The organism is Mariprofundus micogutta, assembly GCF_001895085.1.
In the GTDB taxonomy this organism is placed as follows: domain Bacteria; phylum Pseudomonadota; class Zetaproteobacteria; order Mariprofundales; family Mariprofundaceae; genus Mariprofundus; species Mariprofundus micogutta.
This window is the reverse complement of the sequence record NZ_BDFD01000022.1, coordinates 1-48,002: the sequence shown is the minus strand read 5'-3', so window position 1 is coordinate 48,002 and position 48,002 is coordinate 1. Positions and strand designations below refer to the sequence as shown.

Here is a 48,002-nt window from a genome sequence, read left to right as displayed (position 1 = left end):
AATGTGCTTCATGGCCTGAGTTCTCCGTTCTGTGAATTTGCTGTCTGGATAACTACAAATTTACCATAATCGTTGGGAATTCAGGCCTGTTTTCTTGCTGCTAATTCCTTAACCGGACAGCAGTGATATTTCATCTCGATTTAGTGCTAATTCAGCCTTGTATATACCTCTTTTCTTCCAACCTCTCAGATAACCTGAACGTAAATTGCCATCCACACTTGATGAAGCACCAAATCTAATCGCATTCCACTCTTTAACTTCAGACATACCATTCGTAAAATTGAGTTTGATGTACGCCCTTTTGGACACCAATAATTCATGCTTAAAATCTTCCTCAGAATCCGGGTGATAAATAATCTCTAAAGCATTTGCAGGTTCGATTTCTTGGCTAGCTTCTGGGCTACTGTTGTTTCTTGGAGCTGATTCAATTCCCTCATAAGCATCCATGATTCTCTCTATCACATTAGAAGGTGTATCAAAGCCTAATGCATGTTCCTCTAGTCTTTTGTATAGCTTATCTGAAATGCGAATTACTTGACTCATGATGACTGCCTCATAGTTTAAATGGTTACATGGTAACCATACAGCAATATATTGTCAAGTCTTGTTTGTAAAGGTCCTGCACTGATTATTATCAATCACAATAAATACTGGATGGGTTATATTTAATCACTCATATAAGGGAGATTTTTGAATGGCCGAAAGTGGTCGGAAGCAGCCATGCGGTAAGAGTATAGGCCCGGCCAGTTTTCAGCATACGCCATTTTGTTGTCATTAAACTGTTGGTTGTTTTCCGTATTAGTGGGTAGTTAAATCCAGCGGCGGACTTTGGATTTGTAGCGGATGTAAACATCGCCGAACTGTTTTTCCAGTGCCTCTTCTTCTGGCTCAATCTGAAATGTGTTCATATACAGGATAAAGGCTGCCACCACGAAGAGACCGAATTTGGCTCCCAGCCAGATGGAGAGGGCGGAGAGTATCAGCGTCAGCCCCAGATACATCGGATTGCGCGTATAGCCGTAAATGCCGGATGAGACGATTGTGGAGGTTTTGTGCGGATATCGCGGATCAATCGTGGTTTTTGCACGCCTGAAACTGAGCAGCGCCCAGAGGTCAATCGTGAATGCCATAGCCAGCAGGAGATAGGCAATCATATGTCTGATTCCGGCATCAAGAGCATGCGAAGGCAGGGCAATGCTGAGTTCCCAGATGATCAGGCCGCATACGATTGCGACTACCGGTGGCGGGATCTTGAGCTTGAAACGTTTCACTGTATTCGCCTGATGTGATCGTTCCAGATATGAATCACATAATAGATAGGCGCGTGATCATTGATATTATCCAGCGGCAGGGCGGTGAAGTCCCCGCGTCTCCAGCATTTGATTATTGTGCCCATATGCCTGAAATGGCCCCGGATCATGGTGCTCAAATATGTCCAGAAAGACGGAGCAGAATTCACAGCGCCCTGATCATCAATATATATCATGTTTCCTGTATGCCGATATGTAATAGCCGGAGGCAACATGCAAACAGCATCGTTGTTATGAACAAAACGCCAGTACCTGTTTGTAAAAGCATTGCTGAATTCCCGGTTGCCACAGCGAGGTGAGGCAATGGTGTAGATGCCCTGAGCAGCCGGATAGCGGGCAGCAGCCAGCGTTGCCAGACCTGCACCCAGACTGTGACCGGTAAACCATACTTTCATCGGGCTGCTGCCATAGTCGGTAATATCATTGAGGTGGTCGCTTATACCGTCCCAAACTGAGTCGAGCGCAATCTTGAAGCCCTTGTGTACTTTTCCTCTGCTACCACTGTCGGTAAGCAGAAACTTCAGGTCTGTGATAATGTCCTGCTTCACGATTTCCGTGCCACGAAAACATACAATGGCAAAATCATCATTGTGAGCCACAAAACATTGCGTATGCGTTTCATCATCTTCAAAGGGTTTATAATGCGGCAGGCCTGCATCAGCTAACTTCTGGCTGACAAAATCATGTTGTTGCACGTATGCCAGTAAAGAGGCCTCGGCCAGCCACCATGCATTAACTGATTGATAGGTTTCGGCATCAAATTGAAAAGGCTGGGTGTCGGCATTGGCAAAGTAGTCATAGCTGAGGTTGGGGTAAAACAAGGCCTGAAATGAGAGGTCTTCAGGCAATGGTTTAGGGTCAAGGTCGGGCATGGACAACCTCCTGCGGCCAAATGCCGGAATCAGCCGGAAGATCATAGGCCTCGAATTAACTTATGCCAAATTGAATCAGCGAGAGGCTGGAAAAAGACTTTTCTTTCATGAATGATATCGTGTTACTATTTCGATAAGAGTGAGGCAAAGGAGATACAATGGAATCGCAAAATGGGCCAAGCAGGGAGCAGTTGCGTGCGCATCGTCAGGTGTTCTGGGATGCATGGCATAAGGCACAGGCAGATCTGCCTTTGAATGCACTGGAAGTACGCATTGCCCGTGTGATCAGTATGCACCCTGAATACCATCACTATTTTGAAGATATGGAAGATTTCCTTGAGCGCGACTTTCAGGTGGATGACGGCATGAATCCCTACCTGCATCTCTCCCTGCATCTGGCACTGGAGGAACAGGCAGCGACCAAACATCCGCCGGAACTGGCCAAAGCGCTGGATCATATGGTGTCGATCAAGAAAATGGATCGCCATGATGCCATGCATAAGTTGCTCGAAGTGCTGGCTGAAACAGTTTATTACGCCCAGCGTGCAGGTCGTGAGCCTGATGTAGAGGCTTATGCCAGACGTATGAAGGAGCTTGCACAGCTATGATTCGTAATCTGCTCGTATCCATCTTCTTTTTCATTGGACCTGCACTGCTGATGTTTATTCTTCGTAATATTGTCATGATAATTCTGCTGACCCTGAAGAACAGACAGCGTCGGGCACGTGAGCAGGAAGTCATCGATGTCACACCGATTCATCACCATATTCATCCGAACTGGTTTGTGATTGTGGTTGTCATCGTCAGCACGTTCATTGCAGTGACTGTATTCATGAAATTACAGAACTCCGATGATGTTGAGCCGCATCAGTATGTGCCGGCACATATGGGTGAATCCGGCAAAATCGTTCCTGGCGGCTGGAAACCCAAAGAGCCGGCCTCCGATCAGCAGTAGTCTGCCTTCATGCAGCAGGAACTGTTCAATAGACAGCTGAATATCGACGAATCCATTTCCGCATCCGGAGTTTCATCCAGTCTGGATAAGGGGGGCTTGCTTATCACGGCCTCCTCCAAACAGGCCGTGGACTGGAAGCGCAGGCTTGTGGCTGAATCAGTTTTACCCGTATGTGAAACACCGCATGTTTTATCATGGCAGGAGTGGTTGCTTGAGCTTAGCAAAGCTCTGCCCGCTTTTCCTGTGCCGCTGAATCGTATGCAGGAAACTGAGCTGTGGCAGCAGGTGATTCGTAAAGACCTTGGCGACAGTTCACAATCCTCTTCATCCATTCGGGGTCTGGCAAAACATGCCAGTCAGGCTTATACCATCATGCAGGAATATGCCATAAAAACCGAAGAGTTAAGCTTCTCAGGTGAAGAGTCAGATGCACTGCTGCGGTGGATTTCCGGCCTGCATAATAAGCTTGATTCTGAACCGCTGTGCGGGCGCATGCTGGTTGCTGATCTGGCTAAAGCACTGCTGCCAGCGATTCTCGATCTGTGTCAAAAGCGGCAGCTATTACTCGATGGTTTCCACAGTTTCACACCGATGCAGGAAAAAATTCTGTGTCGCTTGCAGGCAGCTGGCATATCCATTGTACACATTGAACATGAGGGCAGGGCTACTGAGCAGAGCATGATCTGTTGTGAGACTGAGCAGCAGGAACTGCAATATATCAGCTCCCGAGTTCAAACTGAATTGCAGGCCCAGCCTCAGGCACGTATCGCGGTCGCGGTGAGTGACAGTGTTGATGTCAGATTACTGCACAAGGTTCTGAATCGGACGCTTATGCCTGAGCGCGTAAATATGCCGGATCATCAGATGCTGGTTGCAAATATGGCGGCTTTACCTCTGTCTGAAATGCCGATGATTCAGCAGTTGCTGCATATGCTCACACTTGCTGGAAAAGATAGCGTCAGCTTCGCAGATTTTTCCCGCCTGCTGTTTTCGCCGTATCTGATGGGTTATGCACAGGAACGCTTTGACCGAGCCGGGCTTGATCGCACGCTGAGGATGAACAATCGCCATTATCTTTCTCTGCAGTTTTTGATTGAGTCGAAAGAACTCGAAGGCATGCCCGACCTCTCTTCAGCGTTAATGGCCCTGACAAACTGGCAGGTCAACAATCGTCCGGCTCGTGAGTGGGTTAAAGCACTGCATCAGCTATTGCAGGATACCGGTTTTATACATATCAGTTTTGCTGAGAGTGAACGCAGCAATCATGAGATTCGTCAGCTCAATACCTTTCGTGACTGCCTTAGTTCTCTGGTTGCACTTGATGCAGTGACCAACAAGGTCAGTTGGACCCGCTTTCTGGCCCTGCTCAGAACAGCCTGTAGTGATGCACAGCTTGCACTGCCAATCAAATATCCAAACCTGTCCGTTTTGCCGATTTCCCAGATGGCCGGTTTACAGTTTGATAAGCTGTTCGTGGCCGGATTTGATGCCCAGGCCTTTCCTTTATCATCCAGTCCGCAGCCATTACTGCCTTTGCCTGTGCAGCAGAAGTACAGAGTATCCATGAGCAGGCCTGCACTGGCTTATGAGTATTCAGCCTTTTTATGGCAGCAGCTGTTGCAGGCTGCCCCTGAAGTTTATATATCCTGGTCAAAACAGAGCGGTGATCAGGAATCACTGAATGTATCTGCTTTTGCCGGTTGTCTGGATGTGTCTGCTTGCCCGGAAACAGCGTTACCAGCCACAGAGAAGGCCGAGACTGAAAGCTTTGATGATGCAGTGCATATGCCACTTTCAGTTGATGAAACAATACGCGGTGGCACAGCACTGATCAGAGATCAGTCGGGCTGTCCGTTCAGAGCTTATACACGCTATCGCCTGCATGTTCGTGAACTCGAAGAGACCGAGCCGGGCATTGAGGCAACCACCAAGGGATCGTTAATACATCTGGCACTCGAACATATCTGGCAGAAGCTCAAATCTCAGGCTGCGCTGAAGGCTATGAGTGCGGATGAGCAGACGATATTGATTGAGCAGGCCATTGACGATGCATGGCAGAAGAATCGCAGTGCTGTGACAACATCCACGCAGAGCGTAGAGAAGAGACGCATGTTTCTGGTGTTAAATGACTGGTTGAACGAAGAAAGACAAAGGCCTGCATTCGATGTGATAGCAATTGAAAAACTGTATGAACTTGATCTGCCGCGTTATGCCAAACAGAAGCTGAGAATCCATATTACAGCTGACCGTATGGATCGGGACCAGCAGGGTCACCGGATTTTAATCGATTACAAAACCGGTGCAAAACAGAGTTTCAGCAAGTGGCTTGGAGAGCGAATGGAAGAGCCTCAGTTGCCGCTTTACGCGCTTGCAGCAGCTCTTGGTGAGCATGATGCAGTAAGCTTTGCTCGCATTCGCAGTGGAGAAATGGGTTTTGAAGGGCTCTGTGGTGAAAGTACAGGTATCAAGGGGATGACTATCTGTGATGGCAAGCGCAGCAGTCCGGAAGACTGGCAGGCGTTATTAAACGATTGGGCAGAGCAGACAGATTCGCTTGCTGAAGAATTTATTCAGGGGCTCAGTACGGTATCCCCGCGTGATGAGAAGGCTTGCAGATACTGCGGTCTGGAAGCGGTATGCCGCATTGAAGAGACCGGTTTTGATCAGGATACCGGAGATGATGATGAGTGAGTCAGCACGCAGGCAGGCGCGTGACCCTTCGATCTCATGTCTGGTACAGGCACCAGCCGGTTCCGGGAAAACGGAATTGCTTACCCAGCGCATTCTGGCGTTATTAGCTATTGTTGAAGAACCGGAGGAGATACTGGCGCTCACATTTACCCGCAAGGCTGCGGCGGAAATGCGCGGCAGGGTTATGCAGGCGCTGAATATGCAGAAACCGGATGAGAAACAGTCCCATAAGATGGAGACCTGGCAGCTCGCGCAGGCGGTACTGCAACGTTCACAGACAAGGCAATGGAACCTCAGTGAACATCCGGGACGTCTGCAGTTGATGACGCTCGATAGTCTCACCTTTGCACTGGCCAGACAGTTACCGCTGTTATCCGGCCTTGGAGAGATGCCTAAGCCCGGAGAGAACCTGTTTGTACTCTACAGAGAAGCTGCCGAAGCTGCGATCAATCTGTTGATGCGGGCAGAACCTGAAAAGGCCGAATCGCTATTATTGCTGCTGGATCACCAGATGGCTTCATTGATCAAGCTGGTCGCCGAGATGCTCGCCAAACGGGAACAGTGGTTACCGACTGTGGCACAGAATCTGGTTACATCGTCTGCACGACATGATATGCAAGAGATTCTGGCAAGGCTGGTTCTTGAAAGGGTCGAACAGTGCAATGCGATGATTCCCATCGAGGTCAAAGATCAGTTACCTGCACTGCTGGTGTTTGCTGCAAAACAGGATGATTGCACGCTGGATATCAAACATCTGCTTGATCTGCAGCAATGGCCTGCTGTGAATGTGGAGTCCATTGCCCTGTGGCAGGGAATAGCTGCTGGATTATTGAAGAAAACCGGTGGTTTCCCGGCTCCCGCATCGATCAATAAAGCACGTGGTTTTCCTGCTCATGCCAAAGCGGAGAAACTACAGATGCAGGAGATGACAGCTTTACTATCATCCATAACAGGTTTGGATGAACTGTTGGCTGATTTGATCCGCTTGCCTGCACAACCAGCTTATAGTGATCAGCAGTGGTCATTGCTGGAAGCTCTGTTTGAGTTGCTTGTGCGGGCCAATGAACAGCTGCAGGGACTGTTTGCACGACAGGGTGAAGCTGATTTTACCGAGGTGGTTCTGCGTGCCTTGCAGGCACTGGAGGATGAAGCGGGTACACCATCGGATCTGTTGATGAAACTCGATTACCGTATTCACCATATTCTGGTTGATGAGTTTCAGGATACATCATCACTACAGATGCGGCTGTTGCAGAATCTGACGGCTGGCTGGCAAGCAGGAGATGGTCGCCACCGCACACTGTTTATGGTGGGGGATCCGATGCAGTCGATCTACCGCTTCCGTAAGGCCGAGGTTGGCCTGTTTCTGCAGGCCGCTGCCAATGAGGCAGACCTGCCATGGGTGGAATCTCTGAAGCTGGAACGCAATTTCCGTTCAGCCCCGGACATTGTGGCGTGGGTGAACCGGACATTTGCAAACGTGTTACCTGACGATGATGATGTGGTCAGGGGAGCTGTATCACATGCAATGGCGGCCTCAGCCCTGCATCATACGGGGCGGGTAAAGCTTCACGTTCAGCAAGGACGCGATGATATTCAGGAAGCCGCTGCAATTGTTGCACTGGTGCAACAGGAGAAAAGCAGGGCAGGTCTGGATGGTGAGCTGCAGCGTATTGGTATACTGACGCGTTCACGTAAACAACTGCATGCCATCATACCGGCCCTGCAAGAGGCGGGCATTGCCTTTCGTGCGATTAAAATTCTGCCGCTGGCAACAAGGCCGGAGATCAGACTGTTACGCGCGCTGAGCAGGGCACTGTTGCATCCGGCTGATAGTCAATCATGGATGGCTATTCTACGTTCGGTCTGTTGCGGACTAAGCAGCGCCCGCTTATTCCCCTTGCTGACTGCAGACAAACGTTCGGTATGGCAGTTGATTCATGATGAGCAGCGCATTGAGGCAGTTGATGCGGATACACAGCTGCGACTGGCTTTCATCAAAGATGCTTTGGGCCCATGTGTTGAAGTTGCGGGTACTGTACCCGTACATGATCTGCTTGCCACCGCATGGCATCGGCTTTCGTTGCCGGAGTTGCTGGATGAATCGGCAGAGCAGAATGTAGCGGCGGCGCTTGAGTTGATTGAGTCCCTGGATGAAGGCGGTCAAATTAATTTCGCGCTGCTTGATGAACGGCTGGAAGAGCTGTTTGCTGCTCCGGACTCATCCAGTGAAGCGGCACAGGTGGAGCTACTGACCATGCATGGTGCTAAAGGCCTGCAGTGGGATGTGGTCATATTACCCGGGCTTGGCAAAACAGGCCGTGGCGCTGATGCACCGCTGCTGGCATTTACTGATGTGCCCGAAGCCGGGGGAGTGAAGCCATTACTTGCTCCTAAAGCCGAGGTTCGCGGCAAAGATGCAATTTATTCGCTGATTAATAGTATTGAAAAGTCTAAATATAACTATGAGTTGGCACGTTTACTTTATGTGGCGTGTACGCGCGCGGAAAGCGGCCTGTTCATGTATGGACATGTCTCCGAGTCAACAGAACTTGCAGCCAATGGATCATTTTTAAAGCTGCTGTTGGCAGATGGTTTGGAAGGAGAATGTTTCGGCGCTGAAATAGAAATTTGTGAAGCCGGTGAGCAGATTGAAGCAACTGAAAAGAAAGCTCTGCAACGCATGCTTCACATTCCTGAACTGGTAACTGAACAGGCAGAACAGGAAGAGCTTGAAACAGAATATTTCTGGGCAGGGCCGGAAGCCGCACCCGTCGGTAATGCTGTGCATGAAGCCCTGCAACATGCAGCGCTCATAGGTGTTGAGCAATGCGGTGACAGTTTTATGCGGTCCGAGAATACATCGATGCGTAATGCATTGATGGCTGAAGGACTATCAGGTCCCATGCTTGAAACCGCTTTGTCCCGATGTTCAAGAGCGCTCGAGCAGGCATTAGCCAGTGACAGAGGCAGTTGGCTTCTTTCAGCGCGACATCCGGATGCCAGATGTGAATGGGCTTTAAGTGTCAAACAGGAAGGGTTTATTGCCCATTATGTGATTGATCGCAGTTTTATTGATGAGCAGGGTATACGCTGGGTGATTGATTACAAAACCGCCTCCCATGAGGGGGGTGATCTGAACGCTTTCCTGAGTGAGGAAGAGTCCCGGCATGCGCCGCAACTACAGCGATATACCTCTATTCTGAAAAAGATGCAGCCTGATCGTCCTGTGAAGTGTGCGCTCTATTTTCCTATGCTGGATGCCTGGAGAGAGATTGCGCAGCCTGGTGAAGATTCCCCTGTCATGGATTAGGTATACAGCCTTTGCCTGAACGAAGCCGCGGCGCTAGTCTGCGCGACCGTTTTAACGGGCTTAACCTCGGAGGTAGTAACGATGTTACCACGCACACATTGCGGAGATTTCACAGTAATGCATATCGGACAGACTGTTCGTCTGAACGGTTGGACTCAGACCAATCGTGACCACGGCGGCGTGGTGTTCCTTGATGTGCGTGATCGTTCCGGCCTTGTGCAGGTGGTCGTGCATCCGGACACGGCGGAAATCCACAAGCTTGCACATGCCATGCGTCAGCAGGATGTGATTGAAGTCGTGGGTGAGGTCATTGCCCGTAGTGAAGAGGCTGTGAATCCCAAACTTCCTACCGGTGAAATCGAAATTAAAGCGACTGAGATTGTCATTCTGAACAGCGCTGAAACGCCGCCGTTTATGGTGGAAGACGATTGCGACACTTCTGAACAGATTCGCCTTGAGTACCGTTATCTCGATCTGCGACGCCCCAAGATGCAGCGTTTAATGGAATTGCGTCATCGTGTGACACATGCTGCGCGCAACTATCTGGATAGCCAGAGCTTCCTAGAAATTGAAACACCGATTCTGAATAAATCCACACCTGAAGGAGCACGCGATTATCTGGTGCCCTCACGTGTGTATCCCGGGTCATTTTTCGCCTTGCCGCAGAGCCCTCAGATTTTCAAACAGCTGCTGATGGTAGCTGGCATGGATCGCTATTATCAGATTGCCCGCTGTTTCCGTGATGAAGACCTGCGTGCAGACCGTCAGCCTGAATTTACCCAGGTGGATATTGAGCTCTCCTTCGCGAATCAGGATGAGGTGATGGCTGTAGCCGAAGGCTTGCTACGCGCAATGTTCGATGCAGGTGTAGGTATTCGATTGCCGGAAGAGTTCCCGCGTATTACTTACCATGAAGCCATGGATAAATATGGTCTGGATCGCCCTGATGTACGTTTTGACCTTGAACATGTGAACATCACGGAATTGATGAAGAAAGTGGAGTTCAAGGTATTCCGTGATCCTGCCGATAAGGGTGGCCTGGTTAAGGTTATGCGCGTGCCCGGTGGGGCATCTTCTCTGTCACGCAAGCAGATTGATGACTACACCAAGTTTGTTTCTATCTACGGGGCCAGAGGCCTTGCTTGGATCAAGGTGAACGATAAATCCGATCTTCCGGGTGGTTTGCAGTCACCTATCGTGAAATTCCTGCCGGAAGAGATTCTGGCTGAAATGCTGGAAGCCTGCAGTGCCGAAAATGGCGATCTGCTCTTCTTCGGAGCAGGGGACACCACTGTAGTCAATGATGCGCTGGGTCACCTGCGTGTGAAACTGGGTCAGGATCTTGGCCTGGTGGCTGAAAATGATCACCGCTTTGTCTGGGTGGTAGATTTCCCGATGTTTGCCTGGAATGCCGATGAGAAACGTCCTGAAGCACTGCATCATCCCTTTACTGCACCATCAGCTGAAGATCTGGATAAACTTGAATCTGATCCGCTCAATATCTGTTCTCAGGCGTATGATCTGGTCTGGAACGGTACGGAGATCGGTGGCGGCTCGATCCGTATTCATAACCCGGAAACACAGGCACGCGTATTCAAGGTACTGGGTATTTCCGATGAAGAGGCAGATGCCAAGTTCGGATTCCTGGTTAATGCACTGAAATATGGTGCACCACCACATGGTGGACTGGCCTTTGGACTGGATCGTGTGCTCTCGCTAATGGCAGGTGTAGACTCGATTCGTGATGTGATTGCATTTCCGAAAACACAGAAAGCAGCTGATCCGATGTCGGATGCTCCGAGTGAAGTGGCCGATGAGCAGTGGAAAGAACTTGGGCTGCGTAAACGGCCTACCATTAAAGAGAGCTGAGTTTCATCTGACCACGTTGACAATGCGCAGCGATAGTTCGATTATGCATTGCATGAAACGAGTCCTGTTCGTTCTGCTTCTCACATTATCTGCCTGTGCAACGCATCCTCCTGCTCAGGAAATGTCTGACGCTCGTACTGCAATCAAAACTGCGCAGGCGCTACCTGGTGATCAGATGATGGCGGACAAACATCTGCAATCAGCTGAAAAAGCCTTAGAAGATGCGGCGTCAGCCATAAAATTGGAACAATATGAAAGAGCACGCAGCAAAGCGCTGGAAGCCAAAAGGCATGCGCAGCATGCGGCTCGTCTTAAACAGTCTCAGATCAATAATTAAGATTTACGGGGTTAATCATGGCATTTGATAAAATCTGTCTGCCGGAAAGCGGCGAGAAAATTACTATGGGAGAGAATGGCAAGCTGAATGTGCCGGATCAACCAATTGTTACGTTTATCGAAGGTGATGGCACCGGACGTGATATCTGGCGTGCATCGAAACGTGTCCTCGATGCCGCTGTCGAGAAGGCTTATGGCGGTTCACGTAAAGTTGCCTGGATGGAAGTCTTTGCCGGTGAAAAAGCTTGGAATATGTACGGGCAGAGTGACGATGCCTGGCTACCGCAGGAAACACTGGATGCATTTTCCGAGTATCTGATTGGTATCAAAGGCCCCCTGACGACACCGATTGGTGGCGGCATTACTTCATTGAATGTGGCTCTGCGTCAGAAACTGGACCTGTATACCTGTCTGCGTCCGGTTAAATATTTCGATGGTGTTCCTTCTCCGGTGAAACGTCCTGAAGATGTGGATATGGTTATTTTCCGTGAGAATTCTGAAGATATCTATGCCGGCATTGAGTGGGCGGCCGGTAGCGAAGAAGTGAAGAAGGTGGTCAGCTTCCTTCAGGATGAGATGGGTGTAACAAAGATTCGCTTCCCTGATTCAAGCGGCATTGGTGTGAAACCTGTATCTCAGGAAGGCACGGCACGTCTGGTGCGTGCAGCGATTCAGTACGCTATCGATAATAATCGCGAGTCGGTCACACTGGTTCATAAAGGCAATATTATGAAGTTCACCGAGGGCGGATTCCGCAATTGGGGTTATGACGTTGCCAAAAATGAGTTCGGCGCTGAAGAAATTGATGGTGGCCCATGGTGTAAACTACCGAATGGTATTGTGATCAAGGATGCCATTGCCGATATCGCACTGCAGCAGGTGCTGACCCGTGCTCCGGAATTCGACGTGATTGCGACACTGAATCTGAATGGTGATTACTTGTCTGATGCACTGGCTGCTCAGGTTGGTGGTATCGGTATCGCACCGGGTGCAAATATCAATTACAACTCGGGCCATGCCATTTTTGAAGCAACACATGGTACGGCTCCGAAATATGCTGATAAGGATATGGTGAATCCATCATCCGTAGTCTTATCCGGTGAGATGATGCTGCGTTATATGGGTTGGACTGAAGCCGCTGATCTGATTCTGCAGGGTATTAATGGTTCAATCGCTGCGAAAACAGTGACCTATGATTTCCATCGTCAGATGGAAGGTGCGACCAAACTCTCCACCTCTGAATTCGGTGATGCTGTCATTGCCAATATGGATTCAACCGGGGCTGATTCTGCCGAAGATCAGTATGATTTACTGGCAGCGCGTTTTAAGGAGTTGTTTGAAGCCGGTGCAGAGAAGAGCGGTGAAGTTGCTCAGGCGACCATGGAGAAGGCTCGTGAGCAGTTAACCGCAGCGGGAACTTTTTCAGAGGCTCAGGGTAAAAACCTGAAGGCATTTCTGGAGCGCGACTTTTCTCAGATGGCAAACACCATGCGCAACGAAGCCAAAGAGAAGCTGAATCCATCGCGTGTTAGTGCAGGAGCGCTTTCATCACTGTCTGCTCTGTTGACTGTTGCGGGTTCTGCTTTGACCAGTATTGCTGAGCGTACCCAGAAAGCTGTTTCATGCCGTTCGGGTGAAATTACCAGTGCAGGAACACTGACCTGTAATGCTTGCGACCATGAATTGCACTTCAAGAAGACAGGACGTGTACCTCCGTGTCCGAAATGCCATTCTACAGAGTTTACCAAGAGCTACTGAAGGGCATTTATCACTGAGAGCACGAAGTTCACGAAGAAACACAGGAATGAGAAAGGCCCGGTCATTGACCGGGCCTTTTTTATCATCAGATCCTCTGCTGGGAAAAGATCAGAAGCGGAAGAATCCACCCGCATAAGGACCTTTAAAGGTCGTGTCGGCAAATACGCCCCTGTTGTCGATTTTCAGTGTCATCTGACGATAACCGCCATAAATTCCCAGTGTCGGAATAGGTGAGAATTCAATCTGGGCATCGACGTCGAGGAAGCTATTGCCTGCATAACCAAGATACCCGACACGACCAACTAAACCGATAAAATCAGCCAGTGCCACACGCCCACGCAGACCCAGAGTAGGGATAGGCAGGGTGACATCCTTGTTGGCTGTTAAAGCTCCACCGGTCATGGATGTTTTTGCGATGACAGTTTTGACTGAGCTTTCAATACCCAGTTGGAACCGTGAAGGCAGGTCATCCATATTGACCAGATAATATGTGTAGCCGATATCGATGATATCCGCATTGAATTCACTGCTAACAGCTCCGGCGAAAGCAGTGCCGTTGAATACTACGGGGGCAGCAAGTACACCGTTGCCGGCAAAGCTCATCGGTACATAACCGATGGTGAGCAGGGAATCACCCAGATTGATGCTGATCTCGCCTGTCGGTTGCGTGCTGTTGTCAAAATTCAGGTCGGTATTCATATCAATTTTAGTTCCGACATTGTTCACTGATGCACCGAACTGACCTGAAGGTGACAGTATCATATAACCAGCCTTGATTGCGACGGTCTCATCGGCTTGCGCAAAGCCAGCAAAAGCGAAACAGCCTGCTGCAACAGCAGTCATCATTTTCTTTTTCAAATTCATCACCATTGGTTAGGTCTCCATTATTAGGATTTGTGAAAAGTAGACGTATTCTGGATATATGGTATGCAATAACTGTGATATGAATCACGGCCAAATTGCACGCTGCAAATCCTGAACCAACGGTTACAATCCTGCCATGTTTCTGGGTGTGGATACGGGGGGGACCTTTACCGATTTTGTACATTTCGGTGAATCTGGTTTGCGCTTTCATAAAGTATTGTCGACGCCGGATGATCCGTCCCGGGCTATTGAACAGGGGATAGCTGAACTTGGTCTGGACACTTCACAGTTACATCTGGTGCATGGTTCAACGGTTGCCACCAATGCCATCCTTGAACGCAAAGGCGTAAAAACCCTGTTTGTGACCAATAAAGATCTGCAGGATTTGTTGATTATTGGCCGACAAACCAGACCTGAGTTGTATAACCTTATACCGGTAGCACAAGAAGCCTGGATTGATTCTGATGACTGTTTCGGTGTGTCAGGGCGAATGAATGCGGATGGCTCTGAACTTGCCGCGCTTGATTCCGAAAGCCTGAATGAACTGATGCAGAAGCTTCAGCAGGGGGCTTATGAGGCGATAGCAATATGCCTGCTGTTTTCATTTCTAAATCCCGATCATGAACGAAAGCTGGCAGAACTCCTGCCTGAACAACTCTTTATTTCGCTGTCGCATCAGGTGTTGTCGGAATACCGTGAATATGAACGCGGCGCTACAACCTATCTGAATGCTTATGTGGGGCCGCTTGTACAACGTTATTTGATTCGATTGCAAGATGAATTGGCTCCTAAACACTTGCTTGTGATGCATTCAGCCGGCGGTGTGATGAGCGCTGAATCGGCAGGAGAGCAGGCTGTGTCCCTGGTGTTATCAGGCCCGGCGGGAGGTCTTGTCGCTGCCCAGGAAGTGGGGCGGCAAACTGGTAAATCCAAACTGTTGAGTTTTGATATGGGTGGGACCAGTACTGATGTGGCATTGATTAACGGGACCCCATCGATGACGACTGAGGGAAATGTCGCAGGTATTCCTGTCGCATTACCCATGCTGGATATTCATACCATTGGTGCCGGTGGTGGTTCACTTGCCTGGATTGATGAGGCCGGGCTGCCGCAGGTTGGACCGGAGTCAGCCGGGGCTAAACCCGGCCCTGTCTGTTACGGCCTGGGCGGCACTGTTCCGGCTGTGACTGATGCCAATTTGTTGCTGGGGCGAATTCCCGCATCTGCCAAACTCGGTGGCTCCATGCGGCTGGATCGGGATGCTGCTTATGAAGCTCTTTCAACGTATGGGGCAAGGATAGGCCTGAGTGCTGAAGCGGCAGCTGAAGCGGTAATCCGTATTGCTGAAGAACATATGGCTGCTGCACTGCGCGTGGTGTCGATACAGCGCGGCTTTGACCCTGTCGATTTTTCGTTGCTCTGTTTTGGCGGGGCAGGTGGCCTGCATGCCTGTTCACTGGCTGATAAGCTGGGCATGAACAGCGTTGTGTTTCCGGTTGCCAGTGGTGCATTTTCAGCCATGGGTATGCTGGCGGGTCGTCAGCAGAGCGAGTTTTCCAGAACACGCTGTCTCATGCTTGATGATGAAACATCTGTTGCAGATCTGTTTGAGCTGTTGGCCGGGTTGGAATATGAGGCCATGAGTGCCATGCCGGGACTGGTTTTGTCGTTCGAGAAACGGGTGGATATGCGCTATGCAGGTCAGGGATTTCATATCACGATAGAGCTGAATGAGCTTGATGAGAACAATTTACACAAAGATCTCAAACAGCGTTTTGAACAGGCTCATCGACAGGCCTATGGACATAGGCTGAATCGTCCTGTTGAGATGATGACGGCAAGATTAACGGCCGTTGTTGAGCAGGGTGCCATTTCCTTCCCTGCGCTTGTTTCCGGTTCTGAAGCAGTATCAGTAGGGCAGTCGGAAGTGTATGGCGCAGGTACTGTTCCACATTATCAAAGGGAAATGTTGCCTGTTGGATTTAGCTGTTGCGGACCGGCTTTGATTGTTGAATCAACTTCAACACTATGGTTACCCTCAGACTGGCAAATGCGCGTGGATAGATTTGGCCACCTGATGCTGGAGCGCCAATGCATGTGATTGAATCGAATGCTGTTGAGTTAAGTCTTTTTTCTCATCGCCTTGCAGCTGTCTGTGAAGAGATGGGCGCCATACTCAAACGCAGTGCGATTTCTCCGAATATCCGTGATCGGGAAGATTTTTCCTGTGCTCTGTTTACCCGAGGAGGAGAGTTGATTGCACAGGCTTCCCATATTCCTGTGCATTTAGGCTCAATGGCATTTGCCATGTCCAAAGTCGTGGATATTTTTGATTGGCAAGCTGATGATGTGGTAGTTTTCAATGATCCCTATCTGGGTGGTACACATCTGCCGGATATCACAGTCGTCATGCCCCTGTTTGTCGAACAGCACTTGACCGGTTTTGCTGCAGCGCGTGCGCATCATGCGGATATCGGAGGTGCCACTCCCGGCTCCATGGGGGTGGAAACCAGTCTTGAAAAGGAAGGTCTGATTATTTCACCCTGTTACTGGTTCAGGGCAGGTGACGAACAACCGGAACTGGTGAAGCAGATCTATGCCCGGGTGCGGGCACCGGAAGAGCGTTTGGGGGATCTCTCAGCGCAGCGTGCAGCCTGCCAGCTTGCAGCACAGCGGCTGAATGAATTTGATCGCGATCATCTTGAAAGCATGTTTGCGGCACTGATTTCTGTATCCGAATCCTATGGACGGACTGCAATAGCATCGATTCCGGATGGCATCTATCAATTCGAAGATCTGCTTGAAGATGACGGTTGTGGAACGCTGAATCTGTCGATCAAAGTGAAACTGACAGTGATAGGTGAACAGGTGAGTGTGGATTTCAGCGGTTCTGCAGATCAGAGCCGTGGGCCGGTCAACTGCCCGTTGGCGGTTACAGCTGCCAGTGTGTTTTATGTGTTTCGCTGCCTGATGCCAAAACATTCGCCACAGACTGCTGCGATCTTTCATCCGATTTCGATCATTGCACCTCAGGGCTGTCTGGTGAATGCGAATGCAGGCGCTCCGGTTGCAGCGGGTAATGTCGAGACCAGCCAGCGTATTGTTGATGTGGTGCTTGGGGCTTTGGCGCTGGCCATTCCGAACCGTATCCCTGCAGCGGCACAGGGTACGATGAATAATGTGATTTTCGGTGGTGGAACGGGTGATTCTGAATGGGTCTATTATGAAACACTGGCTGGAGGTATGGGGGCGCATGCTGCTGGTGATGGCTTAAGCGCTGTACAATGTCATATGACCAACACCAAAAACTCATCCATTGAAGTGCTGGAAATGCATTATCCGCTACGAATTACCGCTTATGCGGTCAGAAAAAATTCAGGTGGCGACGGTAAATATATAGGCGGTGATGGATTGATTCGCGAATGGCAGGTGGTTGAAGACTGTCATCTGTCACTGTTAACCGAGCGCAGGCTAAGTTCGCCTTATGGTTTACTGGGTGGAGCAGACGGCAAGAGTGGATGTAATAGCCTGTTCAGTAACGGAGTATGGTCGGAGCTGCCTGCAAAAGGCAGTGTTCAGCTTCTTGCCGGAGATCGCATCAGAATTGAGACACCCGGCGGTGGTGCTTACAGCATAAGTGATGAAAAGGACTAAAATGATTTTTCTGGGTATTGAAAGCTCATGTGATGAAACAGCTGTAGCGCTCTATGAGGGAGACATCAGCAGTGGTGATGGAAAGCTCATTGCCGAGCAGGTGGCTTCGCAGATTGAAACGCATGCTCGCTTTGGTGGCGTAGTGCCTGAAGTGGCATCGCGTGAGCATCTGGCGGCATTGCCTCCCATGGTTGAATCGCTGATGCAGGATGCCGGTTTTACATTTGATCAGATTGATCAGATTGCAGTGACGGCGGGCCCCGGTTTGATGGGGGCATTGCTGGTTGGCACATCCTATGCCAGAGCTCTTGGCATGGTTCATCATATTCCGGTGATGCCGATCCATCATATGGAAGGACACCTGTTGGCTCCCGGCATTGATAAACTTTTACCGGAGTTTCCGTTTATCACACTGCTGGTATCCGGTGGCCATACCATGCTGGTGCGTGTGGACGGCATCGGTTCATATTCAATTGTCGGGCAGACGCTTGATGATGCAGCCGGTGAATGTTTTGATAAGTCAGCGCGATTGCTGGGGCTTCCATATCCGGGAGGGCCTGAGATTGCCCGTCTGGCCCAGCAAGGGGATGCGAAACGTTTCACACTACCGCGTCCGATGTTGCAAAAAGATAATCTGCATTTCAGTTTTTCAGGCCTTAAAACTGCCGTGATGTACGCTGTGAAAAATGCCGGCGGCATTGATTCTTTTGATGCTCAGGCCATATCCGATATGGCCGCGGCCATTGAATCGGCCATCTGTGAAGTGCTGGTGAAAAAGAGCATCAAGGCATGCATTCAAGAGGATGCTCCCCGTCTTGTGATTGCCGGAGGTGTGGCTGCCAACCGGAGTTTGCGTGAGCAGCTGTTTGAAATGGCGGCCAGGAAACAAATTGAAGTACACCTTCCTGATCCCAAACACTGCACCGATAATGCCGCGATGATCGCTTATGCAGCCTTTCAGCGGGCTAGGTTCGGAGTACATATTCCTGATGTATGGGATGCGCAACCACGGTGGTCATTGGCTCTCTGAGAGAGGCTAGTCTACAAGTCCAAAATGGTAATTCACTGGTTTTTCGCCGTTGCAAATCAACTGGTAGGTCGCCGTATTCTTTTCCCCGGTGAAATGCATTCCCATGATCTTTCTGCCAATTTGGCAGGCTCGCTCGTAGTTGGCTGCATACATATGTGCATAAAACAGCACTTGATGGGCAGATAATGAGGGAATCTCCGGCAATGACGTTTCCAGAAATGGAATGACTGGTTTCAGTACTTCGGAATGCTGTTTGTATAATGCTACTGTGTATGCCAGTGAGGTTAGCGGAATGGCGCGCACTCGTGGTAGATGCATGACTTCATCTAATCGCTTGATGCTCTCTTTATTTTCTACCTTTATCTGTCTATAGATCGATTCAGACATAAACCATTGCGATATGGATTGAGATGACCATAGCACGACAACCGAAACAGATGCGATCAGGATAATTTTCGCGGCTTTTGTTGGTTTCAAGTTCCAGCTTTTGTGACGAAGCCATGGAGTGAGTGCAATGCCAGAAAAAAGTGCTGCAATCAGTAACACCAGTGGTTCACTATATATAATGCCGATTTGGGAATGCAGGAGAAATCCAATGACACTCAATGCAAATGGCAGTCGAATCGAGTCAGGTTTCAAGAGTAGGCTGCCTGTATGTTTTGCCAGTATCCAACAGCCCCAAAAAAACAGAATAAGAGCAAATACTCCTGCTTCTGCAGCCAGATGAAGAAAGATGTTATGTGCATTAAATACTGTGTTATATAACTGTAGATTATTCAGTCCCAGACTGTCTTGCATGAATTGCAACGCGGCTGGGGCTGCATACCAGAACTGGTCAGGAAATTGCCCCCAACCAACACCGAACCATGGTGAAGTTAGAAACTCGGAAAAGGAGGTGGCCCAGATTAACAATCGTTCAGTTTTAGGTGATGTGGCGGAATTGATAACAACCAGACTCAAGTCGTAATGTTGAACATAAGGTGTAGTCCTGAGTTCAAAACAAATGTAACCGAGAAAAGCGCCGCTAAGCCAGTATGGTAAAAATTTACGCAGCCAATAGCTGAACTTGTTTGTAGTCAATAAAAGCATGATCAAGCATATGCAGTAGGCAATCCATGCCCCCCGGCTAAGGGTGCTTAACAGGGCGATTGTGAAAAAAAGGATGGAAAACCTATAAATATGTTTGCTGCTATTGAGGGCAAACCAGTGAGAAATTAGCCAGGAGAACCCAACCAGTGTGGCAAGAATATTTCCTTGTTGAAAAGGTCCTGCAAGCTTCAGATAGGGTAATATGGCAACGGTGATGACGCCAATCTTCAGGTCATTCCCATCTGTTCCATCAAGCCAGACATAGAGTCCAATTAATACCCAAAGTGACGATAACAATAGATAAATGTGAAGCCACGATTTCAATTTATTTCGAGGAATATTGATTCCTGAAACAAACAGTAAAGCTGCCCCCAGATATAATAACAGATGTAAAAACCATGCTTGTGGGGCAGCGGGTTTATATAAGGCTGATATGAAGAGCTGCGAAGCAAAAACTACCAGGCATGAAATGAAAAAAGCTTTGGGTAAGTAGAATCGTTGTTGTTGTAAAGTGACGCTTAATACGATGAGTAATGCGGAACTGACTGCGAAAAGGCGTTGAACGTCATGTGGAAAATACGATGGAAATGCCATCGGTGAAAGCAGTAGTAGAATGAATGCAAGGTTTAATGGATACAAATTATCAATATGATAAGTTGTTTGTTTTTTCAAAACAACTGCAATTACTGTTTTTTAATATGAATCCCAGCCCGTCATATCATTGTTGATGGTTGCATCCGGTAAGCTGGCTTGGCTAAATGCACCGGAAATTATTTTTTTGAAATAACCATCTGTGTCCATGTCCATGGCTATGGTTGTTCTACTACCTTGATGACGGCCTCCAACAACAATGGTCTGATTGCCGGCCCCGACTTTAGTTGCCAGATTCACATCCGGCGAAAGGTTGCGGATTTCAAACAGGACGGTAGAACCATCAGCAACTGTTGCATTTTTGCTTACTTTTCCTCCAGCATCTTTGTCAGTGACAACGATTGGTACAAATACGCCATTATCATTGAAAAACTGGTTTTCAAATAGATATAGGTGGTAGATATCTGCAACTGCTTGTGAGTCGCTGGCTCGTTCCCTGTAGCTGTGATAACTTGGAATAGCGATAGCGGCTAGAATTCCGATGACTGCAACGACTATCATGAGTTCAATCAGGGTAAATCCGGACTCTTTTTCAGGCATAACAATTCCCTTGTCATATAGATATATAGCACTCTACAGAGCATCTGATTTGTACGAGGTCACTGAGTGAATGATTCAATGATGCTCATCTGTTACATTATCTAGCAAACTGCTTGCCAATATAGTGTTTTAGGGTGAGAAGTTTTTGATGTGAGAGGTAATCCGGTTCTGCATCAGGCAGAGAGTGCTAAATTAATCCTTTGCATTCATCCTTTTTCTTTAAACGCTCAATCCTGAGGAAAATCCCCTTGTGATATTTAGGTGGCATACCATCCAGCCGGCTTTTGAGAAAATCGAGAGCCAGTTTGCAGCCGTTTTTTTTCTGAATCAGACTGCTTGAGAAGCCAATAGCAAGATTAGTTGCATCCGGCTTTGCTGATGCACGTTTGGCTAAACTAATGGCCAGATTCGAATCTTTGAGTTCTTGAAATGCGATGAAACTTGCTGCCAATAGTGGATCCGAGCTGTTCAATCGTTGCTCACTCATCGCTAAAATTTCAACAGCCTGTTCCATCTTTCCTGCTTCAAAAGCCAGTAAGCCCTCTGTCAGTCTGTATATGTCTCTGAAATAAGGATCCATTGCCTGTCCCCGACGAATTTCAGTATAGAGTTGGGGCCACCACAAAGAACGATTGCTGATATCTTCTTTTTGACTCTGTGCATAGATATTGAAAATGTTTAACACGGCCAGATCTGCTGCTATTGCCGGTACAGCACCTGCAAGTGCTTTATGCCAGTACATTTGATTCTCTGTCCATGTGATATGGTGAGGGGGCGGGCTTTGATTAATATGGGAATTGCTTCGAGCCCAGTGAATACTCACCAGCAATAGCAGTGAAAGAGCAATGTATCCGCTGATTGAGTGGCTTTTCATCCAAGATCTCTGCGTTGAAAGAGTAACACAGCAACTATCATAATCAGGCTGGAATATGCCAAATGTTCAATGCAATATGCAATCACTGCCATGTTTTCCAGGGGAATATGATGCGCAAGATGAAGTGAAATCTGACTGCTTGAAATATCCGGTAATAATTGATTGATAAATTGAAGGATACTTTCTATCCAGGGCGGATTTTTTGCAGCAACGTTTTGCTCTTGCATGGCGCCCAGTACCGGCGGGATACTCCAGCAAAGTAACCATACAGAAAAGAGGAATACAGTTGTTTCAGACAAACCTGTTGCCGTGGAGGCGATAAAAAACAGCACGGCAGTCAAGGCAAGGTATGGCAAGAGGATCAGGAGCACTCCATATGTAAACTGAACTCCGGATCCTGAAAGGACATAACCCGGCCAGGTTCGCTCAGCAAACTCAAAGGCCAGAACTGCAGAGATGAGATAAGCAAGCAGTATGGGAAGGATGGTTGCAACGACACCTGCATATCTCCCCCATAAGTATTCGGCTCTGCTCATTGGCAGAGTGAGAAACATATTACATGTACCCATTTCAATATCTCTTGCCAGTAGGGGGGCGGCAAGAAAGAAGATATATATAAGCAGCCATAGATGCAGAAATGTAAATAACATGTCCATAAAGACTTTGCCGAGGTCCATCATGAACAGCGAGGTAGGTATTAACAGCAACCATGGAATAATAATTAATATAGCAAGCAGAGTTTGATAGATACGCTGGTTGGATATCTCTTTCATCGAAAACAGCAATAGAGAGAGTGATTTACTCATGCCTGTGGCTCCATTGAGCTAGCCTTACTTCCAGGTCTTTCGCTTCTTCTAAAGAGTGGTCATGTAACTCTACAGTTTCGCAGACTCTGCCGGACGCCATGATTAACACCCGGTCACATAATTGGACCATGTCACTAACAATGTGACTACTCATCAGAAAAGCAGTGCCTGCACTTTTTCGTTGTTGTAAGAGCTGGAGGATTTCAGCCCGTCCAAGGGCATCGAGACCAGACATCGGTTCATCTAAAATTATTAATTGAGGCTCACCACAAAGCGCTAGCGCCAGAGAGGTGCGTTGCCTCATTCCTTTAGAATATTCTCTCATAGCCTGATTGCGGACCTGCTTTGATAACTGCACATCATCCAGTGCCTGTTGAGCAGATGAAGGGGGGAGCCGGTTTGTCTTACATTTGAACTTTAATAAGGATAATGCAGACAGGGAAATCGGCATTTGTGGCTGTTCAGGCAGGTAACTTGATGATGCATTGATCTCAACACTGCCTTGACTGGAATGGACAAGACCAAGGATAGATTTGATCAGGGTACTTTTTCCGGCACCGTTAGCTCCCAGCAGGCCAATTGCTTCTCCTCTGCGGATTACAAGATCAACCTCTTTGACAACCAGATTGTTGCCATATTGTTTACTAAGTTTGTTAACAGCTAGATATTCAGGGCGCATGAGTTACTCTGGTAGAGAGAAAAAAGAGGGCCATAAGGCCCTCTTTCACAAAACTCGCTAAGAATTAGTGAGTTGTAGGTACATCACCGGCAACCAGAGCGGTGCCTTTGGTGCCAGTGCTTGAACCGATAGTAGGTGTGCCGCTGGTAGTGGTGTAAATCAGATCACCAGAGTCGTGCTTGGTTGCAGCACCATAAGTCTGAGAGGAGCCAGCATTGCCATCATCATCAGATGCAAAGCGACTGTTGCTTGATGTGTTTACAGTACCCGTGGTTGTGCCATCTGTGATGGTTACAGCACCAGTGCCAGGAGCTGTTGTGTTAGGGTAGTGGGAATTGTCATTGAAATATACTTCAAATGTAGTCTGAGCAGAGTGTAGGTCAGCCTGAGCTGCGGCATTAAATGCTTTTACACGGTAGCTGGCAAACTGAGGGATAGCGATAGACGCAAGAATGCCGATGATGGCAACCACGATCATCAACTCGATCAGTGTGAAGCCCTTTTCTTTGTTGATCATGTTCATCATAAGAATGGTTCTCCTTGTATAATATTGCTGCCAAGCTTGTGGCAATCAACAGAATGAACGCAAGTGTCATGCCAACATATGCTTATAGAAATCAGGGTTACTATGGGTGGTGTGACAGAAAGTGTCACTCATGAGTGCCCATATGGGACAGTTTGTATGGTTTGATGGATAAGCATGATTTACAGATAATTTGTGATTAGTGTTTTGCTTTACTCATAAGTGTGACAGGGACGTAGTATGGCAGTGAGATTGTTTAATCTAAGAGATGTGCCGGATGATGAAGCAGAAGAGGTGCGGCAACTCTTAAGTGAGCACGATATTACATTTTATGAAACGCATGCCGGTGGCTGGGGAATTGGAACACCGGCGATATGGTTGAATGATGAAGGGCAACTGGATGCGGCTAATGCATTACTTGACTCTTTTCAAAAGCAGCGCTCTGCCGAAGTCCGAGCTGAATACCAGGCACTGAAGGAAGAAGGGAAACATGTCACCTTCCTGGATAAATTCAAACAGCATCCGGTGCTGGTGATCGTCTTTATTTTTGTGACCATGTTTATTCTTTACGTAAGCCTCAGTCCTTTCCTGAATTTCGGAAAATAACACGAACTGTCGCATACTCTGCACTTTCATCTATTTACCTGATCTTCTACACTGTTGGTATGAGAGTACTCTACTGTCTGCTTGTCTGTTTTTTAGCGCTTCCAGCTTTTGCTGCAGAAGAGCTTGCAGATAAAGACCGAACCAGCTTTATCCTGAATAAAGTTGATGATCTCTGGCGTGGTGAGTCCTCATTTGCTGTGGTGACCATGCAGGTGAAAACCGAACACTATACCCGAACCATGCGCATGGAGGGGCGGTCCAAGGGCAAAGAGAAAACCCTGTTTCGCGTGCTCGAGCCACTGCGTGAAAAAGGTACGATGACACTGAAATCTGAAAATCATATCTATACCTATTTACCCAAAACAGACCGAACGATTCGCCTGACCAGTGGCATGATGATGGGGTCATGGATGGGCAGTCATTTGACCAATGATGACCTGGTGAAAGAGGCGCGTCTGGAAGAGGATTATGACGCACGAATCAGTTTTGAAGGGCTGCGGAATGGTAAACAGATAATCGAGTTCACGTTGACGCCGAAAGCGGATGCGCCGGTGGTTTGGGGTAAGTTGTTGTTGATGATTCTGGCTGACACTTATACGCCGTTGCAAGAGCTGTATTTCGATGAAGAGATGCAACTGGCACGTACGTTTACCTTCAGTGATATGAAACTGCTCGGTGGCAAGGAGCGACCGGCTGTGTTGCGCGTGGTGCCTGCTGACAAACCTGATGAATACACCGAGTTTATCTATGAACAACTGGAGCTGAATATTCCGGTCAGCGATGCAATGTTCAACAAATCGAGTTTGAAGCGGCGATGAGAATTTTGACGCTGGCTTCCCGCAATGTGTGGAGAAACTGGCACCGCTCTCTGGTGACCATGCTGGCGATGGCTTTTGCCTGCTTTATCATGATCTTTTTTGCCTCTCTCATGGAGGGGATGATTCAGGGAAGCGAGCGCAGCGTGGTAGCCATGAATATGGGTGATGTCCAGATTCATGCGCATGGATACAGAGATGATCCCGATCTCTATACCCGCATTGATCATGCGGATGAGTTGGTGAATGCTCTGGAGAAGCGGGGCTTTCGTGCCGCCAGTCGGATTTATGCTTACGGGCTTCTGGCTGCCAATATGGCCTCCAGCGGTGTGCAGTTGCGTGGTGTGGACCTGAAACAGGAAGAGCAGGTTACCGAGCTCTACCGGCATGTCAGCAGTGGGAAGTGGCTGGATGAGAATGATGCGCTTGGAGTCGTGATCGGGAAGAAACTGGCTGGTACGCTCGGCGTCGAGTTGGGTGATGAACTGGTCTTTGTTGGACAGAGTTCGGGTGGATATATGGCCAATGAACTGTTCAGGGTACGCGGCATTCTAAAGTCAGTGTCGGATGGTATCGACAGGATGGGGCTGTTTATGCCTATGGATTCGCTCCGCTCGTTGATGGCGATGCCGGAAGGGGTGCATGAGATTGTTGTTATCCGCAATGACCGGACTACTGATCTGGCAGTCAGGACCGCCGAGGTCGAAGCGCTGTCTGTTGGGCTGGAGGTAAAAAACTGGAAGCAGTTGATGCCGGTCATTGCGCGCATGGTCGAAACGGCTGACGTGCAAATCATGATTATGCTGGTGATATTCTATATAGCCGTGGCAACAGTCGTACTCAATGCGATGTTGATGAACGTATTTGAACGCATTCACGAGTTTGGCATTATGAAAGCGCTGGGTGTTTCTCCATGGCAGCTTTTGGCACTGGTCTATGCAGAAACCCTGATCCTGACCTTTCTGGCAGCGGCCGTAGGTCTTGCAGGTGGCTGGTGGATCTCTGATTACTATCGTATCCACGGCGTTGATCTCTCCTCCATGGCCGATTCCATCGCTTATGGCGGCATTGCATTCGATCCGCTCTGGTATGCTGCTATTACGCATGAAGCCCTGTTCTATCCTGTGCTGTTCCTGTTTATCATAGCTGCAATTGCAGTGATCTATCCGGCGGTAAAGGCGGCCACGTTAAGGCCGGTAAAAGCGATCTACTTCCGATGAACCTCAATCAATTAGCATGGCGCAATATCTGGCGCAGAAAACGACGCACACTGATTACTGCATTCTCAATTGGCTTCGGTGTGATGCTTGCGGTTACCTTTACCGGCTCCGGCGATTATACCTACACCAATATGATTGATACCGGTGCGAGCATGGGTATGGGGCATGTGACTGTGGAACCGGTAGGCTATCATCTGAAGCCGACACTGGATAAACGGCTCACAGGCACAAAAGATCTGCGCGAGCGTATTGTCGGTTTAGACGGGGTTTCGGATGCCACGGTTCGCATTACAGGGCAGGCGATGTTTGCCAGTGCGCGCAAGAGTGTCGGCGGTGCCTTTATTGCGGTAGATCCGGCTTTTGAAACAGAGGCAAATAACTTGTTGGTTCGCTCGCTAGTCGAAGGAGAACTTTTCGCCAGGCGCGATGGACGGGGTATCGTGGTCGGTAGCCGGCTGGCCAAGAAGTTACAGGTGAAAATCGGTAAAAAGATAGTTTATACAACGACCGATGCGACAGGCGAAATCGTCAGTAATATTGCACGCGTGACCGGCATCTTTACCACAGGTGAAGATACGATAGATGGCATTCTGGCACTGCTGCCAATTGCAAGTGTGCAGCAGACGTTGAGCTATGCGCCCGACGAAGCTACGGTGATTGCCGTCCTGATCCGGGATCAGCGTCATGCCGAATCCATGCGCGATGCGATCTCAGTACTTCCCGAGGCTGGTGATGCTTCAGTACTGACATGGAAGAAGTCACAGCCTGATCTCGCTGCCGTAATCGCTTTCGATAAGGCTGGCAACTATATCAGCCAGTTTCTTGTCGGCTTGCTGATAGCTGTGGGTATTCTCAATACCATGCTGATGAGCGTACTGGAGCGTACTCGCGAGTTCGGTGTGATGATGGCGGTTGGCATGTCGCCGAAAGTGTTGTTTAAGCTGGTCATGGTGGAGTCGTTCTGGCTGACCATAGTTGGCCTGATACTCGGGATAATCATCACTGCGCCCTGGTACTATTTTCTTTATTACTATGGTATTGATTTTAGCGACGCCTTTGGTGACGATTTTAGTTACGGCGGCGTGCTGGTTGATCCGGTTTTCAAGGCCAGATTGTTCAAGGAGAGTGTTGTGGCGATTCTCGGCACACTGTTTATGCTCGCACTGCTGGCCGGCCTTTATCCGGCCTGGCGAGCAGGACGCGTGCCGCCGGTTGAGAGCCTGAAAACGATATGAGGAACGATAATGCACAGTAAGGTGAAGCATATAGTCCGAATGCAGGATGTCGTGAAAACCTATCGTCAGGGTAAGGTGGATGTGCATGCGGTAAACAATGTCTCGCTGGAGATTGAGCAGGGTGATTTTGCTGTGCTTTGTGGACCATCTGGCTCAGGCAAGACAAGTATTCTCAATCTGATTGGTGGTTTGGATGTGCCAAGCTCGGGTCAGATATGGGTGGATGATGTCGATCTCTCTACACTGGATAATACCGAGCTTTCCCAGGTGCGTAAAAATCGTATCGGCTTTGTTTTTCAGGCCTATAATCTGATTCCTGTCATGACTGCTTATGAAAATGCCGAATTCGTTTTGAATCTTCAGGGTGTCGACGAGGCCGAGTGTAGAGAGCGGGTCATGCAAACCTTGAGAGCCGTTGGTCTTGAGGGCCTTGAGCATCGCCGTCCGGATGAGATGTCCGGCGGCCAGCAGCAGCGCGTTGCCATTGCGCGTGCAATTGTTACTGCACCGGCTATCGTATTGGCGGACGAACCGACAGCCAATGTGGATTCGCATACGGCAGAATCGTTGCTTGATCTGATGCAGCAATTGAACCGGGAGCAGGGGATTACATTTCTTTTCTCTACCCATGATCAGCATGTGATGGATCGTGCCAGTCGGATTATCCGCGTACATGATGGTAAAATTGACTCGGATGAAGTGTCTCACTAAGTTTTTTCATCTATCCCTGCTTTTATTGCCGATGCTGTTTGCACAACCGGCTCATGCTTTTTATGCATGGCAGGATGAGGCGAGTGCCATAGAGCTTCGCGGCTTGCTCCGCGGATCAGCTGTCACTTTGATTAACCCTGATAACCAGCTGTTTTATAATAGAAAAAATGTATCCGGCATGGCTGTTTCGGGCAGGCTGATGCTGGATGCTTCCTATGATTCTTTATCCTTTGAAGTTCATGCCGAACAAAGTTATGTGCCGATCAAACTTCAGACTGCTGGCTCAAATTTTGCCTTATTGCAGGGGATAGAGCGCTCCGATCTGCTGGACTGGAGTTTCGATCATCAACAATCTCACCTGATACTGGATCGATTGAATGTGCAGCTTGCAACTGAACGGATAAATCTGAAAGCAGGGCGCCAACCGGTGAACCTTGCCGCTACCTATTATTTTACACCGAACGATTTCTTTGCACCATTTGCGGCGCAAACTTTTTTCCGCTCCTATAAACCCGGTGTGGATGCAGTACGTGCTGATATTCAACTGGCTGAACTCTCACAATTGTCGTTGATCGGTGTTTTGGGATATGCAGTCAATCCGGCTAGCGATAGCGGCTGGAGTAACCGGATTGATGCTGCAAGAAACTCTTATCTGGCACGCCTGTCAGCTGTGTTTGGTGATTTTGAGTTTGCACTATTGGCCGGTTCAGTAAAAAAAGATGTGGTATTTGGTGGAGATTTCCAGGGTGAGCTATTTGACTGGCTGGGGCTTCGTGGAGAAGGGCATGTGAAATGGCCGGATTCACCACGACTTACTACAACAATAGAGTCGTCCCTTGCCCTGGAGCACCGTTGGGAGAACACTCTGACCATCAGGCTGGAGCAGTATTATCATGGAAGTGGGGCCACTTCCACGGCTGCTTATAAGCTTGCAACGGCCAATAATAGTTACTATCTGGCCAGACACTACAGTGCTATCGGTGCCAGTTATGAATTCACACCACTACTGACAGGTGATATGACGACGATTTACAACTGGGTAGATCAATCGGCTCTGCTTGCACTTTACGCGCTCTATTCTCTGACAGATGAATCTGAACTAGCCCTGAGCGGTACGGTAACAACCGGAGATAAACCACAGGCTGCTGCCATAAGAAGTGAGTTCGGTTTATATCCGGATTCAGTCAGTATCGAATACCGGGCATATTTCTAGGGCAGATGAACAGTGATGCTGGCTGAGTGAACGTCAGAATTAATAAGGTCTTGTAGATGATAATTGTTTGATCTGCTGTTCAAATGAACCATAGGCATTCATGAAAGAATGAAAGATACCTTCGGGTAGCTTGCACAATAACAGATGTTCGCGTACTTTTAATTCGGCGTCTCCCGGCAGTTGAATAAAGGGGCTGGCATTGCCAAACATGGCACCGGACGTTAACAACTGATTGCCTTCGGATGAACTGCATTCAACTGCACCGGAAAGGATAATTTGACATGTTTTGGGACTTTCAGATGAAACCTTAATCGCTTCTCCCGGACGATATTCATCCACAACTGATTCTTCTGCGGCCCAGAGCTTGTCCTGTTCCGGCAGCTTAGCAAATGCAGGCATACTGTATGTCATGGCATGTACCATGCGGGTTTGCACAGTTCTGAGCATGTAATCCCCGGCAATAGGGAAGTGCTGTATTAACATGCTCAGGGCCTGATCGGAAAATTCCAATAGCAGTGTGGATTCCAGGGTGACGACACTGGCAGAGCGGCGCAGGTTGTAGATACAGGCAAATTCCCCGAAAAAGTCTCCCGGCTTGAGTACTTTTACTGATTGACTCTGTCCACCTTCCAACTCAATTTGTACATCCACCTGGCCTTCAAGAATCAGATAAAAGGTTTTGCTGCTATCACCCTGTTTAACCACGTTACAACCGGCTGCTTTGCGTTTCAGGTTTCCCTGTTTGATGAAATCCAGCGCTTCTGAATCTGATAACTGCTCAATCAGGGCAAATACCCTGCATTCAGAATTATCAGTGTCCGGATAAGCCGAGAGAGTGAAACGGGCCATATTGGTCAAAGATTCAATTTCTGTCGTGTCGGGGTGATTTAGCTGCTTGCACAAGGCGAGAAAGCCAATGGCGTGACTGGCTTGACCTGTTGCCAGCATTCTTCTGGCCATAGCCATGGCCAATTCTCTGGCAAGTGGCCAGCGCTCCTGCTGTTGAACCATCTGGATCAGCGGACGAGCAATATGCAGGTCTTCAGGAAAGACCCTGTGCAGTAGCCCGTAACTGCGCAATAACTCATCTTCTTTCAGAGACATGTTGCTAGTGTAGCCAATCAATAGAGATTGTCATTCAGTCAATCTTCTTGGGTCTGGGCTGAGTTGCCGCTAGTCTGCTGCCATGACAAAACAACTACCTATTTCTGTGGGGCTGACTGTGATTACTCTAAAGTCCGATGCCAAAGAGCAGGCCAATGCCTAGGTTTAAAGAAAAAATGGGCAAGCGGGGCGTTTACCTGTTACCCAGCCTGTTTACTACCATGGGCCTGTTTGCCGGTTTCTATTCTCTGGTCGCATCTATACAGGGCAATTTTGAACTAGCGGCATGGTCAATTCTGGCTGCTGCCGTATTTGATATGCTCGATGGTCGTGTAGCCCGGATGTTGCATGCCGAAACGGAATTCGGTGCAGAATATGATTCGCTCTGTGATATGCTCTCTTTTGGTGTTGCTCCAGGCGTGCTTGTATACATGTGGGCGCTGATTAATCTGGGGCCGGACCTGCATAAGCTGGCCTGGCTTGGCGGTTTCTTTGTTGTGGCATGTGCTGCGATCAGACTGGCTCGTTTTAATGTGCATCATGAACAGGAGGATAAACGTTATTTCCAGGGACTACCGACACCTGGAGCTGCACTGTTTATCGCAACTGCCGTGTTATATCACGTTAAAGCCCATGCGGAACCCTGGCCATGGTTATGGCTGGCACTGGCACTGATACTGTCATGGTTGATGGTGAGTAATGTACGTTTTTTTGCTGGCAAGGATGTTGATCTGAAACAACGACATTCGACCAGTATGCTGGTGATTATGATTGCAGTCATGGGGTTGATGGCGCTTGATCCATATCGTGTGCCGTTTGGAGTGATGTTTCTCTACATCGCAAGCGGGCCGGCACTGAGTCTGTGGCAGGGCAGGCGATTGGCCGAATTGCGGATGAAAAGAAAATTACGCAAAAAAAAGGCATCGTCTGTGTCCGGTAGCGACAGTAGTGAATCATGACTTGTTTGACCGCTGCTCTCACCGGTGGTCTAATGTGCCCCATGAATATCCGGTTCGAAACATTGAATGCACAAGCGAAGTATCTACTACTTCGAAGGGGTCTGTGCGTCTGCTGAATCGTTTCAGCTACTGATGTACAGGCCGCGGATTTCCGCGGCCTTTTTTGTTTCTGTGTTTTGATTATGAATAGGAGAGAATGATGTCTGATCGGCTGTATATATTTGATACGACGTTGCGTGATGGTGAACAATCACCCGGTTGCTCGATGAATCTCGATGAAAAGATGAGAGTGGCGCACTCGCTGGCAGCGTTGGGTGTAGATATTATCGAGGCAGGCTTTCCAATTGCTTCTCCGGGCGACTTTGAGGCTGTGCACCGCATTGCATCAGAAGTGAATGGCCCGAAAATTGCCGGCCTGGCAAGGGCCGCGAAGGGGGATATTGATCGAGCCGGAGAGGCTGTCAAACCAGCCGGTGATCGTGCTCGTATTCATACCTTCATTGCGACGAGTCCAATTCATATGGAAGCCAAGCTGCGCATGACTCCGGATCAGGTAGTGGAGCGTGCTGTGACGGCTGTGAAGCAGGCAAGGTCTCTGGTGCCTGAGGTGGAGTTCTCAGCTGAAGATGCCGGACGTTCTGAAATGGACTTCCTGTGCCGCATTGTAGAGTCAGTGATTGCTGCCGGTGCTCGTGTGATCAATATTCCTGATACCGTGGGTTATATGACTCCGGATGAATTCGGCTGGCGAATTCGTAACCTGATTGAACGGGTGCCGAACTCTGATCAGGCTGTTTTCTCGGTTCATTGCCACAATGATCTGGGTTTGGCTGTGGCTAATTCATTGGCTGCAGTAGAGAACGGTGCGCGTCAGGTTGAATGTACGATTAATGGTCTGGGTGAGCGTGCAGGTAATGCATCATTGGAAGAGATTGTGATGATCATGAAGACTCGTTCAGATCGCTATGATATCGAGACGGGTATCGATACCACTAAAATTGTACCGAGCTCGAAACTGGTTAGCCAGATTACCGGCATGCCGATTCAGCCGAATAAGGCGATTGTTGGTGCTAATGCATTTGCACATGAGTCGGGTATTCATCAGGACGGCGTTTTAAAACATAAGAAGACGTATGAAATTATGACACCTGAATCAGTGGGTTGGTCTACCAATCGCATGGTGTTGGGCAAACATTCCGGTCGTGCTGCATTGAAATCCCGATACGCTGAACTGGGAGTTGAACTCGATGATGAGCGACTGGTGGTGATATTTGATCGTTTCAAAGTATTGGCCGATAAAAAGAAAGATATCTTTGATGAAGATCTGATGGCCATCCTGTCCGGAGATTCAGATATTGGCGCAGAGCATGTCAAGCTGATTGCTTTACATGCGGCATCAGGCACCAATGATGCACCTGTAGCAGCTGTGGAGCTGGATATTGATGGAGCACGCCATAAAGCAACAGCTGAAGGGGACGGGCCTGTGGATGCTGCTTTCAAGGCAATTAAATCTCTGGTTGAGCCAAACGGAAAACTGTTGCTGTATGCAGTGAATGCGATCACTGCGGGTACAGATGCACAGGGCGAAGTGACTGTGCGCCTGCAGGATGGAGATCGTACTGTAAATGGTCAGGGCTCTGATACGGATATCGTAGTTGCTTCTGCCAAAGCCCTGATCGATGCGCTGAACAAGCTGCCAAACATGCATGCTAAAGTGGTTCATGCACAGTATTCGGGCGTTTGATTAGTAAAAAGGCCGGGCTAATGCCCGGCCTTTTTATGGCTTGGATATTTTAACCCTTACAGGCTCATTTGATTCAGCCATTTCTCAAGGAAATGGATGTTAAAATCACCACTCTGGAAGCCAGGGTTGGCCAGGAGTCGCTGATGCAGTTCCTGATTGGTGGTTACCCCCAGAATGACCAGTTCATCTATCGCTCGCTGCATGCGGCGAATACATTTCTCACGATCCCTGGCATGCGTAATGACTTTGCCGATCATGGAATCGTAATGCGGTGGAATCTTATAACCCGTATAGAGTTGTGAATCCACGCGCACACTTCGACCGCCCGGAGCGTGATAGAGCTCTACCGTGCCTGGAGAAGGAGTGAATTTGAACGGGTGCTCCGCATTAATGCGGCACTCAATGGCATGCCCCTTGATCTTGATGTTCTCCTGGCTAAAGGCGAGTTTTTCACCGTATGCAACACGGATCTGCCACTCAATCAAGTCTACACCGGTAATCCATTCAGTTACCGGATGTTCTACCTGAATGCGTGTATTCATCTCCATGAAATAAAAGGATTTATCTGAATTCATAAGGAATTCGATTGTGCCTGCGCCTTCATAGTCTACTGCTGCTGCGGCTGCAACACCGGCGGCACAAATTTTTTCCCGGGTTTCAGGATCAAGAAACGCGCTTGGCGCTTCTTCAAGTACTTTTTGATTATTACGCTGCATGGAACATTCACGCTCAAACAGGTGGATAAGGTTTCCATGTGTATCGCCTAATACCTGTACTTCGATGTGGCGTGGCTGCTCAAGGTATTTTTCAATAAATACCGTGTCATCGCCAAAGCAGGATGCAGCTTCAGATTTGCACATGGAGAATGCATTGGCCAAAGATGTTTCGGAATGCACAACTTTCATGCCTCGACCACCGCCACCTGCAGAGGCTTTGATGATAATCGGAAAACCTGCCTCTTTGGCAATGGCTCTGGCTTCTTCAACTGTTTCAACAGCACCATCTGAACCCGGAACGAGTGGTACGCCGGCATCCACCATCTTCTTCTTGGCAGTAACCTTGTCACCCATAATACGCATTGATTCAGGGGTGGGGCCAATCCAGACCAAACCTGATTCGTTGACGATGCTGGCAAATTCAGCGTTTTCAGCCAAAAATCCAAAACCTGGATGGATTGCTTCAGCATCAGTTAGTTCTGCTGCAGCCATCAGGGCTGCAATATTCAGATAGGATTGGTTGCTCGGGGCAGGTCCAATGCAGACCGATTCATCAGCGAGCCTTGTATGCATGGCGTCACGATCAGCTTCTGAATAGACGGCTACCGAACGAATACCCATCTCTTTACAGGCGCGGATGATGCGTACGGCGATTTCGCCACGGTTGGCGATGAGAATTTTATGAAACATAATACCCCCGATCAGCCTAGTGGCGTGATTACGAAGAGAGGCTGGCCATACTCAACAGGAGTAGCATTGTCGATCAGAATGGAGTCAACAACACCGTTATATTCTGCTTCGATTTCATTCATCATTTTCATGGCTTCGATAATGCACAGGGTATCGCCTTTTTTGACCTTCTGGCCCTCGGCAATAAAGGCATCTGCATCCGGACTAGGTGCTGAATAGTATGTGCCAACCATTGGAGAGTTGACTGTATTGGCATCATCCTGAGCCGGTGCTGCTGGAGCGGCTACATCTGCTGCAGCGGGTGCTGGCGCAGCGATGACAGTTGGGGCTGCAGCAGGGGCTGACTGAATCACGGCCGGGGAGCCCTGACGTGAAATGCGAACAGTCTGTTCACCTTCACATACCTCAATTTCAGTAACATCTGTGCTTTGAATCAGTTTAATCAGTTTGCGAATCTCAGAAATATCCAAGTTTATCTCCTTTACCTGTTCGGTATGATTATTGTTGGTTTGTTCTTAAAAAATCGTTCAGGCCTGTAAGGGCCAGTGTATATGATGTTGCCCCAAATCCAGCTACAACTCCGGTTGCAGCATCAACCAGCATAGAGCGATGGCGGAATTCCTCGCGGCGGTGGATATTGGACAGGTGTACTTCAATAAAAGGGATGCTTGTAGCAAGCAGGGCGTCGCGAAGGGCAACGCTGGTATGTGTGTAGGCTGCCGGATTAATCACAATGCCATCAATATGATCGCTAACAGCCTGCTGAATACGATCAACCAGTTCTCCTTCATGGTTGCTCTGAAAGGTAGTGATTTCCAGGCCCAGCGAATCGCCCATATCAATAAGTTTTTGGTTGATATCAGCGAGTGTGGTTGTGCCATAATGACCGGGTTCTCTGGTTCCCAGAAGGTTCAGGTTCGGTCCATGCAGGGCAAGGATGCGTAAGGTTTTCATTTTACGGTCTCCAGATCCCACTGCAGTAGTAATTCATTCAGCGCAGGATCTTGCGGTTTTTGTATCAATAGTTGCGATAACATTTCCAGAGCTTCTTTTCGCTCGCCTTGCTGCCAGTGCAGTTTTGCTAATGTTGTTGAGATTGGGTTTGATTGTTTCTTCTCTGCGTTTTGCAGTTGCAGGGCTCGTTTTGCACTGCTGATTCCGGCATCGATATTTCCAAGCTGACGTTGCGTGCGCGCTAACAGTTTCCAGCCCCTGGTTTCTGAGGGGGCGAATTCAAGCATTTCTATCAGGATTTGCTCTGCACTCTCAAGATTACCGGATGCGATAGCATTTTTTGCTGCCTCTATGCCGCCACGAACGCCAAACCAGTTGCCTGGCGTCGGCGCAGGTTTGGGAGAGTTTAGCTGGCTATTGGGTGCTGAACCGCTTGCTGTTAGCATGTGGCTCACGCTAAATGTTCGTCTATGCCGGGTCAATCAAGCAAAAACATGAAATGGGTAAAAATACACTATTTCTGTCGATTAATGACTGATTCTTGCCAATTTTTGCGTAATTTTGGAGAACTAGTATGTCAGGTGAGATAACTATCCATCTCAATGGTGAAGTTCAAACAGTACGTGCCGGCACACTGTCGGAGCTGGTTGAAGAACTGGGTTTGAGTAAGCGGATGATTGCCATAGAAAGGAATCTCGAAGTTGTGCCGAAAAGTGAATATGCCATGACTCAGCTTGCTGCCGATGACCGTATTGAACTGGTGCATATGATCGGTGGTGGTTGATTTTTTTGTCTCTGCACGAACGAGTCTATTTGTTATTCAAGCACATATTAAAACGTGCTTCTGATTGCTAGCATGTCCCGGTTTTTGCCGGGGGATTTGAAATAGCCTCAACTATTGAGGAAAAGGGGAGTTTTGTGATGTCTGACGTTTTTAAGGTTGGAACCTATGAGTTTAACTCACGATTGATCGTAGGTTCGGGTAAATATAAGGATTTCCAGACCACTAAAGATGCCACCGAGGCATCGGAAGCTGAGATGATTACGGTCGCTGTTCGTCGTGTGAATATCACCGACCCGGGCAAAGAGAATCTGCTTGATTATATCGATCCCAAGAAATATACCATTCTGCCCAATACTGCGGGCTGTTTTAATGCAGAAGATGCGATTCGCACGCTGCGTCTGGCGCGTGAAGCCGGAGGTTGGGACCTGGTGAAGCTTGAAGTGCTCGGCGATACCGAAACCTTGTATCCGAATGTGGTTGAAACAATCAAAGCGGCTGAAGTATTGGTGGAAGAGGGATTTCAGGTCATGGTATATACCAATGATGATCCGATTGTGGCAAGACGTCTGGAAGAGATTGGTTGTGTCGCTGTGATGCCTCTGGGGAATCCGATTGGATCCGGTCGTGGTCTGGCCAACCCATTTAATATACGTGTAATTAAACAGCGTGCGAATGTTCCAATTGTTGTGGATGCCGGCATCGGTACAGCTTCTGATGCTGCCAAGGCGCTGGAACTGGGTGCTGATGCAGCTCTGATCAATACAGCGATTTCTGAAGCTAAAGATGAATGCCTGATGGCGAGGGCTATGCGTGATGCTGTGCGGGCCGGACGCGCTGCATTTCTCGCCGGACGTATGCCGAAAAGAGCTTTCGCTTCCGCTTCATCACCGACTGAAGGGTATATCTGGGATTAAAGCTAATAGACGCTGATTAACACAGATGAGTACGGATAGTGTGCTTTGATCAGTGTGAACGGAAGAAACTGTATGAGCAGAATGGGCAATGTTGTTTTTTAAGATAGCAATCTTATCAATCAGCGATAATCTGCGTCCATCTGTGTCTAGAAAAAAGGATTTGAAATGACTGAATTGAAGAATGATTTATTTTTGCGTGCATGCCTTAAAGAAGACGTTGAGCGCACTCCAGTATGGATGATGCGTCAGGCTGGTCGCTATCTGGCTGAATACAGAGCTACGCGTGCCAAAGCCGGCGGTTTTCTGAATCTTTGCCGTTCACCAGAACTGTGCTCCGAAGTGACGTTGCAGCCGATTGATATTCTTGATGCTGATGCAGCGATCCTGTTTTCCGACATCCTGGTTGTACCGGAAGCCATGGGCATGGAATTGACATTTGGTGTAGGCGAGGGACCTAAATTTCCTGATCCGATCACCTGCCGTGCTGACGTGGAAAAACTGCCGGTTCTGGATGATCCATCCAAAGAACTCGGTTATGTCATGGATGCGGTAAGTACCATTCGCAGAGATTTGAATGGCCGTGTACCATTGATTGGTTTTGCAGGTTCTCCATGGACTCTGGCGACCTATATGGTTGAAGGTGGCGGTTCCAAGAACTTTTCCAAAGTCAAAGCTATGGCATTCAACGAACCAGAAACCATGCATCTGCTGCTGGAAAAGCTGGCGGATTCGGTTGCGTCCTATCTGAATGGTCAGATTGCCAGTGGTGCGCAGGCAGTTCAAATCTTTGATACCTGGGGTGGCATACTCAATACGCGTGATTATAAAGAATTCTCTTTGCAATACATGCAGCGCATCGTATCGCAATTAACGCGTCAAAATGATGGCCGGAAAGTGCCTGTTATCCTCTATTCCAAGGGTGGAATGGGCTGGTTGGAAGCTATGGCAGATACCGGTTGTGATGTACTGGGGCTGGACTGGTCCATTGATATTGATGAAGCACGCCGTCGTGTTGGTGATAAGGTTGCTCTGCAGGGTAATATGGATCCAACTATGCTTTATGCAAAACCGGAACGCATCCGTGCTGAGGTAAAAGATATTCTGGCCAAATTCGGTCATGGTAATGGTCATGTGTTTAATCTCGGCCACGGCATCACTCCGGATGTGCCGCCTGAGCATGCTATTGAATTCTTCAAGGCTGTGCGTGAAGAGTCAGTTCAGTACCATACAAACTAAGCTAAACTCCTGATTGAAGAGGCCACTCTCAGAGTGGCCTTTTTTCGTGGTAAGGAGAAGTAGAACTTGCGGCTTCTATCTGAACATAAGATTTATTGCGTTGATTCGGCGCTCGACTCGGCTTCATCTGTAATATCTTCGATCAGACAGCGTATCTCTTCGATAGCGCCGGTATTGCCGGATTCAATGAGACCGATGATGAAATTCTCGATGGTGCGCGGTAGCAGGGCGGGTTCATCCACAGGTCCGCGAGAGTAAAGAATAAAGCCGTTGAGAAAGGCTTCAAACTGTTCATCTGAGAGTTTTTCGTAATTCTTGTTCTGTGAGCCGGCCATAAAGGCCTTGACCTGACTACTGCTGAATTCGAAGCCGCCAAGTTCAAAGATCTCTTTGACTTCAAAGTGTTTGAGATTGTTGGCAATTGTTATTTTCTTGAGAATACTGTTATTTGTCATGACGAAAGTTTAGTGGATAGAGGGGGCTTTAGGATAGCTATTTCTAATAAACCCATATATTCATGGTATATTCATCTGCTTATAGGCACTCTTCGCGCCCGATAAATCCAGAAGGTGTAAATAATGACTACAGAACAAGAACAGCAGCCTAATGCAGAGCAAGTTACATTCGCTGACCTGAATCTAAATCCAGACGTGCTTAAAGGTGTTCAGGATGTTGGTTATGAAACACCTTCTCCGATTCAGGCGCAGACCATTCCTCTGCTCATCGAAGGGAGGGATCTGGTTGGTCAGGCACAGACTGGCACAGGCAAGACCGGTGCTTTTGCACTGCCTATGCTCTCCCATATCGATTTGAGTACAACCACTCCGCAGCTGCTGGTGCTTGCACCCACACGTGAACTGGCCATTCAGGTTGCCGAGGCATTTCAGATCTATGCTAAACATATGAAAGGCTTTCATGTGCTGCCTATTTATGGTGGCCAGAGCTATGATATTCAGCTGCGTGCACTCAAGCGCGGCGTGCATGTTGTCGTCGGTACACCCGGTCGTGTTATGGATCATATGCGTCGCAAGACGCTCAATCTGAGTAAACTTAAAGCACTGGTGCTGGATGAAGCAGATGAGATGTTGCGCATGGGCTTTATTGATGATGTGAAGTGGGTGTTGGAGCAGACGCCGTCAGAGCGTCAGATTGCTCTCTTTTCTGCAACCATGCCGCCAGTGATTCGCAAGATTGCCGAACAGCATCTGAATAATCCTGAACATATTACCGTTAAAGTGAAAACATCCACTGCTGAGACGATTCGTCAGCGTTTCCTTGTCGCTGGCGGTGTTCGTCAGAAGATGGATGCATTGACCCGTATTCTTGAGGCAGAGGCATTTGATGGCATGATCATCTTTGTTCGCACCAAGTCCGCGACTGAAGAGATTGCCGAAAAGCTTGAGGCGCGGGGCTTCTCTGCATCAGCACTCAACGGTGATATCACCCAGAAAATGCGTGAGGCGACAGTAAACCGCCTGAAGAAAGGCCAGATCGATATTATTGTTGCTACAGATGTTGCAGCACGCGGTCTCGATGTGGAACGTATTTCGCACGTGATTAACTTTGATATCCCCAACGATACTGAGCCTTATGTACATCGCATCGGTCGTACCGGCAGGGCAGGTCGTCAGGGCGATGCAATTCTTTTCATCGCACCACGTGAAAAGCGTATGCTATACGCGATTGAGCGGGCGACGAAGCAGACGATCGAGCAGTATATCATGCCGACAACTGAAGATATCAATAACAAGCGCATTGATGAATTCAAGCAACGAATCTCTGATACACTTGAATCAAGTGAAGGTCTGGAGTTGTTTACCGGCATCATTGAAAGTTATGAAGCTGAACATGGCGTTTCTGCTATCGAAATTGCAGCAGCACTGGCAAAAATGGCGCAGGGTGATAAGTCGCTGCTATTAAAAGATGAACCACGACGCAAGGAAAGGCAGGAGCGGCCAGAGCGTTCTGAGCGCGCTCCGCGTACTCGAGAATCTTTTGAAAATGATCGTGGGGAACGCAGACCAAGGCGTGATTCTTCACCACGTCATAGCTCAACAGGAACACCACCGAAAGAGGGTATGCAGCGTTATCGTTTAGAGGTCGGTGAAACTCATGGCGTGAAAGCGGGCAATATAGTCGGAGCAATTGCCAATGAACTCGGTCTGGAAAGCGAATTTATCAGTCAGGTAAATATTCAGGGTGATCATAGTACTGTTGATCTTCCTGAAGGTATGCCCAAGGCCATTTTCCAGGATCTGCAGCAGATCTGGGTATGCGGCCAGAAACTTGATGCATCAGAGCTATCCGGTGTATCAGGTGGAGAGTCCCGTCCCAGAAAGAAATTTGCTTCAGGTCGAGGTGACAGACGTCCGGGTAACAGAAGGCCGGGTGGTGCTCGTTCTGGTGGCAAAGGCGGAAGAAAACCTCCAAGGCGCAAATAAACTGAACAAATATCAAGAGGGGCTTTTCGCCCCTCTTTTTTTGTACATTCGTAAGCCAATTATTCCTGTGAAATAACCTGTATCCATCAGGGGTTAAGGCATAGTCATTCTGCGTTATCATTAGTGTTGCCGGAGGTGCTGTGTCTGAACCTTGTCCCATTATTGTGAATGTAAAAACTGAATATTCGGCTGAGCACTCTGAGCCGGATCAGGAGCATTTTGTTTTCATATATTATGTAAGCATCAAAAACAGGGGGGAACAGGCGGCCCAGTTAATTTCCCGACACTGGATTATTACCGATGGCGATGACCAGACACAGGAGGTTCGTGGTGATGGCGTCATCGGAGAACAGCCGGTGTTGGAGCCGGGGGATGAGCATTATTACAATAGCTTCTGTGTCCTGAGCACGCGTGTCGGTTGTATGCAGGGTAGTTATATGATGCTTGGTGAGGATGGCCTCTATTTTGATGCACCGATTCCGGCATTTTCTCTGGCTGCCCCCGGATCACTGAACTGACATACCCGGTCCTGTATAGCTTTCGCCGCTGTCCTTATGCGATGCGCTCCCGTATGGCACTGTATGTTGCCGGGATTCAATGTGAATTGAGAGAGGTGGCGCTAAAAAATAAACCTCTGGAGATGCTGAATATTTCGCCGAAAGGCACGGTGCCGGTTTTATTGCTACCTGATGGCAGGGTGATAGATGAAAGCCTGAATGTCATGCTTTGGGCCTTGAATGAATCTGACCCTCTGCAGTGGTTGAAACCAGCTGATAGCTCTGTTGAAGAGATGTTAGAGTTGATTGAGATGAACGATGGACAGTTTAAATTTCATCTGGATCGTTATAAGTATCCTGATCGATATGGTCTGCGTAATTCCATTGACCATTTTAAACAGGCTTCAAGTTTTCTGTCTGCTTTGGAACGAAGCTTGGAGAATAATATTTTTCTATTCGGTTCTGCACCATCTCTGGCTGATGTTGCGCTATTCCCATTTGTACGACAGTTCGCAGCTGTTGACCGGCAGGCTTTTGAAAGCTTGGCATTGCATGGTTTAAACCGGTGGTTGGATCACTGGATAACAGATCAAACTTTTCAGGCCATCATGTTGAAACATCAGCCCTGGACGCCTGAAGGAGGACCGGTATATCTGATCCCATCCACTGATATGGGTATATAATTCAATACAGGATTATAGAGCAATGTCAAAAACGCACACTCCTGTTAAAATGTGAGATTCATCACATTATAATTGTCCGATATCCGTATTCTTGTTGTGGTTGAAGAGATTGAAACCTGACAGGGGAGCTGACTATGTTTGTGACTAAGACTGGTAAAGATGAAAAGGCTGAAGCAAAAGCTGAAAGCAAAGTGACACGAAACACTGGCCATACATTTCCGCGTCCACTATTTGCTGATAAGGCATCATAACTATTATTGACGGCGCCTGCGCTGCCTTTGTTTCGGTAGGTTTGCGCGTCGTTTAGATACTCTGCTACGGGCATCTTCCCGGCCAGCAGGAACCAGACATTCAGGGCCGTTTCCGACCAGATCGGAGCGGCCCATTTTTTTGAGCGCATCTCTTAGAAGTGGCCAGTTCTGAGGGTCATGGTAACGCAGGAATGCTTTGTGCAGATCACGTTGTTTTTTCCGTTTCGGTGTAAATACAGTCTCGCTCTTTTTACCTACCTTTCTTAACGGGTTTCTGCCCGAAAAATACATGGCTGATGCTGTAGCCATTGGTGATGGCAGAAAAGCCTGCACCTGATCCGGCTTGAAATGGTTGGCCTTCAGCCAGAGGGCAAGATTGAGCATGTCTTCATCTGTCGTGCCGGGATGAGCAGCAATAAAATAGGGGATCAGGTACTGTTTCTTGCCAGCTTTTTTTGAGGCAGTTTCAAACATTTTTTTAAAGCGGTCAAAACTGCCTATACCCGGCTTCATCATTTTGTTCAGTGGTCCGTCTTCGGTGTGTTCCGGAGCAATTTTCAGGTAACCACCAACATGATGGGTGGCCAGTTCCGCAATATATTCTGGAGATGTGACTGCCAGGTCATATCGCAGGCCGGAAGCAATGAAGATACGTTTGATGCCGCGAATGGCACGTGCTCGCCGGTATACGTTGATCAGGGGGGTATGGTCGGTATTGAGGTTTTTGCATATATCAGGGAACACACAGGATGGTTTTCGACATGCAGCTTCAATGTCGCTGGATTTACAGGCCAGCCGATACATATTGGCTGTCGGGCCGCCGAGGTCTGAAATGGTGCCGGCAAAGCCCGGTGTTTTATCTCGGATCTGTTCGATCTCATGGATGATTGAGTCTTCCGAACGGCTCTGGATGATGCGCCCCTCATGTTCGGTAATAGAGCAGAAAGTACAGCCACCGAAACAACCGCGCATGATATTTACCGAATGTTTGATCATGTCGTAAGCAGGAATGCGTTTGTTTCCATAAGAGTGGTGCGGTGTACGCGAGTATGAGAGTCCAAAAATGGAGTCCATTTCTTCTGTAGTTAACGGGAATGATGGTGGGTTCAACCATACATTACGTGTACCATGTTTTTGTACTATTGCTCGTGCATTGCCCGGATTGGTCTCCAGATGCATCAGGCGAGATGCATGGGCATAGAGTACAGGGTCGGCTTTGACCTCTTCAAAGGAGGGCAGGCGAATCACGGTATTGGCTGCATCCAGACTGCGGGTCATCAGGCGTACAGGTTGGGATTTGTTCGACTCTGCACAGGTCTGGGGTTGACTATTTTTTATCGCATAAGGGTCGGGGTGTTCAATCAGTTGCCCCGGTTTGTCCACTTCGGTGGAATCAATTTCATGCCATCCATCCGGGATGCCATTGCGCATCATTGCAGTACCGCGAAGATCCGTCATGGCCTTGATCGATTCACCGTTTGCAAGGCGGTGGGCAATTTCAATGATCTGGCGCTCTGCGTTACCGAATACCAGCATGTCTGCCTTGGAATCGGGGAGTACTGAGCGGCGTACGCTGTCAGACCAGTAGTCATAGTGGGCTATACGACGCAAGGATGCCTCGATACTGCCGATAATGACCGGCACACCTTTAAATGCTTCACGACATCTCTGTGCATAAACAGTGACAGCACGATCAGGACGTTTACCGGCTACGCCATCCGGAGTGTAGGCATCATCGGAACGAATACGGCGCTCTGAAGTGTAATGATTCACCATCGAATCCATATTGCCGGCTGTAACACCGAAAAATAGGTTCGGTTGCCCCAGAGTGCGGAATGGTTCGGCAGATTTCCAGTCGGGCTGGCTGATGATGCCGACGCGGAAGCCTTGCGCCTCAAGTACGCGTCCAATCACAGCCATGCCAAAACTGGGGTGATCAATATAGGCATCACCCGTGACAATAATGATATCGCAGCTATCCCAGCCAAGCGCATCCATCTCCGCTTTGCTCATTGGCAGCTGAAGGGCAGGGGTAAGTTCAGGCCTGTATTTCGGCCAGCTTAATATTGAGCGCAGTTCAGATGATGGATGCGTAAGCATTGCCGTATCCTAACAGCCAAAGGCGACCAGTGCTTATATCGGATTATTGGGGTTATTAACTCGGATAATTCAATATTGCTGTCGCGCTCCTGCTTGACCTTTTGTTTGCAACAAAGCTTTCATAAATCACCAGATGTACTGATACGATCTCCAGTTTCATGATCCCTTACAAACTATCGTTTAGGGCAATCATCTGGCTGGATCATGAATAGTCCGGATTTGCTGTACTGTTTAATTCCTTTTTAACCTCATACAGGCCAATATTGCACAACTCATACTTTTGGAGTATCGATGATTTCAGCGATTAAAGATTTTCTCAAACTAGAATCAGCCAGCGGCCTGCTTCTGATTGCAGCGGCGCTGCTTGCTGTCGGACTGGCTAATTCACCTTTATCTCATTACTACGATCTGCTACTGGATACGCCGGTTGAAGTGCGTGTGGGAGCGCTCCACATTGCCAAGCCTCTCCTGTTATGGGTGAACGATGGTCTGATGGCGGTTTTCTTTTTCATTGTTGGCCTGGAGTTGAAGCGCGAAATGCTTGTGGGTGAACTCTCCAGTGCTCGTGCGATTGCATTACCTGCATTCGGTGCTTTAGGCGGTATGCTGGTGCCAGCCGGTCTGTATGTTCTGGTGAACGGCTCCGATCCTGTTGCCATGCAGGGCTGGGCGGTTCCAACTGCAACAGATATCGCTTTTGCGCTTGCTGTTCTCACTCTGCTGGGTGATCGCGTACCGTTGGCACTGAAGACCTTTCTTGTCTCACTGGCGATTTTTGATGATCTGGGAGCGATCATTATTATCGCGCTATTTTACACCAGTAACATTTCCACCATCAGCCTGATTGTGGCTGCTGTTTGTATCGCAGCGCTTGCTATGCTCAATCGCAATCAGGTTTACAGATTGACACCATATTTTCTTTTTGCGCTGATCATGTGGGTGGCGGTATTAAAGTCGGGTGTGCATGCCACACTGGCTGGTGTGATCGTGGCCATGTTCATTCCGCTGGAAGCGGACCCTGAGAGCGGGCGCTCACCATTGAAAGATCTTGAACATGATCTGCATGGACTGGTCGCTTTTGCGATCCTGCCCATTTTTGCCTTTGCCAATTCAGGGCTGAGTATGAATAACATGGGCCTCGAACAGTTAATGCATCCGGTCACGATCGGGATTGCTCTGGGCCTGTTTGTCGGTAAGCAGCTTGGCGTTTTTACCTTTGCCTGGCTGGCGGTCAAAATGGGTTTGGCCAGCTTACCCTCCAATGTGAACTGGTCACTGATCTATGGTGTTTCACTATTATGCGGTATCGGTTTCACCATGAGTCTGTTTATCGGTTCCCTGGCTTTTGAAAGCAGTGGTGAGAATCTGTTTTTCGATGAACGTCTGGGTATTATTGTGGCCTCGACATTTTCTGCCATCTGCGGTTATCTCTGGCTGAGAAAGGCGTTGAACTGATTGCGTGCTATATCATATCTGCTGATCCAGAGTAGGCACAGCTATGGCCACATTTCGATTCAATAAGCCCTATCAGGTACTGAGCCAATTCACGGACGAAAGCGGACGTGAAACGCTGGCAGATTATATTTCCATGCCTGATATTTATGCTGCAGGCCGCCTTGATCGGGATAGTGAAGGGTTGTTGCTGCTTACCAGTGATGGTCAGCTTCAGAACCGTATCTCACACCCGGATCACAAGCTTAAAAAGATCTATTGGGTTCAGGTTGATGGGGAGATTACAGCTGCGGCGATCAGTAAACTTCGTGCAGGCATTGAACTGAAAGATGGCATGACAAGGCCGGCCAAAGCCGAGAAGATAGCCACACCTGCATCATTGTGGTCGAGAAATCCACCCGTGCGATACCGTGCGGAGATTCCGACTTCATGGATCAGCCTGGAGATTTCAGAAGGGCGGAACCGTCAGGTCCGGCGCATGACGGCAGCTGTTGGTTTTCCAACTCTGCGCCTCATTCGCTATGCCATTGGTTCCATTACACTTGATGGTTTGAATCCCGGACAATATGAAGAGATTGATGAGCAGCCTCTCTGGTCTATGTTTCCCAAGCAGAAGAGCAGACGCTCCAGACCTTATGCTGGTGCGAAGTCGAATAACAAAAAACAGTTTTCAAACAAAATCAGAAAATGAGCGTGGGCTGATGAGTGGAGCAGAGATCATATGAGAATTGATACCCCGTCAGATCAGAGTGATGTGTCAGACCATTGGCAACAAGATATTCAGCTGTTATTGAATCGGTCCAGAGTCAGCTTTTTAGCCACACAGGGGCAGGCTGGCCCGGAGGTATCCATGGCACCTTTTGCATTCCATCATGGCAAGATCCTGCTGCATCTTTCCAGGTTGGCAAAACATACTATCAATATCGAACGCAGCCCGAATATCGGACTGATGATTTGTACTCCCGAATCACAAGCTGATTCACCATTGGCTTTACCTCGCCTTAGCCTGCAGGGTGAGATTAACCTTGTTTCAGACGATCAACTGGAATCAGCAAAAGCTGTCTATCTGGAAAAGATACCGGATGCCGAACCGTTATTCTCTTTTGGTGACTTTCGTCTGTTTCAATTCTCACCTACGCATATCAACTGGGTGGGTGGCTTTGGCAAAGCCCGTAAAGTCTCATTGAAGCAATGGAGTATGATGCATTAAAAAAGGCGACCCGAAGGGCCGCCTTTAAGTAGAGATTGATTATTTATTTAAGACCATTCAGAAATGCGATGACCTCATCTGCTTTAGCCCCTTTAACCTTTTGCGAACTCATTTTACTCTTTCCACCAGCCGCTTTTGCCACACCTTTCGAATCCGCGATCCACGCTTTCATGTTCTCTTCATTCCAGGTGAAGTCTGCTGACTTCAGGTAGCTTCCATATTTAAAGCCTTCAGCTGAACCGGCTTTTTTACCCATGATACCAAACAGATTCGGTCCAACCTTGTTTTTACCGCCCTGATCAAAGGTGTGGCACGATTTACATTTTCCTTCTGCTCCGGCTACAGCTTCTGTTACTGCCAGACCACTGATCAACATTGTAGTTGCTGCTGCAATCATCATCGTTTTTTTCATAGCTATCTCCTGTGGGTAAATAATAACAGAATAATATTATGAATTAATTATATGTCAACAGTGTGAAAGGTGTGAAGGTGTTCCCATTAATAGCAAAGAAGCAAATGAAAAAATCACTGCTGTCCGGTTAAGCATTGAGCAGTGCCATCTGGCGAGGATTCACGGTCGGTTTTCGCTTTGGAGGCGGTGAGCTTCCTCCCAGCAATTCGGCGATATTCCTTCGCTGCATGAGGTTGACCGA

Annotated in this window: 45 protein-coding genes; 27 read left to right on the top strand and 18 right to left on the bottom strand. The window is 48.5% G+C overall.

What is annotated here, in order from left to right:
* Positions 1 to 108: 108 nt before the first annotated feature.
* From MMIC_RS10835 to MMIC_RS10825, 3 genes are all read right to left on the bottom strand, one after another.
* Positions 109 to 543 (bottom strand): hypothetical protein, encoded by a 435-nt coding sequence (locus MMIC_RS10835; protein ID WP_143144943.1) that lies wholly within the window; start codon positions 541 to 543, stop codon positions 109 to 111.
* A gap of 266 nt (positions 544 to 809) precedes the next feature.
* The gene (locus MMIC_RS10830; RefSeq protein ID WP_072660493.1) at positions 810 to 1,271 is read right to left on the bottom strand and encodes a methyltransferase family protein; all 462 of its coding nucleotides are present in this window, start codon (positions 1,269 to 1,271) and stop codon (positions 810 to 812) included.
* Positions 1,268 to 2,182, bottom strand: a complete 915-nt coding sequence (locus MMIC_RS10825) for a lipase family protein (protein ID WP_072660492.1) — start codon at positions 2,180 to 2,182, stop codon at positions 1,268 to 1,270. The genes MMIC_RS10830 and MMIC_RS10825 overlap by 4 nt, the downstream gene beginning before the upstream one ends.
* Positions 2,183 to 2,340: 158 nt before the next feature.
* Here MMIC_RS10825 and MMIC_RS10820 point away from each other — a divergent pair, with 158 nt between their 5' ends.
* The 7 genes from MMIC_RS10820 (at position 2,341) to icd (ending at position 13,104) form a co-directional block, all read left to right on the top strand.
* Entirely contained in the window at positions 2,341 to 2,790 is a 450-nt protein-coding gene (locus MMIC_RS10820; protein ID WP_072660491.1) for a DUF1841 family protein, read from the top strand.
* Positions 2,787 to 3,137 (top strand): hypothetical protein, encoded by a 351-nt coding sequence (locus MMIC_RS10815; RefSeq protein ID WP_072660490.1) that lies wholly within the window; start codon positions 2,787 to 2,789, stop codon positions 3,135 to 3,137. The genes MMIC_RS10820 and MMIC_RS10815 overlap by 4 nt, the downstream gene beginning before the upstream one ends.
* Positions 3,138 to 3,146: 9 nt before the next feature.
* On the top strand, positions 3,147 to 5,828 hold the full coding sequence (locus MMIC_RS10810; protein WP_072660489.1) for a PD-(D/E)XK nuclease family protein: 2,682 nt from the start codon (positions 3,147 to 3,149) through the stop codon (positions 5,826 to 5,828).
* Complete coding sequence (locus MMIC_RS10805) at positions 5,821 to 9,141, top strand: UvrD-helicase domain-containing protein (RefSeq protein WP_072660488.1); 3,321 nt, start codon at positions 5,821 to 5,823, stop codon at positions 9,139 to 9,141. Before MMIC_RS10810 ends, MMIC_RS10805 begins: the two co-directional genes overlap by 8 nt.
* 81 nt (positions 9,142 to 9,222) lie before the next feature.
* Positions 9,223 to 11,010, top strand: a complete 1,788-nt coding sequence (gene aspS / locus MMIC_RS10800) for an aspartate--tRNA ligase (RefSeq protein ID WP_072660487.1) — start codon at positions 9,223 to 9,225, stop codon at positions 11,008 to 11,010.
* Between the two features lie 121 nt (positions 11,011 to 11,131).
* Positions 11,132 to 11,347 carry a DUF4398 domain-containing protein gene (locus tag MMIC_RS10795; protein WP_265331371.1) on the top strand — a complete coding sequence of 72 codons (216 nt, stop codon included), beginning with the start codon at positions 11,132 to 11,134 and terminating at the stop codon, positions 11,345 to 11,347.
* Between the two features lie 17 nt (positions 11,348 to 11,364).
* A complete protein-coding gene (gene icd, locus MMIC_RS10790; protein ID WP_072660485.1) occupies positions 11,365 to 13,104 on the top strand; it encodes an NADP-dependent isocitrate dehydrogenase in 1,740 nt (579 codons plus the stop codon).
* A 108-nt stretch (positions 13,105 to 13,212) separates the two neighbouring features.
* Here icd and MMIC_RS10785 read toward each other — a convergent pair whose 3' ends face one another.
* Positions 13,213 to 13,974, bottom strand: coding sequence for a porin family protein (locus tag MMIC_RS10785; RefSeq protein ID WP_227819487.1), 762 nt, complete (start codon positions 13,972 to 13,974; stop codon positions 13,213 to 13,215).
* Positions 13,975 to 14,104: 130 nt separating this feature from the next.
* Here MMIC_RS10785 and MMIC_RS10780 point away from each other — a divergent pair, with 130 nt between their 5' ends.
* The 3 genes from MMIC_RS10780 to tsaD are packed head-to-tail and all read left to right on the top strand — an operon-like array spanning position 14,105 to position 18,652.
* Positions 14,105 to 16,069, top strand: coding sequence for a hydantoinase/oxoprolinase family protein (locus MMIC_RS10780; RefSeq protein ID WP_072660484.1), 1,965 nt, complete (start codon positions 14,105 to 14,107; stop codon positions 16,067 to 16,069).
* Complete coding sequence (locus tag MMIC_RS10775) at positions 16,060 to 17,622, top strand: hydantoinase B/oxoprolinase family protein (RefSeq protein WP_072660483.1); 1,563 nt, start codon at positions 16,060 to 16,062, stop codon at positions 17,620 to 17,622. Before MMIC_RS10780 ends, MMIC_RS10775 begins: the two co-directional genes overlap by 10 nt.
* A 1-nt stretch (position 17,623) precedes the next feature.
* Entirely contained in the window at positions 17,624 to 18,652 is a 1,029-nt protein-coding gene (gene tsaD / locus MMIC_RS10770; protein ID WP_072660482.1) for a tRNA (adenosine(37)-N6)-threonylcarbamoyltransferase complex transferase subunit TsaD, read from the top strand.
* 6 nt (positions 18,653 to 18,658) lie between these two features.
* On the opposite strand, the gene MMIC_RS10765 is transcribed toward tsaD, so the two are convergent.
* From MMIC_RS10765 to MMIC_RS12940, 6 genes are all read right to left on the bottom strand, one after another.
* The gene (locus MMIC_RS10765; RefSeq protein WP_083530570.1) at positions 18,659 to 20,413 is read right to left on the bottom strand and encodes an O-antigen ligase family protein; all 1,755 of its coding nucleotides are present in this window, start codon (positions 20,411 to 20,413) and stop codon (positions 18,659 to 18,661) included.
* A gap of 21 nt (positions 20,414 to 20,434) precedes the next feature.
* Positions 20,435 to 20,932, bottom strand: a complete 498-nt coding sequence (locus MMIC_RS12945; RefSeq protein WP_072660481.1) for a type IV pilin protein — start codon at positions 20,930 to 20,932, stop codon at positions 20,435 to 20,437.
* A gap of 187 nt (positions 20,933 to 21,119) precedes the next feature.
* Positions 21,120 to 21,674, bottom strand: coding sequence for a beta/alpha barrel domain-containing protein (locus tag MMIC_RS10755; RefSeq protein WP_143144941.1), 555 nt, complete (start codon positions 21,672 to 21,674; stop codon positions 21,120 to 21,122).
* 128 nt (positions 21,675 to 21,802) lie between these two features.
* Positions 21,803 to 22,612, bottom strand: coding sequence for an ABC transporter permease (locus MMIC_RS10750; RefSeq protein WP_072660479.1), 810 nt, complete (start codon positions 22,610 to 22,612; stop codon positions 21,803 to 21,805).
* Positions 22,605 to 23,291: an ABC transporter ATP-binding protein gene (locus MMIC_RS10745; RefSeq protein WP_072660478.1), complete on the bottom strand. Its 687-nt coding sequence runs from the start codon at positions 23,289 to 23,291 to the stop codon at positions 22,605 to 22,607. The genes MMIC_RS10750 and MMIC_RS10745 overlap by 8 nt, the downstream gene beginning before the upstream one ends.
* Positions 23,292 to 23,355: 64 nt before the next feature.
* Positions 23,356 to 23,817, bottom strand: coding sequence for a prepilin-type N-terminal cleavage/methylation domain-containing protein (locus MMIC_RS12940; RefSeq protein ID WP_083530569.1), 462 nt, complete (start codon positions 23,815 to 23,817; stop codon positions 23,356 to 23,358).
* 237 nt (positions 23,818 to 24,054) lie between these two features.
* On the opposite strand from MMIC_RS12940, the gene MMIC_RS10735 reads away from it, so the two are divergent.
* Genes MMIC_RS10735 through MMIC_RS10710 form a run of 6 tightly spaced genes read left to right on the top strand, consistent with a single transcriptional unit; the run spans position 24,055 to position 29,614 of the window.
* Positions 24,055 to 24,420: a DUF6164 family protein gene (locus MMIC_RS10735; protein ID WP_072660477.1), complete on the top strand. Its 366-nt coding sequence runs from the start codon at positions 24,055 to 24,057 to the stop codon at positions 24,418 to 24,420.
* Positions 24,421 to 24,479: 59 nt separating this feature from the next.
* The gene (locus MMIC_RS10730) at positions 24,480 to 25,238 is read left to right on the top strand and encodes an outer membrane lipoprotein-sorting protein (RefSeq protein WP_072660476.1); all 759 of its coding nucleotides are present in this window, start codon (positions 24,480 to 24,482) and stop codon (positions 25,236 to 25,238) included.
* Positions 25,235 to 26,455 (top strand): ABC transporter permease, encoded by a 1,221-nt coding sequence (locus MMIC_RS10725; protein WP_227819485.1) that lies wholly within the window; start codon positions 25,235 to 25,237, stop codon positions 26,453 to 26,455. Before MMIC_RS10730 ends, MMIC_RS10725 begins: the two co-directional genes overlap by 4 nt.
* Positions 26,452 to 27,690, top strand: coding sequence for an ABC transporter permease (locus tag MMIC_RS10720; protein WP_072660475.1), 1,239 nt, complete (start codon positions 26,452 to 26,454; stop codon positions 27,688 to 27,690). The genes MMIC_RS10725 and MMIC_RS10720 overlap by 4 nt, the downstream gene beginning before the upstream one ends.
* 9 nt (positions 27,691 to 27,699) lie before the next feature.
* The gene (locus MMIC_RS10715) at positions 27,700 to 28,401 is read left to right on the top strand and encodes an ABC transporter ATP-binding protein (protein ID WP_072660474.1); all 702 of its coding nucleotides are present in this window, start codon (positions 27,700 to 27,702) and stop codon (positions 28,399 to 28,401) included.
* The gene (locus MMIC_RS10710) at positions 28,385 to 29,614 is read left to right on the top strand and encodes a hypothetical protein (protein WP_072660473.1); all 1,230 of its coding nucleotides are present in this window, start codon (positions 28,385 to 28,387) and stop codon (positions 29,612 to 29,614) included. The genes MMIC_RS10715 and MMIC_RS10710 overlap by 17 nt, the downstream gene beginning before the upstream one ends.
* Before the next feature lie 39 nt (positions 29,615 to 29,653).
* Here the strand turns inward: MMIC_RS10710 and MMIC_RS10705 are convergent, their stop codons facing one another.
* The gene (locus tag MMIC_RS10705) at positions 29,654 to 30,718 is read right to left on the bottom strand and encodes a cyclic nucleotide-binding domain-containing protein (protein WP_072660472.1); all 1,065 of its coding nucleotides are present in this window, start codon (positions 30,716 to 30,718) and stop codon (positions 29,654 to 29,656) included.
* 155 nt (positions 30,719 to 30,873) lie between these two features.
* Here MMIC_RS10705 and pssA point away from each other — a divergent pair, with 155 nt between their 5' ends.
* Together pssA and MMIC_RS10695 are read left to right on the top strand one after the other, a co-directional pair.
* On the top strand, positions 30,874 to 31,677 hold the full coding sequence (gene pssA / locus MMIC_RS10700; RefSeq protein WP_227819484.1) for a CDP-diacylglycerol--serine O-phosphatidyltransferase: 804 nt from the start codon (positions 30,874 to 30,876) through the stop codon (positions 31,675 to 31,677).
* 199 nt (positions 31,678 to 31,876) lie between these two features.
* Positions 31,877 to 33,421: a 2-isopropylmalate synthase gene (locus tag MMIC_RS10695; RefSeq protein WP_072660470.1), complete on the top strand. Its 1,545-nt coding sequence runs from the start codon at positions 31,877 to 31,879 to the stop codon at positions 33,419 to 33,421.
* A gap of 56 nt (positions 33,422 to 33,477) precedes the next feature.
* On the opposite strand, the gene accC is transcribed toward MMIC_RS10695, so the two are convergent.
* Genes accC through MMIC_RS10675 form a run of 4 tightly spaced genes read right to left on the bottom strand, consistent with a single transcriptional unit; the run spans position 33,478 to position 36,227 of the window.
* On the bottom strand, positions 33,478 to 34,827 hold the full coding sequence (gene accC, locus MMIC_RS10690; protein ID WP_072660469.1) for an acetyl-CoA carboxylase biotin carboxylase subunit: 1,350 nt from the start codon (positions 34,825 to 34,827) through the stop codon (positions 33,478 to 33,480).
* 11 nt (positions 34,828 to 34,838) lie between these two features.
* On the bottom strand, positions 34,839 to 35,297 hold the full coding sequence (gene accB, locus MMIC_RS10685) for an acetyl-CoA carboxylase biotin carboxyl carrier protein (RefSeq protein ID WP_072660468.1): 459 nt from the start codon (positions 35,295 to 35,297) through the stop codon (positions 34,839 to 34,841).
* 28 nt (positions 35,298 to 35,325) lie between these two features.
* Complete coding sequence (gene aroQ, locus MMIC_RS10680; RefSeq protein WP_072660467.1) at positions 35,326 to 35,781, bottom strand: type II 3-dehydroquinate dehydratase; 456 nt, start codon at positions 35,779 to 35,781, stop codon at positions 35,326 to 35,328.
* Positions 35,778 to 36,227: a tetratricopeptide repeat protein gene (locus MMIC_RS10675; protein ID WP_143144944.1), complete on the bottom strand. Its 450-nt coding sequence runs from the start codon at positions 36,225 to 36,227 to the stop codon at positions 35,778 to 35,780. The genes aroQ and MMIC_RS10675 overlap by 4 nt, the downstream gene beginning before the upstream one ends.
* A 128-nt stretch (positions 36,228 to 36,355) precedes the next feature.
* Here MMIC_RS10675 and thiS point away from each other — a divergent pair, with 128 nt between their 5' ends.
* From thiS to hemE, 3 genes are all read left to right on the top strand, one after another.
* Positions 36,356 to 36,565 (top strand): sulfur carrier protein ThiS, encoded by a 210-nt coding sequence (thiS, locus tag MMIC_RS10670; RefSeq protein WP_072660466.1) that lies wholly within the window; start codon positions 36,356 to 36,358, stop codon positions 36,563 to 36,565.
* A gap of 137 nt (positions 36,566 to 36,702) precedes the next feature.
* Positions 36,703 to 37,479 carry a thiazole synthase gene (locus MMIC_RS10665; protein ID WP_072660465.1) on the top strand — a complete coding sequence of 259 codons (777 nt, stop codon included), beginning with the start codon at positions 36,703 to 36,705 and terminating at the stop codon, positions 37,477 to 37,479.
* 165 nt (positions 37,480 to 37,644) lie between these two features.
* Entirely contained in the window at positions 37,645 to 38,715 is a 1,071-nt protein-coding gene (hemE, locus tag MMIC_RS10660) for a uroporphyrinogen decarboxylase (protein ID WP_072660464.1), read from the top strand.
* A 92-nt stretch (positions 38,716 to 38,807) separates the two neighbouring features.
* On the opposite strand, the gene MMIC_RS10655 is transcribed toward hemE, so the two are convergent.
* The gene (locus MMIC_RS10655; RefSeq protein ID WP_072660463.1) at positions 38,808 to 39,170 is read right to left on the bottom strand and encodes a DUF1456 family protein; all 363 of its coding nucleotides are present in this window, start codon (positions 39,168 to 39,170) and stop codon (positions 38,808 to 38,810) included.
* Positions 39,171 to 39,293: 123 nt separating this feature from the next.
* Here MMIC_RS10655 and MMIC_RS10650 point away from each other — a divergent pair, with 123 nt between their 5' ends.
* The 3 genes from MMIC_RS10650 to MMIC_RS10640 all read left to right on the top strand — a co-directional run bounded on the left by MMIC_RS10650 (position 39,294) and on the right by MMIC_RS10640 (position 42,336).
* Positions 39,294 to 41,156 carry a DEAD/DEAH box helicase gene (locus tag MMIC_RS10650; RefSeq protein ID WP_072660462.1) on the top strand — a complete coding sequence of 621 codons (1,863 nt, stop codon included), beginning with the start codon at positions 39,294 to 39,296 and terminating at the stop codon, positions 41,154 to 41,156.
* 140 nt (positions 41,157 to 41,296) lie between these two features.
* Positions 41,297 to 41,674 (top strand): Co2+/Mg2+ efflux facilitator ApaG/CorD, encoded by a 378-nt coding sequence (apaG, locus tag MMIC_RS10645; protein ID WP_072660461.1) that lies wholly within the window; start codon positions 41,297 to 41,299, stop codon positions 41,672 to 41,674.
* The gene (locus MMIC_RS10640) at positions 41,641 to 42,336 is read left to right on the top strand and encodes a glutathione S-transferase (RefSeq protein WP_307157912.1); all 696 of its coding nucleotides are present in this window, start codon (positions 41,641 to 41,643) and stop codon (positions 42,334 to 42,336) included. Before apaG ends, MMIC_RS10640 begins: the two co-directional genes overlap by 34 nt.
* Before the next feature lie 254 nt (positions 42,337 to 42,590).
* On the opposite strand, the gene MMIC_RS10635 is transcribed toward MMIC_RS10640, so the two are convergent.
* Entirely contained in the window at positions 42,591 to 44,687 is a 2,097-nt protein-coding gene (locus MMIC_RS10635; RefSeq protein WP_072660459.1) for a YgiQ family radical SAM protein, read from the bottom strand.
* Positions 44,688 to 44,978: 291 nt separating this feature from the next.
* On the opposite strand from MMIC_RS10635, the gene nhaA reads away from it, so the two are divergent.
* From nhaA to MMIC_RS10620, 3 genes are read left to right on the top strand one after another with little or no spacing between them, the layout of a single operon-like run.
* Positions 44,979 to 46,142 carry a Na+/H+ antiporter NhaA gene (gene nhaA, locus MMIC_RS10630; RefSeq protein WP_072660458.1) on the top strand — a complete coding sequence of 388 codons (1,164 nt, stop codon included), beginning with the start codon at positions 44,979 to 44,981 and terminating at the stop codon, positions 46,140 to 46,142.
* A gap of 43 nt (positions 46,143 to 46,185) precedes the next feature.
* Entirely contained in the window at positions 46,186 to 46,830 is a 645-nt protein-coding gene (locus MMIC_RS10625; protein WP_072660457.1) for a pseudouridine synthase, read from the top strand.
* A 30-nt stretch (positions 46,831 to 46,860) separates the two neighbouring features.
* The gene (locus MMIC_RS10620) at positions 46,861 to 47,349 is read left to right on the top strand and encodes a HugZ family pyridoxamine 5'-phosphate oxidase (RefSeq protein ID WP_227819482.1); all 489 of its coding nucleotides are present in this window, start codon (positions 46,861 to 46,863) and stop codon (positions 47,347 to 47,349) included.
* Positions 47,350 to 47,392: 43 nt separating this feature from the next.
* Here MMIC_RS10620 and MMIC_RS10615 read toward each other — a convergent pair whose 3' ends face one another.
* Positions 47,393 to 47,761 (bottom strand): c-type cytochrome, encoded by a 369-nt coding sequence (locus MMIC_RS10615; protein ID WP_072660456.1) that lies wholly within the window; start codon positions 47,759 to 47,761, stop codon positions 47,393 to 47,395.
* Positions 47,762 to 48,002: the final 241 nt, after the last annotated feature.

What these genes read in the sequence shown, in the direction of transcription:
- MMIC_RS10815 (WP_072660490.1), top strand. Translation starts at nt 2,787, where the DNA reads ATGATTCGTAATCTGCTCGTATCCATCTTCTTTTTCATTGGACCTGCA.
- MMIC_RS10745 (WP_072660478.1), bottom strand. Translation starts at nt 23,291, where the DNA reads ATGCGCCCTGAATATCTAGCTGTTAACAAACTTAGTAAACAATATGGC.
- aspS (WP_072660487.1), top strand. Translation starts at nt 9,223, where the DNA reads ATGTTACCACGCACACATTGCGGAGATTTCACAGTAATGCATATCGGA.
- MMIC_RS10755 (WP_143144941.1), bottom strand. Translation starts at nt 21,674, where the DNA reads ATGTACTGGCATAAAGCACTTGCAGGTGCTGTACCGGCAATAGCAGCA.
- tsaD (WP_072660482.1), top strand. Translation starts at nt 17,624, where the DNA reads ATGATTTTTCTGGGTATTGAAAGCTCATGTGATGAAACAGCTGTAGCG.
- MMIC_RS10835 (WP_143144943.1), bottom strand. Translation starts at nt 543, where the DNA reads ATGAGTCAAGTAATTCGCATTTCAGATAAGCTATACAAAAGACTAGAG.
- MMIC_RS10675 (WP_143144944.1), bottom strand. Translation starts at nt 36,227, where the DNA reads ATGCTAACAGCAAGCGGTTCAGCACCCAATAGCCAGCTAAACTCTCCC.
- MMIC_RS10620 (WP_227819482.1), top strand. Translation starts at nt 46,861, where the DNA reads ATGAGAATTGATACCCCGTCAGATCAGAGTGATGTGTCAGACCATTGG.
- MMIC_RS10810 (WP_072660489.1), top strand. Translation starts at nt 3,147, where the DNA reads ATGCAGCAGGAACTGTTCAATAGACAGCTGAATATCGACGAATCCATT.
- MMIC_RS10730 (WP_072660476.1), top strand. Translation starts at nt 24,480, where the DNA reads ATGAGAGTACTCTACTGTCTGCTTGTCTGTTTTTTAGCGCTTCCAGCT.
- MMIC_RS10710 (WP_072660473.1), top strand. Translation starts at nt 28,385, where the DNA reads ATGAAGTGTCTCACTAAGTTTTTTCATCTATCCCTGCTTTTATTGCCG.
- pssA (WP_227819484.1), top strand. Translation starts at nt 30,874, where the DNA reads ATGCCTAGGTTTAAAGAAAAAATGGGCAAGCGGGGCGTTTACCTGTTA.
- MMIC_RS10725 (WP_227819485.1), top strand. Translation starts at nt 25,235, where the DNA reads ATGAGAATTTTGACGCTGGCTTCCCGCAATGTGTGGAGAAACTGGCAC.
- MMIC_RS10820 (WP_072660491.1), top strand. Translation starts at nt 2,341, where the DNA reads ATGGAATCGCAAAATGGGCCAAGCAGGGAGCAGTTGCGTGCGCATCGT.
- MMIC_RS10650 (WP_072660462.1), top strand. Translation starts at nt 39,294, where the DNA reads ATGACTACAGAACAAGAACAGCAGCCTAATGCAGAGCAAGTTACATTC.
- MMIC_RS10635 (WP_072660459.1), bottom strand. Translation starts at nt 44,687, where the DNA reads ATGCTTACGCATCCATCATCTGAACTGCGCTCAATATTAAGCTGGCCG.
- MMIC_RS12940 (WP_083530569.1), bottom strand. Translation starts at nt 23,817, where the DNA reads ATGATGAACATGATCAACAAAGAAAAGGGCTTCACACTGATCGAGTTG.
- accC (WP_072660469.1), bottom strand. Translation starts at nt 34,827, where the DNA reads ATGTTTCATAAAATTCTCATCGCCAACCGTGGCGAAATCGCCGTACGC.
- MMIC_RS12945 (WP_072660481.1), bottom strand. Translation starts at nt 20,932, where the DNA reads ATGCCTGAAAAAGAGTCCGGATTTACCCTGATTGAACTCATGATAGTC.
- MMIC_RS10785 (WP_227819487.1), bottom strand. Translation starts at nt 13,974, where the DNA reads ATGGTGATGAATTTGAAAAAGAAAATGATGACTGCTGTTGCAGCAGGC.
- MMIC_RS10665 (WP_072660465.1), top strand. Translation starts at nt 36,703, where the DNA reads ATGTCTGACGTTTTTAAGGTTGGAACCTATGAGTTTAACTCACGATTG.
- MMIC_RS10780 (WP_072660484.1), top strand. Translation starts at nt 14,105, where the DNA reads ATGTTTCTGGGTGTGGATACGGGGGGGACCTTTACCGATTTTGTACAT.
- hemE (WP_072660464.1), top strand. Translation starts at nt 37,645, where the DNA reads ATGACTGAATTGAAGAATGATTTATTTTTGCGTGCATGCCTTAAAGAA.
- MMIC_RS10705 (WP_072660472.1), bottom strand. Translation starts at nt 30,718, where the DNA reads ATGTCTCTGAAAGAAGATGAGTTATTGCGCAGTTACGGGCTACTGCAC.
- MMIC_RS10750 (WP_072660479.1), bottom strand. Translation starts at nt 22,612, where the DNA reads ATGAGTAAATCACTCTCTCTATTGCTGTTTTCGATGAAAGAGATATCC.
- MMIC_RS10735 (WP_072660477.1), top strand. Translation starts at nt 24,055, where the DNA reads ATGGCAGTGAGATTGTTTAATCTAAGAGATGTGCCGGATGATGAAGCA.
- MMIC_RS10695 (WP_072660470.1), top strand. Translation starts at nt 31,877, where the DNA reads ATGTCTGATCGGCTGTATATATTTGATACGACGTTGCGTGATGGTGAA.
- MMIC_RS10625 (WP_072660457.1), top strand. Translation starts at nt 46,186, where the DNA reads ATGGCCACATTTCGATTCAATAAGCCCTATCAGGTACTGAGCCAATTC.
- aroQ (WP_072660467.1), bottom strand. Translation starts at nt 35,781, where the DNA reads ATGAAAACCTTACGCATCCTTGCCCTGCATGGACCGAACCTGAACCTT.
- nhaA (WP_072660458.1), top strand. Translation starts at nt 44,979, where the DNA reads ATGATTTCAGCGATTAAAGATTTTCTCAAACTAGAATCAGCCAGCGGC.
- MMIC_RS10655 (WP_072660463.1), bottom strand. Translation starts at nt 39,170, where the DNA reads ATGACAAATAACAGTATTCTCAAGAAAATAACAATTGCCAACAATCTC.
- thiS (WP_072660466.1), top strand. Translation starts at nt 36,356, where the DNA reads ATGTCAGGTGAGATAACTATCCATCTCAATGGTGAAGTTCAAACAGTA.
- MMIC_RS10775 (WP_072660483.1), top strand. Translation starts at nt 16,060, where the DNA reads ATGCATGTGATTGAATCGAATGCTGTTGAGTTAAGTCTTTTTTCTCAT.
- MMIC_RS10615 (WP_072660456.1), bottom strand. Translation starts at nt 47,761, where the DNA reads ATGAAAAAAACGATGATGATTGCAGCAGCAACTACAATGTTGATCAGT.
- MMIC_RS10715 (WP_072660474.1), top strand. Translation starts at nt 27,700, where the DNA reads ATGCACAGTAAGGTGAAGCATATAGTCCGAATGCAGGATGTCGTGAAA.
- icd (WP_072660485.1), top strand. Translation starts at nt 11,365, where the DNA reads ATGGCATTTGATAAAATCTGTCTGCCGGAAAGCGGCGAGAAAATTACT.
- MMIC_RS10805 (WP_072660488.1), top strand. Translation starts at nt 5,821, where the DNA reads ATGAGTGAGTCAGCACGCAGGCAGGCGCGTGACCCTTCGATCTCATGT.
- MMIC_RS10795 (WP_265331371.1), top strand. Translation starts at nt 11,132, where the DNA reads ATGTCTGACGCTCGTACTGCAATCAAAACTGCGCAGGCGCTACCTGGT.
- MMIC_RS10720 (WP_072660475.1), top strand. Translation starts at nt 26,452, where the DNA reads ATGAACCTCAATCAATTAGCATGGCGCAATATCTGGCGCAGAAAACGA.
- MMIC_RS10825 (WP_072660492.1), bottom strand. Translation starts at nt 2,182, where the DNA reads ATGCCCGACCTTGACCCTAAACCATTGCCTGAAGACCTCTCATTTCAG.